At 50.2% G+C, this 57671-nt stretch carries 50 protein-coding genes and 3 pseudogenes (1 of these 53 cut by a window edge); 18 read left to right on the plus strand and 35 right to left on the minus strand.

Annotated elements, in window-relative coordinates; all coding sequences use genetic code 11:
• Positions 1 to 182 precede the first annotated feature (182 nt).
• The gene (locus FIU95_RS15420; protein ID WP_152454610.1) at positions 183 to 1097 is read right to left on the minus strand and encodes a zinc metalloprotease; all 915 of its coding nucleotides are present in this window, start codon (positions 1095 to 1097) and stop codon (positions 183 to 185) included.
• Between the two features lie 869 nt (positions 1098 to 1966).
• On the opposite strand from FIU95_RS15420, the gene FIU95_RS15425 reads away from it, so the two are divergent.
• Entirely contained in the window at positions 1967 to 2710 is a 744-nt protein-coding gene (locus FIU95_RS15425) for a lipopolysaccharide assembly protein LapB (protein ID WP_152454611.1), read from the plus strand.
• Positions 2711 to 3041: 331 nt separating this feature from the next.
• Here FIU95_RS15425 and FIU95_RS15430 read toward each other — a convergent pair whose 3' ends face one another.
• On the minus strand, positions 3042 to 3314 hold the full coding sequence (locus FIU95_RS15430) for a hypothetical protein (protein ID WP_152454612.1): 273 nt from the start codon (positions 3312 to 3314) through the stop codon (positions 3042 to 3044).
• 422 nt (positions 3315 to 3736) lie between these two features.
• Here FIU95_RS15430 and FIU95_RS15435 point away from each other — a divergent pair, with 422 nt between their 5' ends.
• On the plus strand, positions 3737 to 4522 hold the full coding sequence (locus FIU95_RS15435) for an FRG domain-containing protein (protein WP_152454613.1): 786 nt from the start codon (positions 3737 to 3739) through the stop codon (positions 4520 to 4522).
• A 10-nt stretch (positions 4523 to 4532) separates the two neighbouring features.
• On the opposite strand, the gene FIU95_RS21795 is transcribed toward FIU95_RS15435, so the two are convergent.
• From FIU95_RS21795 to edd, 16 genes and pseudogenes are all read right to left on the minus strand, one after another.
• On the minus strand, positions 4533 to 4691 hold the full coding sequence (locus FIU95_RS21795; protein WP_152456413.1) for a hypothetical protein: 159 nt from the start codon (positions 4689 to 4691) through the stop codon (positions 4533 to 4535).
• A gap of 211 nt (positions 4692 to 4902) precedes the next feature.
• Positions 4903 to 5103 (minus strand): hypothetical protein, encoded by a 201-nt coding sequence (locus FIU95_RS15445; protein WP_152454614.1) that lies wholly within the window; start codon positions 5101 to 5103, stop codon positions 4903 to 4905.
• A gap of 542 nt (positions 5104 to 5645) precedes the next feature.
• Positions 5646 to 5942, minus strand: coding sequence for a hypothetical protein (locus FIU95_RS15450; RefSeq protein WP_152454615.1), 297 nt, complete (start codon positions 5940 to 5942; stop codon positions 5646 to 5648).
• Positions 5943 to 5950: 8 nt separating this feature from the next.
• Positions 5951 to 6925, minus strand: a complete 975-nt coding sequence (locus tag FIU95_RS15455) for an RHS repeat domain-containing protein (RefSeq protein WP_152454616.1) — start codon at positions 6923 to 6925, stop codon at positions 5951 to 5953.
• Between the two features lie 75 nt (positions 6926 to 7000).
• A complete protein-coding gene (locus FIU95_RS21525; protein WP_253868676.1) occupies positions 7001 to 7189 on the minus strand; it encodes a hypothetical protein in 189 nt (62 codons plus the stop codon).
• A 60-nt stretch (positions 7190 to 7249) separates the two neighbouring features.
• Positions 7250 to 7534, minus strand: a pseudogene (locus tag FIU95_RS21800) (hypothetical protein); the annotation flags it as partial.
• Positions 7486 to 8148: a hypothetical protein gene (locus tag FIU95_RS15465; RefSeq protein ID WP_253869117.1), complete on the minus strand. Its 663-nt coding sequence runs from the start codon at positions 8146 to 8148 to the stop codon at positions 7486 to 7488. The pseudogene FIU95_RS21800 and the gene FIU95_RS15465, both read right to left, overlap by 49 nt.
• 1 nt (position 8149) lies before the next feature.
• Positions 8150 to 8218: pseudogene (locus FIU95_RS21805) on the minus strand (hypothetical protein); the annotation flags it as partial.
• Positions 8219 to 8310: 92 nt separating this feature from the next.
• A complete protein-coding gene (locus FIU95_RS15475; RefSeq protein ID WP_152454618.1) occupies positions 8311 to 8838 on the minus strand; it encodes a hypothetical protein in 528 nt (175 codons plus the stop codon).
• Positions 8839 to 8840: 2 nt separating this feature from the next.
• Positions 8841 to 13880, minus strand: coding sequence for an RHS repeat-associated core domain-containing protein (locus tag FIU95_RS15480; RefSeq protein ID WP_253868678.1), 5040 nt, complete (start codon positions 13878 to 13880; stop codon positions 8841 to 8843).
• Positions 13881 to 14735: 855 nt separating this feature from the next.
• Positions 14736 to 16172: a pyruvate kinase gene (gene pyk, locus FIU95_RS15485; protein ID WP_152454619.1), complete on the minus strand. Its 1437-nt coding sequence runs from the start codon at positions 16170 to 16172 to the stop codon at positions 14736 to 14738.
• A gap of 159 nt (positions 16173 to 16331) precedes the next feature.
• Entirely contained in the window at positions 16332 to 17366 is a 1035-nt protein-coding gene (gene gap / locus FIU95_RS15490; protein ID WP_152454620.1) for a type I glyceraldehyde-3-phosphate dehydrogenase, read from the minus strand.
• Positions 17367 to 17534: 168 nt separating this feature from the next.
• Positions 17535 to 18164 (minus strand): bifunctional 4-hydroxy-2-oxoglutarate aldolase/2-dehydro-3-deoxy-phosphogluconate aldolase, encoded by a 630-nt coding sequence (locus FIU95_RS15495; RefSeq protein WP_152454621.1) that lies wholly within the window; start codon positions 18162 to 18164, stop codon positions 17535 to 17537.
• 21 nt (positions 18165 to 18185) lie between these two features.
• Positions 18186 to 18896: a 6-phosphogluconolactonase gene (gene pgl, locus FIU95_RS15500; RefSeq protein WP_152454622.1), complete on the minus strand. Its 711-nt coding sequence runs from the start codon at positions 18894 to 18896 to the stop codon at positions 18186 to 18188.
• A 59-nt stretch (positions 18897 to 18955) separates the two neighbouring features.
• Positions 18956 to 20416 carry a glucose-6-phosphate dehydrogenase gene (gene zwf / locus FIU95_RS15505; RefSeq protein WP_152454623.1) on the minus strand — a complete coding sequence of 487 codons (1461 nt, stop codon included), beginning with the start codon at positions 20414 to 20416 and terminating at the stop codon, positions 18956 to 18958.
• A gap of 53 nt (positions 20417 to 20469) precedes the next feature.
• Complete coding sequence (edd, locus tag FIU95_RS15510; RefSeq protein WP_152454624.1) at positions 20470 to 22287, minus strand: phosphogluconate dehydratase; 1818 nt, start codon at positions 22285 to 22287, stop codon at positions 20470 to 20472.
• A gap of 890 nt (positions 22288 to 23177) precedes the next feature.
• Here edd and FIU95_RS15515 point away from each other — a divergent pair.
• Positions 23178 to 24251, plus strand: a complete 1074-nt coding sequence (locus tag FIU95_RS15515; RefSeq protein WP_152454625.1) for a LacI family DNA-binding transcriptional regulator — start codon at positions 23178 to 23180, stop codon at positions 24249 to 24251.
• Positions 24252 to 24285: 34 nt separating this feature from the next.
• On the opposite strand, the gene nagA is transcribed toward FIU95_RS15515, so the two are convergent.
• A complete protein-coding gene (gene nagA, locus FIU95_RS15520) occupies positions 24286 to 25413 on the minus strand; it encodes an N-acetylglucosamine-6-phosphate deacetylase (RefSeq protein ID WP_152454626.1) in 1128 nt (375 codons plus the stop codon).
• Between the two features lie 194 nt (positions 25414 to 25607).
• Positions 25608 to 26606 carry a glucosamine-6-phosphate deaminase NagB-II gene (gene nagB-II, locus FIU95_RS15525; protein ID WP_152454627.1) on the minus strand — a complete coding sequence of 333 codons (999 nt, stop codon included), beginning with the start codon at positions 26604 to 26606 and terminating at the stop codon, positions 25608 to 25610.
• A 318-nt stretch (positions 26607 to 26924) separates the two neighbouring features.
• Here nagB-II and FIU95_RS15530 point away from each other — a divergent pair, with 318 nt between their 5' ends.
• The gene (locus FIU95_RS15530; protein WP_152454628.1) at positions 26925 to 27791 is read left to right on the plus strand and encodes a DUF6279 family lipoprotein; all 867 of its coding nucleotides are present in this window, start codon (positions 26925 to 26927) and stop codon (positions 27789 to 27791) included.
• A 154-nt stretch (positions 27792 to 27945) separates the two neighbouring features.
• Positions 27946 to 29232 carry an aminotransferase class I/II-fold pyridoxal phosphate-dependent enzyme gene (locus FIU95_RS15535; RefSeq protein WP_152454629.1) on the plus strand — a complete coding sequence of 429 codons (1287 nt, stop codon included), beginning with the start codon at positions 27946 to 27948 and terminating at the stop codon, positions 29230 to 29232.
• 60 nt (positions 29233 to 29292) lie between these two features.
• Here FIU95_RS15535 and FIU95_RS15540 read toward each other — a convergent pair whose 3' ends face one another.
• The 3 genes from FIU95_RS15540 to FIU95_RS15550 all read right to left on the minus strand — a co-directional run bounded on the left by FIU95_RS15540 (position 29293) and on the right by FIU95_RS15550 (position 32415).
• The gene (locus tag FIU95_RS15540) at positions 29293 to 30978 is read right to left on the minus strand and encodes a lysophospholipid acyltransferase family protein (protein WP_152454630.1); all 1686 of its coding nucleotides are present in this window, start codon (positions 30976 to 30978) and stop codon (positions 29293 to 29295) included.
• Positions 30975 to 31766: a UDP-2,3-diacylglucosamine diphosphatase gene (locus FIU95_RS15545; RefSeq protein WP_152454631.1), complete on the minus strand. Its 792-nt coding sequence runs from the start codon at positions 31764 to 31766 to the stop codon at positions 30975 to 30977. Before FIU95_RS15545 ends, FIU95_RS15540 begins: the two co-directional genes overlap by 4 nt.
• Before the next feature lie 316 nt (positions 31767 to 32082).
• A complete protein-coding gene (locus tag FIU95_RS15550) occupies positions 32083 to 32415 on the minus strand; it encodes a DUF1820 family protein (RefSeq protein WP_172975496.1) in 333 nt (110 codons plus the stop codon).
• 181 nt (positions 32416 to 32596) lie between these two features.
• On the opposite strand from FIU95_RS15550, the gene miaB reads away from it, so the two are divergent.
• The 6 genes from miaB to FIU95_RS15580 all read left to right on the plus strand — a co-directional run bounded on the left by miaB (position 32597) and on the right by FIU95_RS15580 (position 39326).
• A complete protein-coding gene (gene miaB / locus FIU95_RS15555) occupies positions 32597 to 33964 on the plus strand; it encodes a tRNA (N6-isopentenyl adenosine(37)-C2)-methylthiotransferase MiaB (protein WP_152454632.1) in 1368 nt (455 codons plus the stop codon).
• Between the two features lie 208 nt (positions 33965 to 34172).
• A complete protein-coding gene (locus FIU95_RS15560) occupies positions 34173 to 35201 on the plus strand; it encodes a PhoH family protein (protein WP_253868680.1) in 1029 nt (342 codons plus the stop codon).
• A 17-nt stretch (positions 35202 to 35218) separates the two neighbouring features.
• Complete coding sequence (gene ybeY / locus FIU95_RS15565) at positions 35219 to 35689, plus strand: rRNA maturation RNase YbeY (protein ID WP_152454634.1); 471 nt, start codon at positions 35219 to 35221, stop codon at positions 35687 to 35689.
• 66 nt (positions 35690 to 35755) lie between these two features.
• A complete protein-coding gene (locus FIU95_RS15570) occupies positions 35756 to 36649 on the plus strand; it encodes an HlyC/CorC family transporter (protein WP_371416930.1) in 894 nt (297 codons plus the stop codon).
• Positions 36650 to 36728: 79 nt separating this feature from the next.
• On the plus strand, positions 36729 to 38294 hold the full coding sequence (gene lnt / locus FIU95_RS15575) for an apolipoprotein N-acyltransferase (protein WP_152454635.1): 1566 nt from the start codon (positions 36729 to 36731) through the stop codon (positions 38292 to 38294).
• 114 nt (positions 38295 to 38408) lie between these two features.
• Positions 38409 to 39326, plus strand: coding sequence for a TIGR01777 family oxidoreductase (locus FIU95_RS15580; RefSeq protein ID WP_152454636.1), 918 nt, complete (start codon positions 38409 to 38411; stop codon positions 39324 to 39326).
• Positions 39327 to 39365: 39 nt separating this feature from the next.
• Here the strand turns inward: FIU95_RS15580 and FIU95_RS15585 are convergent, their stop codons facing one another.
• From FIU95_RS15585 to FIU95_RS15595, 3 genes are all read right to left on the minus strand, one after another.
• Positions 39366 to 39779 carry a hypothetical protein gene (locus FIU95_RS15585; RefSeq protein ID WP_152454637.1) on the minus strand — a complete coding sequence of 138 codons (414 nt, stop codon included), beginning with the start codon at positions 39777 to 39779 and terminating at the stop codon, positions 39366 to 39368.
• A gap of 161 nt (positions 39780 to 39940) precedes the next feature.
• On the minus strand, positions 39941 to 40696 hold the full coding sequence (locus tag FIU95_RS15590; RefSeq protein ID WP_152454638.1) for a YdcF family protein: 756 nt from the start codon (positions 40694 to 40696) through the stop codon (positions 39941 to 39943).
• A 26-nt stretch (positions 40697 to 40722) separates the two neighbouring features.
• On the minus strand, positions 40723 to 41172 hold the full coding sequence (locus FIU95_RS15595; protein WP_152454639.1) for a hypothetical protein: 450 nt from the start codon (positions 41170 to 41172) through the stop codon (positions 40723 to 40725).
• Positions 41173 to 41334: 162 nt separating this feature from the next.
• Here FIU95_RS15595 and leuS point away from each other — a divergent pair, with 162 nt between their 5' ends.
• From leuS to holA, 3 genes are all read left to right on the plus strand, one after another.
• Positions 41335 to 43932, plus strand: a complete 2598-nt coding sequence (gene leuS / locus FIU95_RS15600; RefSeq protein ID WP_152454640.1) for a leucine--tRNA ligase — start codon at positions 41335 to 41337, stop codon at positions 43930 to 43932.
• A gap of 101 nt (positions 43933 to 44033) precedes the next feature.
• Positions 44034 to 44558, plus strand: coding sequence for an LPS assembly lipoprotein LptE (lptE, locus tag FIU95_RS15605; RefSeq protein ID WP_152454641.1), 525 nt, complete (start codon positions 44034 to 44036; stop codon positions 44556 to 44558).
• 11 nt (positions 44559 to 44569) lie between these two features.
• Positions 44570 to 45577: a DNA polymerase III subunit delta gene (holA, locus tag FIU95_RS15610; protein ID WP_152454642.1), complete on the plus strand. Its 1008-nt coding sequence runs from the start codon at positions 44570 to 44572 to the stop codon at positions 45575 to 45577.
• A gap of 104 nt (positions 45578 to 45681) precedes the next feature.
• On the opposite strand, the gene FIU95_RS15615 is transcribed toward holA, so the two are convergent.
• From FIU95_RS15615 to FIU95_RS15640, 6 genes are all read right to left on the minus strand, one after another.
• Positions 45682 to 46860, minus strand: coding sequence for a hypothetical protein (locus FIU95_RS15615; protein WP_152454643.1), 1179 nt, complete (start codon positions 46858 to 46860; stop codon positions 45682 to 45684).
• A gap of 55 nt (positions 46861 to 46915) precedes the next feature.
• Positions 46916 to 47395 (minus strand): hypothetical protein, encoded by a 480-nt coding sequence (locus FIU95_RS15620; protein ID WP_152454644.1) that lies wholly within the window; start codon positions 47393 to 47395, stop codon positions 46916 to 46918.
• Positions 47396 to 47709: 314 nt separating this feature from the next.
• On the minus strand, positions 47710 to 48558 hold the full coding sequence (locus tag FIU95_RS15625) for a CsgG/HfaB family protein (RefSeq protein ID WP_152454645.1): 849 nt from the start codon (positions 48556 to 48558) through the stop codon (positions 47710 to 47712).
• A 42-nt stretch (positions 48559 to 48600) separates the two neighbouring features.
• Entirely contained in the window at positions 48601 to 49002 is a 402-nt protein-coding gene (locus FIU95_RS15630; RefSeq protein WP_152454646.1) for a curli assembly protein CsgF, read from the minus strand.
• A complete protein-coding gene (locus FIU95_RS15635; protein WP_152454647.1) occupies positions 49002 to 49436 on the minus strand; it encodes a curli production assembly/transport protein CsgE in 435 nt (144 codons plus the stop codon). Before FIU95_RS15635 ends, FIU95_RS15630 begins: the two co-directional genes overlap by 1 nt.
• 1 nt (position 49437) lies before the next feature.
• Positions 49438 to 50121, minus strand: coding sequence for a response regulator transcription factor (locus FIU95_RS15640; RefSeq protein ID WP_172975425.1), 684 nt, complete (start codon positions 50119 to 50121; stop codon positions 49438 to 49440).
• Between the two features lie 700 nt (positions 50122 to 50821).
• On the opposite strand from FIU95_RS15640, the gene FIU95_RS15645 reads away from it, so the two are divergent.
• Entirely contained in the window at positions 50822 to 52486 is a 1665-nt protein-coding gene (locus FIU95_RS15645; protein WP_152454649.1) for an acyl-CoA dehydrogenase family protein, read from the plus strand.
• 199 nt (positions 52487 to 52685) lie between these two features.
• Positions 52686 to 53636 carry an IS5 family transposase gene (locus FIU95_RS15650; RefSeq protein WP_152454650.1) on the plus strand — a complete coding sequence of 317 codons (951 nt, stop codon included), beginning with the start codon at positions 52686 to 52688 and terminating at the stop codon, positions 53634 to 53636.
• 402 nt (positions 53637 to 54038) lie between these two features.
• Here FIU95_RS15650 and FIU95_RS15655 read toward each other — a convergent pair whose 3' ends face one another.
• Positions 54039 to 54521: a TonB-dependent receptor domain-containing protein gene (locus FIU95_RS15655; protein ID WP_172975426.1), complete on the minus strand. Its 483-nt coding sequence runs from the start codon at positions 54519 to 54521 to the stop codon at positions 54039 to 54041.
• Between the two features lie 216 nt (positions 54522 to 54737).
• Between FIU95_RS15655 and FIU95_RS21530 the strand changes: the two are divergent.
• Positions 54738 to 54809, plus strand: a pseudogene (locus tag FIU95_RS21530) (hypothetical protein); the annotation flags it as partial.
• A gap of 18 nt (positions 54810 to 54827) precedes the next feature.
• On the plus strand, positions 54828 to 55223 hold the full coding sequence (locus FIU95_RS15660) for a hemopexin repeat-containing protein (RefSeq protein WP_253868682.1): 396 nt from the start codon (positions 54828 to 54830) through the stop codon (positions 55221 to 55223).
• On the opposite strand, the gene FIU95_RS15665 is transcribed toward FIU95_RS15660, so the two are convergent.
• Together FIU95_RS15665 and FIU95_RS15670 are read right to left on the minus strand one after the other, a co-directional pair.
• Positions 55212 to 55952 carry an SDR family NAD(P)-dependent oxidoreductase gene (locus FIU95_RS15665; protein ID WP_152454653.1) on the minus strand — a complete coding sequence of 247 codons (741 nt, stop codon included), beginning with the start codon at positions 55950 to 55952 and terminating at the stop codon, positions 55212 to 55214. The genes FIU95_RS15660 and FIU95_RS15665 overlap by 12 nt on opposite strands.
• 32 nt (positions 55953 to 55984) lie before the next feature.
• A protein-coding gene (locus FIU95_RS15670) for an aminotransferase class I/II-fold pyridoxal phosphate-dependent enzyme (RefSeq protein WP_152454654.1) crosses the window boundary here: on the minus strand, positions 55985 to 57671 show its 3' portion. It continues 377 nt past the right edge of the window; only the last 1687 of its 2064 coding nucleotides appear in the window; its start codon lies off the right edge, out of view; its stop codon occupies positions 55985 to 55987.

Below are 57671 nucleotides of genomic sequence, written 5' to 3' on the forward strand. Positions count from 1 at the left end.
ATTTAGACACCCTCCCTTGCCAAGAGGTTAGCTTATTCCTATCACAAGTAACGTAATCCGGTACAGCAAGTCGCTGAGCTTCCGTACCGATACTCGGTAAACTCAGAGCACAAAGAATTAAGAAAAATCGAATGATTCGCATAAGATAAATTATATCGGGGGGAGATCCCCCCGATTAGCCCCTAAAGCCCGCGATAAGTCGCGCTTTGCTGGTCTGCTCGTGTGGCCTGCCCTTCAGTGAACTCATACATGCAGCTATCGTCGGTGTAATCCATAAAGTTTGTCACCGGGTCCAGCCCATCAGCATTTCTTCCCCGTGTACAGGAATCCCGCCCTATCGGACAGCCATAGGCGGCAGATCTTTCTGCGGGAGTATCTGAAACATAGTCCCCCCTGCCTCCACATCCCCCTTGGAAAGTATGGTAAAGACCCAACCAATGACCAACTTCATGAGTCAAAGTGTCACCTTCATTGTAAGGGGCCGCATCACCACCAGGCACCGATCCAGTTAAAATCACCACCCCATCATCGAAGGGATCTGAGGCATAGCTGCTTGGAAAAGTTGCCCACCCCAACAAACCGTCACTAATTTCAGCTACATAAATATTTAAATCTCCAGCATCACCAACGCGCAAAGCATTTTTCATATTATTCTCTGCGGAGGAACCATAACCCACGTTATACCAAGAATTATTAGCCGTTACCGATGTAGAAACTAGATTAAAAGTGAAGGGGGTATTTGCATATGCATTATTCAGAACATCCATTTGTGCATTGATAACATTGCTGGGGAGGGATCCATTATTGGAGGAATCAGTAATCACATGGAAGTACACATCAATACTAACGGAGCCATTAGGCCGTAATGTGTGGCCTCCATCAGCAACAGATGATTTCTGACGCAAAGCAGTAAAATGCTGCTCTTTCAGCGCGGCCTCCTGAATAGATGGATGCTGAGTACCACAGTGCTTATATTTTGCTTTGCCATTACTACGCTCAGCGTCTGAAATATTTTCAGCGAGACCAATAGCGGATGAAGTTAACAGACAAAGAGACAATACAGTTTTCATTGAAACTGAGAGAGCAGTCTTACTCATAACCTGGACCTTAAATTTATTATTGAAATTAGGTACCCCAAACAGCCCGTCAACTTTCTATGCTCAAACCAATTACTGTCAATAGTACCAAATCGCAAAACTATGATAATGACACTATTTCCTTTAAATCGGCACAAGGCTCAACAACTTGACGTAAACTATTCTCGACCCAAACTCTACAACAAAAAAAATAACGCATTAAAGAAAACATTAAAGACAGGAAAAATAGTTACACTTGGAAGTATATAAAGCCGTACAAATTAGTTACACATGAAAGCATATAGCGCGTAATGATCTGGCACCCTTACAGAAATAAAAAAGACGTTTGACAGAAATATCTGGAGCGACCCATCTAAAAACTTAACATAGAAAAACAAACAACCCTATTCTTGACCACTTAAATTCGAGCACAGATATTTTCTGGCCATTTATCTTACACAAAGAACAAATTTAGAACTTAAGATTAGACATTACAAATTCCAGCTCTAAACACCATTAAGCAGCAAAAGGCTAAACAATCCCTTCAAGCTCTAAAGGGATATAGGGTTTAAATAATTTTTGATTAAATATTTGTTAGACCTCTGCAACCGAAGTCAACATTTTTAGACATATCTCTCCTTATGATGCCTGTATATGAGCGACACTAACCATGTGTACTTAAGTGTATAAGCAGAAATTGATTTGCCCATAAAGATCTACAAGACTTTATGGTATAGCTTGATCATTAATGGTAACTTAATTGCCAACACCAACCAGTCCAACCGCTCAACTTTCTTGCGGCTTTGAAATAACGTGTAATCAAATCCTAGGATAAAGCAAATGAACTTCACCATATAATAAAGGTTCAACAGTAAAAAATAACAATACTCATGATAGTTTTTAATACCATAGCAAGAACAGCAGGATTATTCACCCTAGAAAATAAAGCGATAAGGAAGGGAAAAATTGAAAAGGCGGAAGAAAATTTAAACCGATTCCGTGGTGAAACTCGACTTTTAGAGGAGTCCAAAGCAATTTCAAACTACCTGCTAATGAAAAATCCAAGGCATGAGAAAGCTCTAATATGTCTAGCAGAAGCGTATTTCCAGGATGCCTATCAGGGAGGCCTCTCCTTCCGTAAAATGAAGCTACTTAAAGGATACAATTGGATTTTAAAGGCTATCGCTATAAATCCTAAAAATGAAGAAGTAAGGTCTTTACAGGCACTTTACATTGTTTATCTGTTAAGCCCTTCGAAAGCAGAATATTTAGTAAAGGGTATCGATAGCTGGAGAGCAAACCTTGCATACGGCATGATTGCTGCAAAAAATGAGGATGCAGACGGACTTGAACTACACATGACAAGATCGATCAAAAACTGCCCCAAAAGTAGAAAAGCTTTTCTCTTTAATCATACCGGTGTTGCGTTATCTATGTTAGGCCATAAAGAAAAGTCCATTCATTACTACAAGGAAGCAATCAATATTGATCCAGACTTTGCTTGGCCTTACTACAACTTAGGCCTTAGAGAGGAGGAAATTGGTAACGAAGATGCGGCCAATGAATATGCAAATGAAGCACTAGCTAGAATGAAGTTTGAGTTCGCTTCAAATTTAGAGAACAGAACAAAATGATCCATCTTGCACATACAAGCCCAACAAATTTTTCATTGCCATGTTCAAAGCATACAGTTAACTCTAACCAAGAGTAAATCATATAGCAAAGATTCTTAGCTGCATTCATTTGCCTGGGAGAGATCAACAATAGTAAGGTTGTGTACTCTAAATATACTACACGACCTACTCTTATTTTTAATTAATTTACACAACATCTTGAGTTAAGACCTCTTAATTTTTCACTCAGTTACCTTGTTGATATTTGCTTTCATTATTTATCGTGAAGAATATTTATCCGCATCCAATAAGCATTGAGGCTGCATAAGATTTCGTATTTTCTGGCAGAGTCTTACACAAAGTTAAGCACCTCACCACCAGTCAAAGTCTTCGCGATGCAGCTGCCGACGGCACCGTATTTGCAGCGTGGTTTACAGTGGGTATTTTCTGCTTCTATTAGCTGACCGTTACAGTTATACCGGGAATTGGCGATGCCATCAGGGGTGACTTCCTCCAGCAGGTGGCCCCGTTCGAAGATGATATCGATGCCTTTGCCGGTATCTATATCCGTCACAGCTCTGGAACTGATTAAGAGGCTGGCGCGCTTGCATGCTTTACGGGTCACACGGCCATCGAAGTCAACTTCTTCAATCAGGCGCTCGTTGAGAGCACATTTAAATTAATAACGACCACCATTCTCGTTAGTAAGACAGATTAAGCTTCGCTCGACATCTTAGTGATATTGCAGACGGCTGCCATCCGGTTTGATATGGATCTTAGCCTGACTGAAACCGTCGTAGGCATAGCAGGTACTGCGGCCAACAACTCCTGGGGCTTGTAGCTGTATTGGGTGGCTACCGAACGGATATGGTCTTGAGAGTCGTACTCGCAACCGGTAATTTGAACCCTGATTAAACGTCAAGATCTTACCCTGTCCCAAATGAATGCGAACTTGCGCATTTTTTAAGATTTGTTGTCGGTGCTTTATCATCTCAACTCACGTAGAATGCTTTTACTCAACATTCATCCTCAAGGAAGACAAATTAGGTGGAAGTAATTCAAGTCTCTTCAATTGCAGAATATGTATCATATATTGAAAAGATCTCTTCTGGGCCAACCACTTGGTTTAGGGGTGTTGCAACACCCAATCACAAACCAGTCCCAGGAATAGTGTGGAAAGAGATACCACTGGCTTATGAGGGTGTCCTTATCCACCAGTTCCTGTCCTCTTATCAAGCGTATACAAATTACACTTATACTGAGTGGGACTTATACACTTTAATGCAACACCATGGACTCCCAACAAGATTATTAGACTGGTCAGAATCTGCCTTGGTAGGATTATTTTTTGCTCTAACATCTGAATCAGATACAGAAATAGATATGGTTAGAAGCGTATGGGTCTTACATCCCCACTATCTAAATAGGAAGTTGATAGGAACAGAACATGTGTTCTGCCCTTCAGCACTAAGGCAGAGACAAGTGACAGAAAAGGTTAATTTAGATGATTACTTGCCAATCAACCTAAAATTAGCTAATTCCGACAGCAATAAGATACCTTGCAACCCCATAGCTATTAGCGCCGCACAAAATATTAGAAGAGTTTCTTCGCAGAAAGGTTGCTTTACATTGCATGGGACCGATAGCCGAAGTATTGATGAAATCCTTGAAGGCACAGATCACTGCCAGCGCATAGATATTAACATTAGGTCTAATAGGAAACGGAAAGAATTAATAAAATCTCTAGCTAACCTTGGAATCGATGAAGAATTTATTTATCAAGATTTAGACTCACTGAGTGACCGAATAAAAAGAGAAAATTCAATTCAGTAACCTTAAATAACTACGAGTTGTACTCGTTAGTTAGGCCAATTAAATTACGCTCGCCATCGTAGAGGTATTCCAGGCGGCTACCGTCCGAGCTGGTGCAGGTCTTAACCTGTCTGAAGCCATCATAGGCGTAGCAGGTACTGCGGCCTTGGGCGCCGGTAACTTCGACCAGTAACCCCTAGGGGTTGTAACTATATTGGGTGCGGGCGCCATCTGGGGTGATTACCACATGGATGCAATCCTGAGCATCATATTCGTAGCCAGTGATCAGAAGCCTGGCTAAAGGTTAAGCAAATGACAATAGTTTACTCTGCCCCAATTTATTCTATTTAGCAGAAAAAAATACTACACAGCGCATGGCAAAACCACCAGGAACTATTTCTTTAGCGATATATGTCAATAAAACCACCTAAATATGGGCAAGCATCTAATAGCTCAAATTGTTCAATATCATCCCATTGATTTCCAACCCCAGCTTCAACAGGAAAATAAAGCAACGAAACTCCTGTGCTGGATTTTTTGTTTTTATTCAACCCCCTAAACTGGTAGCCATTTTTTTTTGGAATATTAAAGTTATCCAGCAACTCACCACTCTTTGAATAAACATGGATTAGCGACCTGATATACTCACTTACGTATACCTTTTTAGATATCGCCGAATAAATAGCTCGAGCAACTGTTGGAAACTTAAGAACAACTTGTCGCCCACCCTCGTCCCAAGACAAAACTTTTGAGGCGCCTCGATCTTTTCCTAGAAATAAAGACAAGCTATTTATAAGATATCACCTTAGTAATTTTTCTCGAACGTCCCTCCAGAACATAGTCAACGATTATTGATTTGCAAAAGTAGAACTTATCCCAGAAATCTGGGTTTACACCCACCACTTCTCTCACCCTTGAGTCAGTAAAAAGGCTGTATTCATTCCCTTTATCGTCGAAAAATAATAATTCCGAGCTATCAGCGGGAGAAACTTTTTTAAACTTGACTTTAGCCACAACTGCCTACTCATTCGCGCTAAAACCTCACCTAATTTCCTTTTAATATAAAAAATGAAATTTTTCTAACCCTTTTCAACCATTCCATTTGGCGTCACTCAAGTTCACTACATAATCAACGCTCATAAATCTATAAACGTTTTTTTACAATCATCTCTGATACACCCATCTCATTAAGAAAGTCCTGATTATAACATGAGGAATATTCCAAATATCCTCGGGCGCAATTAAGTAACTTTGAAAGCTTCTCCCTCTGCTCAGCTACATTGACATTCCTATTAACTGCCTCCAAAGCCCTCTCATATTTACGAAGATACTCTCGGATAATATCTTCATCCGACTCAATTAATTTAGCATTTATAGCTTTGATAGTTTTTCTCAGCTGATCTACGAGCTCTTTATCATTTACCAAAGAAATATTTTTCATTATCAACTCTAAGGAGTTACTTTCCTAACACTCATCACCCACTCTTCAGGCCATCCTTCTGACATTAAGATTTGATCAGCGCCACCCTCCAACACTGTTCCCGTCGACTTGATTGTTTGTGGAGCCACTTTACCAACATTGAGTTTTGTACCTTTAGGAATAGTAATCTCAGCCTCATACACTCGTGTATTTTTCCATTCGGGAAGTAAGGCCACATCTATTTTAGCTTGGATTCTATTTAAGGCTGGAGACGTCGATACAAACCCTCCTCCTTGTCTTGCACTCCCCCCATACACTCGATACACAACCAAATCTTCGTTAGCTATAACTGTTTTGTATTGAGAATCAGTGAAGCTATCAGCAATCCAGGGTGGAAGCTCATCCTTTTCACTAAGTACTGTAACTTTATCATCTATGGATGTGCCATAATTTCCCCCCACTCCATGAATAGCTGAGTTCTCTATTGCGGTTAGGCCTAAGGGGTCAACCCATGCTAAGGGAGATTTTGCATACCGATAAAGGTTTTTCCCCCCTATGAATTTTATCGGGTCCTGCTGAGTAACCCCCCCAATCTGGGGATCATAGTACCTAAACCGGTTGTAGTGCAGGCCTGTCTCTTCATCGAAGTACTGCCCCTGGAAACGAATCGGCTGCCCTATCTGATTTTCATGGGCCAGGGCTATATTGCCGTAACTCTTGTAGGCAACACTCCATACCACTTCACCATCCTGATTGGTGAGGGTATCTGGGGTTCCCAGATGATCCAGGTGGTAGTGATAAACCTGCTCATCTTCTTTAAGTGCAACCGGCTTAAAGGTGCCCGGTTCGAAGTAATAAGTCCGGGTATTCAGGTCCTGCTGCGTATGGAAATCGGCTTTACTTTCACGCAGCAGAACATCGCCATCCCAGAGGAAATCGATTTGATCACTCTCACTCGCTTTACCAACACGGCGGCCCAAGGGGTCGTATTGGTAGTGGATCACCTGCTGGAACTGTTCTGTGCCGTTTTTTACCTTAAGCTTTTCTACGCGTACCAGTTGTTGGCAGCTATTGTAGTGCTAGCGGGTTTGCAGTTTTTGCCCTTTACCGCGCAGTTCGGCGATGCGGTTGCCATGGATATCGTAGCGGTAGTGGGTATCACCGCGGAAGGCTAAACGGTTACCTTTGACCTGTGTGGCGCTGGCCTGTTGTTTAGCTTCGTCTTTCGAGTTGGCGGCAGCAAGAATATTATGTGCGGGGTCGTGCACAAAGTATTCAGGGTTGGGACCATCTACCTGGGTCAGGCGATCAAGGGCGTCGTAGTGGTAGCTGCGGGTGCCCCGCAGGCTGTCCTCAATTTGCGCGATCTGGCCGGCTTTGTTGTATTGGTAGCCACGCTCCAGGATGGAATTTGACCGAGTCGGATCTGATACCGGACCATTGGCCTTGCCCAGGCGCAGCTTTTGCTGGCGGCCCTGAGGATCGTAATCTCTCTGGCTCTCCAGCCCATTGCCATGTTGGCACTGGCTTTCCCTGCCCTGTTCATCGTGGCTGATGCTGGTAATCAGCTGATCGGAATCGCTGCCCAGTGGCGGCGGTGCAAGCTTTGGAATTGGCCAGCGGGGTTGAAGGCGAAGTTCAGTACTTCACCATCGGGTAATGTTGTGGCGATACGATTACCGGCGGCATCGTATTGGTGGCTCAGTTTCTCTTTGCCCTGCCAGTCGGCTACAACACGACCGTTGGCGTCATACTCCCAGCGCAGTTTACGGTGGGCATTTTCCGCCTCGATTAGCTGACCGCTGCGGTTGTAGCGGAAATTGGTGATGCCGTCTGGAGTGACTTCTTCTAACAGGCGGCCAAAGGGGTCGCGCTCGAAGATGGTGTCGATACCCTTACCAGTATCAGTGTCTGTTACGGCTCTGGAGCTAATTAAGTGGCCAGCGCGATTATAGGCATAGCGGGTAACGCGGCCATCAAAGCCGACTTCTTCAATCAGGCGCTCATTGAGATCGTATTTAAGCTGGTAGCGCTCTCCATTTTCATTAGTGAGGCCGACTAAATTGCGCTCACCGTCGTAGTGGTATTCCGGGCGGCTGCCATCTGGGTTGGTGCGGGTCTTAACCTGGCTTAGGCCGTCATAGGCGTAGCTGGTACTGCGACCTTCGGAGTCGGTAACTTCGGCCAGTAACCCCCTGAGGGTTGTAGCTGTATTGGGTGCGGGCACCATCTGGAGTGATTACCGCAAGGATGTAATCCTGAGCATCGTATTCGTAGCCAGTGATCAGAAACCCGATTAAAGGTTAATTAACGTCAATAATTTACTCTGACCCCAATTATTTTTGATAAATTGTATGTGATTTTTAGATTTTTTATTAACTTCTACTCATCACAACTCAAAATCACTCCATCCAGAAAAGGAGCCAGGAGGAGCTTTACGGCGAGAGTTTTTACGATAAGGTGATTTCACAAAATAAACAGTTTCAACTTTATCTTTATTTAGGAACTTGGAGAACCAAGCTCCCCAGAAGGTACCATCTATCCTTTTCTCCACTCCTCCGCTCAACATTGAAGATTCTATAGATAAAATTAGACTTTCCGGACAACTGGGTCTTACTTCACTACCTAAGATGTGATTTAAAAATAGTTCAGGCATTTCGATATAATGATGCGTAAAGTAATGCAACAACCCTTTCTGCCAAATCCAAGTCCCATCAGTGTGATATGACTCATAAATAAGATCTTCACATCCAAAAGGGCAATGCCTAACCCCAAGGAAGGGAACAGCGCAAGGACTTTCTTCTAAGTAATCGTAAATTTTTCTCACATTCTCCTGGGTATATGGATAACCACATCCTCCGTGCCTAACCAACAATTCATATTTATCATTATTCCCTAAGCTCTTTACGTTTTTCATTGCTACCCACCCTCCCCAGGTCTATAAGTAGTGAATTTATCGCTTCCCTCTAGCAGAATTACCCCTTCACTATCCGGGTTTTCTTCTAGATATATCTTAGTCGCCTTTTCATCTACAACCCCAATCGAACCATCATCCCCGACACCCATTCGTCCGTTGCCTGCCTTTACTGGAACTCCTAATGTATCCGCCAAGGCCTGCCTTGCAGGCCCTGGTTCACGACAACAGGCTATCACCTCAACACTATTAGGTGTAAAACCATATTGCTTAAGCTTGCCCCCGAGTTGCTCACCAGATATGTACTCACCGAAAACTACAAAACCATTGCCATTAGCATGTGAAACTATTGTTAATACCTCTACATCACGTAAATCGTTGATATTTCCAGGGAGAATTTCAGGAACACTCCTACCTCCGATAAGCTTCTGAACACTACGTGAAACTTTTTCATCAGCGGGATCTAAATTCAACACTGCATTTTTGTAACGACCGGTTAATAAATTATAATTTTCAGGGATCTCTTCCCCTTGGATTGCCGGCTCACAATCCTTACTAGTTAAACCAAAAGGGTCTATCCAACTTACCGGATTAGGGGCATACCGATAATTATTTGATCCTCCCAGCAACCCAACTGGATCTTGCTGAGTAAACTCCCCAACCTGCGGATCGTAGTACCTAAACCGGTTGTAATGCAGCCCGGTCTCATCATCAAAGTACTGTCCCTGGAAACGAATCGGTTGCTCTACTTGCTTTTCATGGGCTAAAGCAATATTGCCATAGCTCTTATAGGCAACACTCCATACCACTTCACCATCCTGATTAGTGAGGGTATCTGGAGTTCCCAGGTGATCCAGGTGGTAGTGATAAACCTGATTATCTTCTTTTAATCCAACAGGTTTGAATGTACCCGGCTCAAAGTAGTAGGTACGGGTATTGAGATCCTGCTGGGTCTGGATATCGGTTTTGTTTTCCCGCAGGAGTACGTCGCCATCCCAGAGAAAATCAGTTTGCTCGCTTTCACTCGCTTTACCAATACGGCGCCCCAGGGGGTCGTATTGGTAGTGGATCACCTGCTGGAACTGTTCTGCGCCCTTCTCTACTTTGAGCTTTTCTACACGCACCAGCTGTTGGCGGTTGTTGTAGTGGTAGCGGGTTTGCAGTTTTTGCCCTTTGCCGCGTAGCTCGGCGATGCGGTTGCCGTGGATATCGTAGCGGTAGTGGGCATCACCACGGAAGGCTAAACGGTTGCCTTTGACCTGGGTGGTGCTGGCCTGCTGCTTGGCTTCGTCTTTCGAGTTGGCGGCGGCCAGAATATTGTGTGCGGGGTCGTGCACAAAGTATTCGGGGTTGGGGCCGTCTACCTGGGTGAGGCGGTCGAGGGCGTCGTAGTGGTAGCTGCGGGTGCCGCGCAAGCTGTCCTCAATTTGGGCGATCTGGCCAGCTTTGCTGTACTGGTAGCTCCGCTCCAGAATGGAGTTTGACTGAGTTGGATCGGATACCGGACCGTTTGCCTTGCCCAAGCGCAGTTTTTGCAAGCGGCCCTGAGGATCGTAATCTCTCTGGCTTTCCAGCCCATTGCCGTGCTGGCGCCGGCTTTCCCTGCCCTGCTCATCGTGGCTAATGCTGGTGATCAGTTGATCCGCGTCACCACCGACAGGGCGGCGATGCAGGCTTTGGAATTGGCCGGCGGGGTTGAAGGCGAAGTTCAGTACTTCACCATCGGGTAAAGTCGTGGCGATACGGTTACCGACGGCATCGTATTGGTGACTCAGTTTGTCTTTTCCCTGCCAGTCGGCCACAACACGCCCATTGGCGTCGTACTCCCAGCGCAATTTACGGTGGGCATTTTCCGCTTCGATTAGCTGACCGCTGCGGTTGTAGCGGAAGTTGGTAATGCCGTCTGGAGTGACTTCTTCTAAAAGGCGGCCGAAGGAGTCGCGCTCGAAGATGGTGTCGATACCCTTACCAGTATCAGTATCGGTTACGGCTCTGGAGCTGATTAAATGGCCAGCGCGATTATAGGCATAGCGGGTCACGCGGCCGTCGAAGCCGACTTCTTCAATCAGGCGCTCATTGAGATCGTATTTAAGCTGGTAGCGCTCACCGTTTTCATTGGTGAGGCCGACTAAGTTGCGCTCACCGTCATAGTGGTATTCCAGGCGGCTGCCGTCTGGATTAGTGCGCGTCTTAACCTGACTGAGGCCGTCGTAGGCGTAGCTGGTACTGCGACCTTCGGAGTCGGTAACTTCGGCCAGTAACCCCTGGGGGTTGTAACTGTATTGGGTGCGGGCACCATCTGGGGTGATTACCGCATGGATGCGATCCTGGGCATCGTATTCATAGCGAGTAACCTGGCCGGGGGCGTGCTGCACTTCTTCCAGGCGACGAGCGCTGTCGTAGCGGTAGTGCTGGGCGCGGCCCATGGGGTCTTTAACCGCGGCCAGTTTACCCTCGGGATTCCACAGGTAGCGGGTGGTATTTCCCAGCGGGTCGGTAACACTGCCGATCAGACCAACGGGGTTATAACCGTATTGGGTACTGTTGCCGAGAGGATCTTTGGTGGCAACGATCTGACCTTTTTTGTTGTACTCGCGTTGCCACTTATTGCCAGTAGGGTCCGTAACTTTTGCGGGCAGGCCTTCGCTATTGTATTCAATGCGGTGCTTATTGCCGGCGGCATCGGTTTTTTGTACCAGGCGGCCCTGATCATCGTATTGATAAATCTCTTCGCGCAAGCTGCCATCGTCGCTTGGCAGCTGTACTTTAGTGATCTGGCCAAGGTCGTTGTAACTGTAAAGGGTCTCGGCACCTTCCGGGTCGCGGTGATAAATGGGCAGGGCGCGATCATTAAAGCGATAACGCTCTTTACCGCCGCGGGTATCGGTTACGGTGACACCCTTGCCATCATCATCCCAATCAAACTGGTAGTTGTAAGTGGCCTGCCCATCGATAGGATCGCCCCACTGGCGTACACAGCGGGCCGAGGGGCCTTCGGCATCCCATTCGAAGTGAAAGCGGTAGCCGGTTTTTAGGGTACGCTGCTTAATAACATGCTGGTGATACTGATACACCTCGCTGTGGCCATCAGCATCGGTGGCTTTGATCAGGTCGCCCTCATCACTGTACTCATAGTTGGCGAGTACTTTAATGCGGCCATCGCGGGTTTCTTTTTTCAGTTCACCGATACGCAGACTGTTAGCCTGCCCTTCTGGTGGGCTGATATGCAGGGCTTCACCGAGACTGCTCTCGATGCAGATTAAACGCTCATCGATATAATGGAACAGGTAGAAATTCCCGTAGCCATCGCGAATTTCTGCGAGCTTAAGAGTCCCCTTATCCCCGATAGCTTTAAAGTGCCTCTGCACTCCATTGGGGGCGCCATAGGGGGTCACTATCCAATGCTCGTCATTAACGCGAGTAAGGGTTAACTGCTCCACCACATTGTGACTGCGACCGCTATCTCCCGGTGCCGGCAGGTTAATCACTCGGCCCTCGGCGTCGTGGAGCTGCACCGCTTTACCAGGCCGCCAAAGCAGTTTTTCACCCAGGGTATGGGTCCAGCCGTGTCCCAGGCCGAAGTCCTTGGGGTTACTGCTGCGGTAGGTGCGCGCTACATTAAGTGGCAGAGGGCCATCCAATACCGTATCTACAAGCGAGAGGAACTCCTCACCAGTTTTTAAATTAACTGGATCACCACCGTGGCAAGAGTTCTTAGCACACTGAGCCTTTTTACCGTCAGGAGTCTCGCCGGTTTCACTATTGGCGCTATCCGGCTCATTGGAAGTAGAACTGCCGTTGGCCTGGCTCCCACCATCGGCATTGGAGCCTGAGCCACTCCCCTGGCTGCTTTGATTGGCATTACTGGAATTACTGGAGGAGCTATTGCTAGAAGTAGAGCTACTCGAAGCGCTACTTGAGGAAGAGCTACTCGACGAGGGGCCGCCGGACGAAGTTGGTACCGCAGCTTCAGAGGAACTCAGGTCAGAGAAGCTGGCACCATTGCCCTTGGCATTGCCGCCGCGTTTTTTGGAGAGCAGGTTGTGCTGTTTTTTCAGCTTGGCAAAATCCATCATCAGATCGCCGATGCCGCCAAAGGCTTTGAGCAGGCGCGTATTTTTGGCCATAGCAGCTACCGCACCAATGCCACCGGTAGCCGCCGCTAACACGATAGTGAGAATAATCTCAAAGGCACCACCGCCGGCTATTTCGGTGATTTCCAGGCTGTGTTGGGCACTCGCGTAATCTTTGGCAAAGCGGATGAAGGTGTCGCGCAGGGCTGGATCTTCATAAATCAGCTCAGCCACCTCAACAGCCAGATCAAATTGCTGTTTGGTGATTTTGGTGGGGTCAAAGCCGAGCACATCCACGGCTTCCCGCTGGATCGCGGATAAGTACTCCCGCTGGGACTCTACCAAGCTTTTATCATTGAGCAGGTAATTGACAATGGCTTTATTTTGCTCAAAGTTCTGGCGTATAGGATTAACCAGAGCTGCTACCTCAAGTACATCCTTACTCCAAACTACCAAACCCCAGGCAGCGTTGCCCAGGCCGGTAGCGCCGCGATCAATATAGGCGCCCACCTTCTCAAGATCTGAACGCTGTTCATGGCGCTGCTGGATCAGCGCGGCCTCCGCTCTCTCCTGGGCGATAATCTGCTGAAGCCCTAAGCGGATTTTACTCAGCAACTCAGCCTGCTTATCGGCCAGTGCGGTGGCTGCAAATGGGGCTTCTTCAATAATCAGGCGGTTTTGCACCAGGGCCAGGTAGATTTCTTTTTCCCGGCTGCTTAGGTGCCCCGGCGCTTCACTCAAGGGCCCGAGATAAACCGTTCCGGCTTGGCTGGACTGAATACTGACACTCAGCGTATTGCAGGAAATACCATTCAGGCCGAAAAAGTGTTCATAGATTTCCTGAATGGCAACGTCATCAAACATGGAGAGCAGTTGGGTGGCATCTACCTGCATGGGGATACCCATCTGGTACGCCCAGCCAACTTTCACCATATAACGAATGCCTTGTCTGTTCTCGACACTTAGCTGCATGGATAATCCTTCAAACGCCGTAAGCCCGCTTTGCGCCAGCTTCTTGTTATCTTTGCCTGATCCAATAAATCATCCCGATTTATCTTCTCATCTATCAACAACCCAGCCCCCGGGGCCTGGTACCGTCCCAACCCAAAATTGTTCAATTTACACACAGCAAACTGATTACTGCCCGCTGTAGTGCGTCAAATTTTGTTGGATTAGGGTATTCACAATTTGTGAAATCTAAAATAGTGAATCTCATTACCCCGAAAGTTTATGGAAAAACTACTTGCCAATAGTTCCAATTCACCGGTACCTGGATGGGATGAGGCCAAAGCTACCGGTAAGGGATACCTGAAATTGCGACCTATCCGGGCAGATTACCGCAAATAAGTGAAGGGGGGTAGATAAACGGCATTACACGAGTACGACAGCAGGGATTAAAATGAAGATCAACAAAATAATAGAATTCTTTTGAATTGAGAATGTCAAGTTAATACTCAGACATCCAGACAGCAGATAATTTATTACAAAGCTCTAAAAGAAAAATCAAATTCGAATTAAACCCATCAATGTCAATTCAAATAATGCCAATTCAAATTAAAAGAGCATCGGATTCTGCAGTTTTCCTCATCACTTAAAGTAGCAAGCGATAATTGGAGCTACAGGGGCATTTAAAGACAAAAAAAGATTGTGACTAACATCACAATACTCTCTCAAGAAGGTGTGAAAAATAAAGATGTGGTTTTGCGGCCGGTGAGTCTAGTGGCAGCTAAAAATATGCAGAAAAACTAATTGGCTATCTTTTTATAGGCCAAAAGCCATTACTATTTTTGGATGTCCCAAAGTAAGTAATGGCTTACACCTAAGAATTTATTCGATCTCTTTAATACGCATCGAATTGGTATGTCCACCCACATTGAGGCGCTCACCTTGGGTGATCAGCACGCGCTGACCTTTTTGCAGGTCGATGCGCGAGCCCAGCACTTCAATAATGGATTCTGTGAGATGCCCAAGAGGTACTGTGGACGGGTCATAGCTGATGGGCTCTACTCCACGCAAAAGTACCAACTGGCGTGCAACATTGGGGTGCCTTGTCATGGCATAAATCGGTAGGCGGGTATTGGCGCGGGACATCATGCGCGGAGTACGGCCGGACTCGGTCAAGGCGGCCACCGCGCAGAGATTCTCTACACGGGAAGCCACATCGATCGCGGCCTGGGCAATCACCGTATCAATACGGTCCGAAGCGCCGTGCTCCTCCGGTGCGTAAGGCACACTGCCCAGATACTGCTCTGCCCCCACAATCACCTCGCTCATGGATTCCACCGCAGACACCGGGTAATCACCAGCCGCGGTCTCGGCGGAGAGCATCACCGCATCGGTGCCATCCAATACAGCATTGGCCACGTCCATCACTTCCGCACGGGTGGGGGTCGGGCTGGTGATCATGGACTCCATCATTTGCGTCGCAGTGATTACACCGCGATTAAGCACATTGGCACGATGGATCAGTTTTTTCTGTACTCCCACCAGAGCCGGATCGCCAATCTCCACCCCCAGATCACCGCGGGCCACCATAATCGCATCAGAGGCGAGGATCAGGGCATCCATCTGCGCATCGTTGGCAACGGCCTCGGCCCGTTCAATCTTGGCCACAATGGCGGCCTCACTACCAGCGGCCAGCATGGCTTTGCGCGCAGTCTCAAGATCCTCGGCGCAGCGGGGGAAACTCACTGCGAGGAAATCCACTTCCAATTCCGCAGCCAGTTCGATATCCCGATAATCCTTTTCCGTCAGAGCTGGCGCAGATAAACCACCGCCGAGTAAGTTAATACCCTTGTTGTTGGAAAGCTTGCCGCCCTGCAACACCCGACAAAACAACTTGCTCGCGGTGGTGCCGGTTACCTCCAGGCGAATCTTGCCATCATCGAGCAGGAGAATATTGCCGGAGTGGCAATCACTGATCAGGCTGGGGTAATCGACCCCTACACGATGCTCATCGCCACCTTCTGCAGGGCAGTCGAGGTCCAGGGTGAATTCGTCATTGTTTTCAAGCGTCACACTGCCTGCGGCAAAGCGGGCGATACGAATTTTGGGACCCTGCAAATCGCCCAATACTCCGACCGTTTTCCCCTGTGCTTCAGCGGCATCGCGCACTTCCCGCACCCGGCGACGATGATCATCGGCAGTACCGTGGGAAAAGTTTAAGCGCACAACATTGACGCCGGCACGAATCATTTCATCGATCACTCGCGGCTTATCGGTGCCGGGCCCCAGGGTGGCGACAATTTTTGTATGGCGAATCATATGGTCCCATCAGATATTTGAAGGAAAAAGAATTTCTGTGGCCGGCTAAGTTCTGCATAAAGTGAATTTAGCCTGCCCGCTAGTGTACAAGACGAACTCATAGGTTTTCCCACAGCAATTTTCCGATGCCGGGCCAACCAACCCATGACATGTGTATGTTCAAGCAGATTCCGCCACCGGCATATCAAGCTGCAGGGCCGTCGCCATGGCCAGGCTGGTATCCAGCATACGGTGAGAGAAACCCCACTCATTGTCATACCAGGCCATCACCTTCACCAGGTTGCCGTTCACTCGCGTGTGATTGGCATCGAAGTGGCTGGAAGCGGTGGTGTGATTAAAATCCACAGATACCAGAGGCTGATCACAGTAGCTGAGAACGCCACCGCTAAGCTCCGCGGCGCTTTGCATAATGCGATTTACCTCTTCAACCGTAGTATCGCGGCCCGCGATAAACTGACAGTCCACCAGGGAGACATTACTTACCGGCACCCGTACCGCCATTCCATCCAAGCGGCCTTTTAATTCCGGAAGCACCAGCCCCACGGCTGCCGCCGCACCGGTCTTGGTGGGAATCATATTATCGGCCGCGGCGCGTGCCCGATAAATATCCGCATGCACTGCATCCTGGGTATTCTGATCGTTGGTATAGGCATGTACCGTGGTCATAAAGCCACGCTCAATACCCAGCTCGCGATGCAGGGCCTGTGCCACAGGCGCAAGGCAATTGGTGGTGCAGGAAGCGTTGGAAACCACGCGGTGATCCGCCGTCAGGTTGCTATCATTTACGCCGTAAACCACAGTGAGATCTGCATCTTGTGAGGGGGCGGAAATCAGCACCGCCGCAGCACCGGCTTCGATATGTGCTGAAGCAGAAGACTTATCGGTAAAACGGCCGGTACATTCCAGTACCAGATCCACTCCCAACTTTTTCCAGGGCAGTTTAGTCGGATCGCGCTCCTGACAGACCTGCACCCGATCCCCGCCAATAATCAACGCATCGCCTTCCACTTTAACTTCGGTGGCAAAGCGGCCGTGAATAGTATCGAAACGAGTTAGATGCGCATTGGAGGCAACTGGAGCCAGATCATTAATCGCAACCAGCTGGATACGATCGCTATAGCCAGACTCGTAAATGGCACGGGTGACGTTGCGGCCGATACGGCCGTAACCATTGATGGCGACTTTAATTTTCATCTGGCTTTACCCTTTCTTATTAGCTTCTGGATTTCCCCTGTTGCATCCATTGACGAATGCACCCTAGCGAACTTTTATGACGATTTGGCGGCGATATAGCGCCCCTGTATCAGCCGCTGAAGTGCCGCCTGATTAATTCTGTGGCCGGCACTCAGCGCAGGTACCGAATTACGATTTCAAGGCCGCAGCCTGCTGCGACAGTCGGGTGATCTCGGCCCAGTTTTTCTCCCGAACTAGAGCGCTGGAGGCCATCCAGGAACCGCCCACACAAACTACGTTATTAAGGGCTAGGTAATCCGCTGCATTATTGGGGCTCACTCCGCCTGTCGGACAAAAGCGCACTTCCGCCAATGGGCCGGCAAGGGATTTCAACATGGGCACACCACCGGCAGCCTGGGCAGGGAAAAATTTCTGGTAGCGGTAACCGCGCTCGTAAAGGCGCATCACTTCTGAAGCGCTAGCGGCGCCGGGCAATAGAGGTACATCGCTTTCGTCCGCGGCAGCCAGTAATTTTTCTGTAGCGCCGGGACTTACCATAAAGCCCGCTCCGGCATCGACAGAGCGGCGCAGGTCATCACTATTTAATACTGTGCCGGTGCCCACATGTGCCTCGGGCAGGTGTTTGGCTATCTGCTCCACCGCGGCCAGTGCTGCTTCTGTACGCAGCGTAACCTCCAGAACCTTCAAGCCGCCTTTAAGCAAGGCCTCCGCCAGGGGCAGCGCATCCTCAGCCTGTTCGATAACCAATACTGGGACAACGCCAGCAGACTGCAAAATGTCGGCGATATTTTTCTGCATCAATCAATTCCAAATCGTTCGTTAAGGCGCCCAATACACAGTGACTGGTTTCAGCCCCTGCTTGAGAATACTGCGCACCGGCATCTCCAGCTCATCACTACCGAGCAGGGCTTCACGATAGACCTTGAGTTTTTCCTCACCGGTAATCAGCAGCTTGATGTTTTTTGCCTGCAAAATAGCGTTTAGGGTTAGCGTCATACGCTCGGTATTGGTACCCGTCACTGCACTCTGTTGCGCGGTGATTGCGCTACACAATTTATCGGAGTCCGGGTTTAGTGCTTCAGCAAGCCCCTGTGCATGGGGAAATAAAGAAGCGGTGTGACCGTCATTGCCCATTCCCAGAATGCACACATCGAAGGGGCGCTGCAGCTCGCCATAAGCACGTTCACAGTCAGCTTCACCCTCTGCGGCACTGCTATGCAGATTTTTCATACCCAGCAAGGTGGCCTCGGCAGCATCATTCTGTATCAGGCTGTTTTCAATAAACGCCTGATTGCTACCGCTATGGGTTTTATCTACCCAGCGCTCATCTACCAGCGCGGCGGTAATTTTTGACCAGGGCAATGGGCGCTTGGAAAGTTCACGATAAACCGGTTCCGGGGTGCTACCTCCCGAGACCAGAAAGGTAGCCTGGCCAGACTCTTTAATGCCTTTTTGCAGTTCGCAGGCACAATCGTGGACCAACGCCTGCACCAGGCGCTCGCGATCAGTAAAAAATTTTTCTTCTGCCATGAATACTTCCATTCATCATTGTGGATCACCGAAAAAAAGCCGGGCAATCCACAGATTCGTTACTTGGCGTTAAACCAGTGACGACCACTGCGGGCCAGTAATTCATTGGCCTCATCTGGTCCCCAGCTGCCCGCAGGATAGGGCTTGGGCTGATTGTTGGTTTCACGCCAGTGTTCAATAATCGGGTCTACCCAGGCCCAGGCCGCCGCCACTTCATCGCGGTGAATAAATAGGGCCGAATTATTGGCAGCGGCATCCAGCATTAACCGCTTATAGGCATCACTGCGAAAGCTGTCATAAGTATCGGACAGGGTTAAGTTCAACTCCGCCGGTTGCAGCTCCGTAGTGAGGCTATCCATTTTTTTAGCCATCAGAATCAGTTTGATACTCTCTTCTGGCTGCAGGCGGATAACCAGGCGATTGGGAGTTACATTTCCCGCGCTTTCGTTATAGACGTGGTGAGAAACTTTTTTATACTGCACCACAATTTCTGCACAGCGTTTTTCCATTCGCTTGCCGGTACGCAGGAAAAACGGCACTCCCGCCCAGCGCCAACTATCAATATGCGCACGCAGCGCTACAAAGGTTTCAGTGGCGCTGGCACCGTCCGCCAAGTCATCCAGGTAACCGGGCACCTTTTGCCCATCGATTTCTCCGGCCACATACTGGCCGCGCACCACGTTCTCATCCACCAAATCACCTTTCAGTGGACGCAGCGCCTCCAGCACCTTGATTTTTTCTGCGCGAATATTTTTCGCCGTCATGGAGTTGGGGGACTCCATAGCAACCAGGCACAGCAACTGCAAAAGATGGTTCTGCACCATGTCCCGCAGCGCACCGGTTTCATCGTAAAAACCGGCACGGCCTTCCAGGCCGACAGTTTCAGAAATACTGATCTGAATATGATCGATGGTTTTTGCATCCCAAAGATGCTCGAACAAAACATTACTAAAACGCAGGGCCAGTAGGTTTTGAACGGTTTCCTTACCCAGGTAGTGATCAATACGAAAAATACTACTCTCAGGGAAATAGCTCGCCATCTTGCTATTGATTTCTTCAGCAGTTTGCGCGTTATAACCAAGGGGTTTTTCCACTACTACCCGGGAATTTTTGCTAATTAAGCCTTTCGCTGAGAGGTTTTCACAGCAGGGGCCAAAGACACCCGGGGGAATGGCCAAATAAAAAATACGCACTCGGTCCGGGTCTGACTCGAGGATATCTGACAAATGCGTCCACTGCTGGTCCGGTATAGAAATATCCAGAGACACTGGGCGTAGTAACTGACTGAAGCCTGTCCAGATAGAATTACAATACTCACCATCGCGCAAATATTGCTGCAGGGACTGAAGGGCCACATTTAAATATTGATCAGCGTCTTCCTGGCGGCGACAAACGGGGAGAATGCGGCAGCCCTCTGCCAGGCTGCCCTCCCGGTAAGCACGATACAGTGCCGGAATCAACTTACGCAGGGCAAGATCACCACCTCCACCAAACAACACCATATCAAATGGGTTAGACATAAAATTTGCTCTGAAATCGTTTCTCTTGCACCGCTATATATAGGCGGCACACTTTAATAAAGAATACTGGCGCCGCTCTCGGCACCACTGGCAATAGCGCGCATATTGGCGAATAGCTCACGTCCCATGCCTCGGGCACTGCCCGACAAATCGCACTGCGCAAGTTCACGCGCATTAAATTCCGCTTCATCCACCAGGACACGCAACACCCCGGCCTCAGCATCCAGCTCCACCAAGTCACCATCGCGTACTTTGGCGATCGGACCACCTTCGACCGCTTCCGGAGACATATGGATTGCCGCCGGCACCTTGCCGGATGCACCGGACATACGCCCGTCAGTGACCAGGGCCACTTTGAAACCGCGGTCCTGTAACACCCCCAGGGTTGGGGTCAGCTTATGCAGCTCCGGCATGCCATTGGCTTGCGGCCCTTGAAAGCGCACTACGGCAACAAAATCCCGCTCCAACTCGCCGGCCTTGAAGCGCTTCAATAGTTCATCCTGGTTGTGCAGCACAATCGCCGGCGCCTTCACCTTGAGATGCTGCGGTTTAATCGCAGAAACCTTAATGACACTGCGGCCGAGGTTGCCCTCCAGTAGCTGCAAGCCGCCGTGATGAGAGAAGGGCTCACTCACCGGGCGAATCACCGTGGTGTCGGCACTCTCTTGCGCTGTTGGGCGCCAAACCACACCATCACCGGCCTCATTTAGGAAGGGGTCCTGGCAATAGGGCTCCAGGCCAGAATTGCCCATTACTGTGTGTACGTCGCCGTGTAACAGGCCGGCGGCGAGTAGCTCACTAATCAGGAACTGCATACCACCAGCGGCGGCAAAGTGATTGATATCGGCCGTGCCGTTCGGGTAGACATGGCACAACAGGGGCACCACTTCGGAGAGATCCGCCATGTCCTGCCAGGTGATCTGAATTCCGGCCGCGCGCGCCATCGCGATTAAATGCAATGTATGGTTAGTGGAGCCGCCCGTGGAGAGCAGCCCCACAATGCCGTTAACAAAGGCTTTTTCTGTGAGAATTTTTGCGATGGGCGTGTGCTGGCTGGGTTCGGTAATTTTGGCCAGCTGGGCCACAGCCGCTTCGTTCAATGCATCGCGCAGGCCGGTACCGGGATTCACAAAAGAACTGCCCGGCAGCTGCAGGCCCATAATTTCCACCAGCATCTGGTTGCTGTTGGCGGTACCGTAGAAAGTGCAGGTACCGGCACTGTGATAAGAAGCGCTCTCCGCCTCCAACAACTCAGCACGGCCAACCTTGCCCTCGGCATAGAGCTGGCGAACCCGCACTTTTTCCGCATTGGAAAGCCCAGTGGGCATTGGACCCGCCGGAATAAATATTGAGGGCAGGTGCCCAAAAGCGAGGGCACCGATGACCAGTCCCGGCACAATCTTGTCGCAGATACCGAGGAACATAGCGCCTTCAAAGACATCGTGGGAAAGGGCTATGGCGGTGGACATGGCGATTACATCGCGGGAAAAGAGGCTCAGCTCCATACCTGGGCGCCCCTGGGTCACCCCATCGCACATCGCCGGCACTCCGCCGGCCACCTGTGCGGTGGCGCCGTGGCGAGCCGCCGCCTCTTTCAGGCGTGGCGGGTAGGTACCGTAGGGTTGGTGCGCGGAAAGCATGTCGTTATAAGCGGTGACAATCCCCAGGTTGGGGCCGCGCCCGGATGCAATAAGCTGCTTGTCCTTTTCTGGAGAGGCTGCAATGGCATGGGCCAGGTTACCGCAGGACAAGTGCTCAGTGGCACGCCCTTCAATATGCGCTTTTTCCACCTGGGCCAAGTACTGTGCGCGAGTTTCCTCACTGCGCTGGATAATGCGCTCGGTAACCGCCTGAACCTTGCTGTGAACCATGACTCTTCCGTATTAATTCTGCTGCGGTGCAGCCTGAGACCGGCACCGATGCCATATTGCGATGACCAAATAGCCACCAGTGATCTTTCTTCCCTGAAAGGGCCTGCGGCAAAAAGTCCCGCCGCTTGACTGGGTTGTAGTGCGGCCCGCGCCCTATCACCCGACTGAAGATGGAGCAACCGGAGAACTCCATTACCCATCTTGTGAAGAAATTGCGTTCCTGCTTCAAGAAGAACTAAAAGAGCACAGTTAAAGCCTATTTGAAGCTCTAAGTACGCACTTTCTTGCCAGAACCAATTTTTGCCGCTGCCCTCCAAGCCCACCAAATACTAGAGGGTCGACAAGAGCTAAACCTCCCCCTTCCTGGTGGAGTAGAGACTCCAGGGTGTATGAGAAGTACAACAGTAATATCCGGCGAAGCTGATGGAGCGCATTATGTAGTAAAACTACAAAAAAGATCAAGGGGCCTCTAGTGAGCAATACGGCTATCCGGCTGGAAACTGCTGGATACCCCAAAATTAGCGCTTAATGTCTCAATATAGAAAATTAAGCGCCATAGTACCGAGGAATGCAGGAATAAGTTTTTGGTGCCAAAAGGCAAAAATGTAAGAAAATTACAAATAGATGAATGAGTGATAAGCCTTTTTCACTCACCACCAGTATCCACCCGGTCTGCCTTTCCACTAAAAAGAATGCAAAGCCCCTTTGCGCTGCCCCTGCGCCATATTCAATTGTTGTTAGAATCCGCCGCCAGCCGGGATTGTGAACAGCTGCCAAACTGTCTACACCGGGCACTCTCCATTATTTCGGGTGGCTGGAGTAACAGAGAGAGTGATGAATAGGAGGCCTGCGCCTCCCCACGACGGGTTTTGCAAGAGGGAACGGTGCAGATGAAAGTCACCATTAACGATGTGGCCGAACGCGCAGGCGTATCGATCAAGACTGTTTCTCGGGTCATTAATAATGAACCCTCTGTGCGCACCAGTACCCGCGAGCGGGTCATGCGGGCGGTAGAGGCACTCAATTACCGCCCCAATTTGGCAGCGCGCAACCTGGCTGGCACGCACACCTATTCTATCGCCTTTATTTATGACAACCCCAATGCCTACTATGTGATCGACATGCAAAATGGCATTCTCGAAGCCTGCCGCGAACAGGGTTACGAACTGCTTATCCATCCAGGCAGTGGCCAAAGAGACACTATTCACGAAGAGTTACGCAAACTGGTGGAACAAAGCCGGGTTGCCGGGCTGGTGCTCACCCCCCCTTTTTCCGAGACTCAGGAAGTCATCGATACATTGAAATCCCTGGATGTGGAATTCGTGCGGATAATTTCCTCGGAAGGTTGCAGCCAGGGAGAAGAAAATTGTATTGAGATTGATGACGAGGCCGCTGCCTTCACCATTACCCAACATTTGTTGCAGCTGGGCCACAAGCGAATTGCCTATCTTGGCGGCGGCTCCGAACATTTATCCACACACAGCCGCCTAACGGGTTACAAGCACGCTTTACAAAAAGCAGGCCTATCGTTTGTTGAAGAACTGGTGATTGAGGGCGAATATTCTTTTGATTCCGGCGTGGCCGGGGCTACCGCTTTGCTGCACTCCGCCAATCCCCCCACCGCTATTTTTGCTGGCAACGATGAAATGGCCGCGGGCGCACTGTTTGCCGCACGCATGCTAAATATTGAGGTACCACAACAGCTTTCCATCGCCGGCTTTGAAGACAGCCCCTTTTCGCGCCAAACCTGGCCCAAACTCACCACCGCCCATCAACCCAACGAAGATATTGCCCGCTGCGCAGCAGAACTGGTGCTGGAACGCATTCAGTGCCGGGGAAGCCAGGAAAAAGAACAGCAAGTAAGAGCAAAGACGGACAGCAATTGTCGCAGCTTTACTCCCACTCTAATTGTGCGGGACTCCAGCGGGCCTGCGGTAGAGGAAGCTATTAACCAACAGATGTAAGACAGCCTTAAAAAATTAAGGAAAAGTCAAAGGGTTAATCACCATAAACCTGGTGCCCCCCTATCCAGGTTTTCTGTACCTGTAAATTCCGGTCCAACAAAATGAAATCCGCTCTGGCACCGGGCGCAATCTTGCCGCTTTGCAAGCCCAGAAACTGGGACGGGTAGAGGCTCGCCATGCGCAGGGATTCATAAATATCCAAATCACACCAATCGCTGATATTGCGCACCGCTCCCATCATATCCAGATGTGAACCGGCCAGCTCACCGGTACTGGAAGTCAGCTTGTCCCCCTCTCGGGTCACCACCCGATCAAACAGGGGGAAACTTAGCGCATCGCTTCCCACCAGGGACATGGCATCCGTAACTAGCAGCAGTTTTCCGCGCGGCTTGGCCTTGAGAGCCAGGGTAATGGCCTCAGCACTGACATGATGACCATCAGCAATAATGCCGCACCAAGCCTTATCGCAAATTAAGGCAGAACCCACCATACCGGGCTCGCGGGAGTGCAACGGCGACATGGCATTGTACAAATGCGTAAAGCCCACAGCGCCAGCCTGTAATGCCGAATGCACGGTTTTACCATCGGCATTGGAGTGCCCCAGGCAAACCCGCACCCCCAGCGAGGCCAGCCTGTGAATATCCTCCACAGGTACAGTTTCCGGCGCCAGGGTAACCACCTTGATGCCCAGATCCCCGCGCTCATAAATTTCCCACTCCTCATTACTGAGAGGGCGGATAAATGACTGCTCATGGGTACCCTTCTTCGGCACACTCAGGTGCGGCCCTTCAAAGTGGATACCGACCACGCCAGGCACCTGCTGACTCAATGCGGAACTGACCGCATTTGCGGCATTCTGCATAACATCGAGGCGGTCGGTAATCAGGGTGGGCAGGAAGGCGGTGGTGCCATAGCGGGCATGGGCTTCAGCCATGGTACGCAGCCCCTCGACAGTGGGCTCCTGATTAAACAGTACGCCACCGCCACCATTCACCTGTATATCCACCAGCCCAGGTGCCAGCAGTCCATGGAGATAGGGTGTTGAGGACTGCGGGTCTTCACCAATGGAAGCAATGCGGCCGTCATCGCCCACAACTAGGGGCACATCCTCCAGGATTTTTTCGCCCTCAAAAAGTTTTTCTGCGACCAAGGCAAAAGCCACAGCCCCTCCTTAACTCTGACTCACTAAAAAGGGGGAAGGAAAGGATACACTGCGCTCGGGACCGTATGAGGCATGGATGCCGATTACGAGCTTACAGGGATGTATTCACAGCGCGTCTTGAGCGCAGTGTATTCTTTCCTTCTGACCCAGTAGTAACTCTGAGTATTTTTTGTCGTTGGATTTCCGGCAAATTATTACACGGTCTGCGTGACCTTTTTCAGCCCCGCCGGCTCATCGGGATTAATACCGCGGTTTACCGCCACATGGGCAACATCGATATAAAAGCGCTGCAGCAAAGCCAGGGGCGCGACGCGGGGATGCACCCCTTTGCTGGGCACGTGCAGATTGATCAGGCTTGCCCCCCTATGCACTATGTCATCAATCTGCTCGCTGTGCGCCTTGAATGACTCATCCTCAATAGGGACATTCACTACCGTCAGCTTGTCCTCAACGAGAGTAACCGGTCCGTGTAAGAACTCCGCACTGGAAAAAGACTCCGCGTGAATATTGCAAACTTCCTTCAACTTCAGCGCCAGCTCCCGGGTTATGGCATAACCGGGACCACGCCCGAGCACCACCAGGTTCTGCACCGAGGCCAGATCTTCGGGCCTCAGCTGAATCTCTGCGCGCACCGCCGCCTGTAGAGTTTCGGGTAATTTTTCCAGCGCCTCACACAGCGCTTTGTCACCACTCCAGCAGGCCACCAGCTGCAAAATTGCCGAGAGCGTGGCCAGATAACTCTTGGTGGCCGCCACCGCTTTCTCCGGGCCCGCCTTCAAGGGAATCAGCAAATCGACGATATCCTTGATTGGCGCCTGTTCATCATTCACCAAAGCCACGGTATAGGCGCCGCACTCCTTGGCCATCTTGGCCTGAGCGAGGATATCTGGGCTGCGCCCCGACTGGGAGATCACCAGTACCAACGCCCCTTCCAATTTAAGCTGGCGGCCATACACACTGGAAACCGAGGGTGCTGCGGCAAAAGTAGGGGTCCCAGTTTCTATTTCTATCAAATACTTGGCAAAGACACCGGCATGATCGGAAGAGCCACGCCCAACAAGCATGACAAAGCGCGGAGCATGAGCCCGCAAGCGCTCCCCAAGTTGCTCCATGACTTTGGCATTGCTTTGTAACTGCTCAGCAATTCTTGCCGGAGCCTCACGGGCTTCGGCCTCCATGATCGTCGTAGTCATTCCATCATTCACCCAGGCTGCCTATTCCTCCCGCTACAACCAAATTCACCCGCGCTAAACCAGAGAGGATTACAACTATCAGTCTATGTGCTGGCTAGACAGAGTGAGCGGCTGTGATGACTGCAAGAAATGTCATTGTCATCTTTTTTATCTATTGAACCCAGGAGCTGCTATTTATGGATCTGGTAAGACTCCAAGAGCCCAGTTACACAGGACTCAAAACAAGTAATTTTACGCCATAAGAAGCCGATTACCCGATCATCTATGCTTTCTAATAATTCCCCGGCATCAGTCGGGCAATGCCTATAGGAAAAATCGATGACACAACTGAATGGCACGCCAATACCCCATTTCTGGCGTGTTATTGCACTTTTACTCTTCTTGCTATTCATCAATAGTTGTTCCAGCATCCAATTTGCCTACAACAATGTGGATTATTGGATTCGCTGGAAAACCCAGAAATATGTGGAGTTGGACCGCACCCAAAAAAGTGAGCTGCAGGGCGCCCTCAACAGCTTTTTTCGATGGCATCGACAGACCCAACTGCCTCGCTATGCCGATTTCCTGAACAATCTGGCGGAAAGGGTCGATAAAGGGGCATTGGAAAACCCACAGTTACAACCTGTCGAAGAGCAGGTCCACCAGTTTTTAGCCGCCGCCAGTGAAAATGCTTACAACCTGATGTTGCCGCTGGCGGCGCAGCTCAATGAACAGCAAATCAACGAGCTGCAGGGCAATATGTGGAAAAAAGAGCAGAAGACCCTGGAAAAGTGGCAGCGATCACCGGAAAAAATACAACAAAAGCGAGACAAGATTATCCGCAGGGAAAGTGTTCGCTGGCTCGGTACCCTTACCGAAGAGCAAAAAAACCTGATTACCGCCTGGGTTTCCAAAATGGAATACAGCCCCCTGCAGCGCATCGAACAGCGAAGGCTCTGGCAATCAAAAACCTTCGAATTATTGCGCACTAAACCCGAGGGATACCTGGAAAAAATCCGCAGCCTGCTGCTCAACCCGGAACAACTCTGGTCACCTGAATATCGTCAAGCCCAGGAACAACGCCAACAGCAGGCGCAGGTACTGGCAAAAAAAATATTAACCAGCACCAGTCTTGAGCAGCGCCGTCACCTCAGCCGCACACTCAGGGAGTATGCCCAGGATTTCCACTCACTGGCTAATCAATAAGCGGCCGGAAAACAAAGATAAACAGAACCGTATACGTGGTTATTCCCCTCACATAACCGCGAAAGAACCCCCTGAAGACTCAGCCATGGGGCTGACGAAACCAGGCCCATACTGCTAAGCTCGCCACCTCTAATGACCAGTCAGGGGACATCACGTGCAAATCGAATCCGCCAGTATTGACCAGTTAGCGGAGTGGGAGAAAGAGCTGAGCACCCACTACGAGCGCATCCGCCAACACGAACTGAATCTGGATATCACCCGCGGCAAGCCTTCAACCGAACAGTTAAATTTATCGGATAAGCTCGACGGCATCCTCTGCAGCGATTACCGCGCCGCCGGCGGAACCGACAGCCGCAACTATGGCGGTTTGATCGGGCTTACCTGTGCCCGTGAACTGGGCGCGGATATGCTTCAAGTGCCCACGGAAGAAGTCATTGCCGGGGGCAATAGCTCGCTCACCCTGATGTATCACGCGGTGTTGACCGGTTACCTGTTCGGCTTTGCCGGCAATACTCCCTGGCGCGAACTGAAAGCGCCGAAATTCCTCTGCCCGGTACCCGGATACGATCGACACTTCACCATCTGTGAACAGTTGGGGATTGGCATGATCAATATTCCCATGAATGCGCAGGGGCCGGATATGGACCTTGTGGAAAAACATATTCGCGAGGACAACGAAATTATCGGCATCTGGTGTGTGCCTAAGTATTCCAATCCCAACGGCGTCACCTACAGCGATGAAACCGTTGAGCGTCTGGCGCAACTGGGGCAAATCGCCAATCCGGGCTTTCGTATTTTCTGGGATAACGCCTATGCCGTGCACGACCTGGGCCACTATGTCAGCCTGGCCAGTATCCGTGCAGCCGCTCTGGAAAATGACACTGTGGACTCAGTGCTTCAATTTGCCTCCACCTCCAAAGTGACCCATGCGGGAGCCGGTGTGGCATTTGTCAGCGCCAGCAGCGCCAACCTGCAATCTTTGCAACAGCAGATGCAAGCGATGACTATTGGCCCAGATAAAGTGAACCAGCTGCGCCACTCACGCTTCTTTACCGAGTTCACCACCCTTAAGGAACACATGCGCAAGCATGCGAATATCCTCAAGCCCAAGTTTGACTGTGTGCTGGAACACCTGCACAAGGGGCTGGGCGATACGGATTTAGGTCAATGGGAAAAACCTGAGGGAGGCTATTTTGTCTCCTTTAACACGCGTCCGGGCTGCGCCAAGGCGGTGGTCAAGCTGGCAGCGGAGGCCGGAGTAAAACTGACTCCAGCCGGAGCCACCTTCCCCTACGGCAAAGACCCTGAGGATAGCAATATTCGTATAGCACCGAGTTTCCCCCCACTGGAAGAACTCGATACCGCCATGTCTGTGTTCGTACTATGCGTGAAACTGGCCAGTGTGCGCCAGAAACTGGAGCAACTGCGAAAGGCGGGATAGCAGCCGGAAATAATTTTGGCAATCAATCATGAGGGCGGTTCTTATAACCGCCCTCTTGTATTAAGCGGCATTTTCGCTGGAGAGGTAGCGCCGTGCGAACTTCTCATCGGCAAGGTGCAAGTCAACCACCACAAGCCCATCGACGGAATCACAAAAATCCGGATCGACATTAAAGGCGTGAAAGCTGGTTCCACCCGGTTTCGTCAGTGCGGCATATTTTTTGAAAAGTGGTGGTAAAACCACCCCCTCTTCACGCAACACCAACTTTAACTGGCGCATATCTGCGATGGAGTCCCCGGAAAGATCTGGCAGGGGTGCGCCGGATTGCAGAAAGGGCAGGCGCGCATCGCCCAGTGAATTTTGCGGAGCGAAATAATGGGAGAAGTATCTTACGATCGCCGACTTGGCCCGCACCGAAAATGTTCCCGGCATAGAGACAGGGCCAAATAAGTAGCGCACATTATTACGTAAAACCCACTGACCGATAGCACTCCAAAGCAGGTCTAAACCCTTTCCTCTCCAGTATTCCGGCAGTAAGAAACTGCGGCCCAGTTCCGCCGAGCCCGGTAGGCACTGACACGGCGGCGAGGGGTAATTGAAGAGGGTACTGCTGTAAATTTCATCCTCCGCCAGGCTCTCTGTGCCAGCAATGCGGTAAGCACCAGCTATCTGCTTGTGCTTATGGTCCCACAGCAGCAAGTGGTCATAGTGTGCATCAAATGCATCCCAGTCCCGGCTCTGCCCGGTTCCCTCACCCACTGCACGGAAGGCCACTTCACGTGTACGCGCCAACTCACGCATTACCGGGCAATCCGGCCTCTGGCGATATAAGCGCACGGAAAAGTCCCCTTGGGCGGTCAGGGCTTCACAGCTCTCTATAATTCTCTCCACCTCGCCACGAGGCTCCGCAGCAGCGATAAGATCGGGACCCAGGGGCGCGGGAGACCGGTGCAGCGTGTATACATGTTTGCGCCATAGCGCGGCCTGGGCGCGAGGGGTTAACGGCCAACTGCGAAAGTGTTCCGCTTCCAGGGGGCGGCCAATTCGGATATCAATGCCACGACTGGCCTGCTTGAACATTTCTCGAATAAGCCAGAGGGTCGAAAGGGGTTTATTCAGCATTGACAGTCCATAAAACCACCAGGAATTTCTGCCGAGTACTTGTACCGGCAGAATCGGCGCATTCGCCTTCTCCGCGAAGCGCACAAATCCAGGGTTCCAGCGCCCATCACGCACACCCTGGGGACTGAGGCGTGAAACCTCACCGGCGGGGAAAATAATTACAGCCCCACCCTGTCCCAGATAATCGTAAATCCCCTGTACATCCGAACGGCGGGTGCGCCCATTAAAATTATCCACCGGCAAAAAATAGGGGCGCAGCGGATGAATATTCCATAAAAGCTGGCTGGCAATTGCACGTACATCCTTGCGCACCCGGGCAACCATATCGATCAAAGCCAGGCCATCCAGGCTGCCCAACGGGTGATTCGCCACAATAATCAAAGGGCCTGTCACTGGCACCCTTTCCAGTTCCGAGGGATTTAATTCATAGCGGAAATTAAGGTCACTAAATAGCTGGCGAATAAAATCCAACCCTCCCAGATGGGGGTAACGCCGCCCAAACTCTACAATCTGCTCCTCGCAACAAATTTTTTTAAGAGTGGCGGAAACCAGTTTCCGTGTTGGCTTTTGCGGCGCTGCGCTATACCAGGCATTTTTTTGCAACAGTGTTTCGAGCTGAATCATGCGGCCACCACCTCTGTCATTATGCTGGCTATTTTGGGGGCCCGGTACCAATGGAGCAGTTCCAGGCTGCCATCTTGTTGTTCTACCACGGCACTCATCGAATCGACCCAATCGCCGCAATTGGCGTAGGTCACCGTGCGCTCGCCCTTTTTTTTGCTGCGCAGTGCCGGGCGATGAATGTGTCCACAGATAACCCCATCCATGCCTTTGGCCACTGCTTCACCCACGGCGATATTTTCGAAATCGCTCATCATTTGCCTGGCAGCACCAACGCGGTTTTTTACCTGGCTGGCCAGAGACCACCAGGGCTTATTGAAACGACTGCGCCAGTAATTAATCCAGCGATTAAATCGCAGCATCAGATAGTAACTGCGGTCCCCAATGTGGTAACTGAGCGGATTAATTTTGATGTGGTGTTCAAATTGGTCTCCGTGGGTTACCCAGTAACATTTACCGCAAGCAGCTGTGTGAATCCAATCGCGCTCGATGCGGATATTACCCAGGCGTTTGCCCGCCCAGCTGCGCATAGGGGCATCGTGATTTCCGGGAATATAAATGACTTCCGGGGTGAGACTACTTAACTCCGAAAGCATACCCAGCAGCATGGAAGATGCCTGACACCAGGTGCCCTTCCCTTTAGACAGGGCGTACATATCGAAAATATCCCCCACCAGGTAAACCTTGTCAGCACGATTTTGTGCCAGGAAATCTGCTAATCGGTGGGGCTCACTGTCTCTACTACCCAAATGGACATCCGATATCCACAACGCGCGGTAGCGATTGCTCATAGCAAGGTTCCAGCCATTAACCCGTAATCAACTCGCGTAAAGACTGATAATCAGCCTGGCGCGCCAACCTGGCGCCATAGTGGAATTTATCAGTCAATAGCTTGCAAGCCGCGAACAGGCGAGCACTTATTAGATATCAATTAAATATCAATAAGTCCGGTGATCGCCTGCGCTGTCACTTTGCAGCGATTTGATGACAGTCCGGAGGACCTTTATTGAAGCTTATATTGCAGTGAAACCCGGCAGACTGCGAGGGTTTTAGGCGCCCGAATCAGCCTGCCCGAAGGCCCGCTGATCCGGTGAAAAGGATGGTTGATTACTCGGTATCCTGGGGATGGCGAATGGGCGGCGCGAAAGGAAATTTAGCTACTTTGTCGCCTTTAACCTCGACAATTTTGCCGGTCCCCTCTTTTTCCACTTCATCGATTCGCACAATGCTGTGCATAGGAATATAGGAACGGGTTACCGAGGCAAACTCGGTTTTCAGCTTTTCTTCGCTGGGGTCCACTACCAGCTGGGCCTTCTCCCCAAATACGAACTCCTCGACCTCGATAAAGCCGTACATATCGCTCTGATAAATCGCCCGGGCATAGAGTTCATATACCTGGTTTTGGTTGTGGAAAATCACTTTATATATCGGGTTGGCCATAGGTCTCTCAGGATGGGGAATACCCCGAAGCTCGAAGTTGTTCAGAAAGCGGGCAATGCCCGAAAAAGCGCGCAAGAATAGCACAGGTTCTCAAGCGCTAATATAGCCATCTATGCAGTGCCGGGTCCTGTCGCTATAATGCCCCACCCGTTTAATTGACCAGTTTTTAATCAGGCACGATATGTCCGATACACCGGCGAAAAAGCTATACATCAAAACCCACGGCTGCCAAATGAATGAGTACGATTCCGCCAGGATGCGCGATCTACTCGGCGAGTCACACGCGATGGTACCCACCGACGATCCCGAAGAGGCGGACGTACTACTGGTCAACACCTGTTCTATTCGTGAGAAGGCCCAGGAAAAATTATTCCACCAGCTGGGCCGCTGGAGACGTCTCAAAGAGAAAAATCCCGAGCTGGTTATCGGTGTTGGCGGCTGCGTGGCCAGCCAGGAGGGCGAGGCAATCGCCAAGCGCGCCCCCTATGTTGACCTGATCTTCGGCCCACAAACTCTGCACCGCCTGCCGGAAATGATGGAAACCAAAGAGCAGAAAAATGGCGTTGTGGTTGTGGATATCAGCTTCCCGGAGATCGAGAAGTTCGACCGACTGCCGCAGCCAGAGGCCGATGGCGCCACCGCCTTTGTCTCGATTATGGAAGGTTGTTCCAAGTACTGCACCTTCTGTGTAGTGCCCTACACTCGCGGCGAGGAAGTGAGCCGGCCAGTTGCCGATGTATTGGAGGAAGTCGCCCACCTGGCAGAACAGGGCGTGCGAGAAGTCAATCTGTTGGGCCAGAACGTCAACGCCTATCGCGCTGCCGGAGTCGATGGACAAGAGGTGGATTTCGCCGAACTGATCACCTATGTGGCCGCAATAGACGGCATCGACCGCATCCGTTACACCACTTCGCACCCGGTGGAGTTCTCTGACGCTTTGATCGACGTCTATGCTCAGGTACCAGAACTGGTCAGCCATCTGCACCTGCCGGTACAAAGTGGTTCCGATCGCATTTTGATGGCGATGAAACGCGGCCACACCGCATTGGAATACAAGTCTAAGATCCGCCGCCTGAAGAAAATACGCCCGGATATCTGCCTGTCTTCTGACTTTATCGTGGGCTTCCCCGGTGAAACTGACAGGGACTTCGAAGCCACTATGAATCTGATTCAGGAAGTGGGCTTTGACCTCTCTTTCAGCTTTATCTACTCACCGCGCCCGGGCACCCCGGCAGCTGACCTGCCCGACGACACCCCGGAAGAGGTCAAAAAAGAGCGCCTGCAGCTACTGCAAAACCGTATCAACCAGCAGGCCCAGGCCATCGCGCGACATATGGTCGGCAATACCGAGCGGGTTCTTGTGACCGGAGTTTCCAAGAAAGACCCCGGTCAACTGCAAGGGCGCACCGAGAACAACCGAGTGGTTAACTTCCGCGCTGATGACCTGGCCCTGATTGGCAAATTTGCCGATGTCCTGATTGAGGAGGCCCTGCCTAACTCCCTGCGCGGCACACTGATTACCTCGGAGCTGGAAGAGGACCTGTTCTAAGGGGTGGGGATTACTTTAAATCCAGGCAAGGTGTGCTTAAAAACCACACCTTGCCGCCCAAATATCCTAACAGCACCACTGAAATTACAAGCTGTAATTAAAATCGGGTAAAGTTAGAACCTATTGGTAACACCCAAAGCTTTCCCATACAGGGAAAATGGGTATACCCTAGCAATGAACCCTACAGATTAAGGTGCCGGAAACCAGTTTGGAAACGCAAACCCTCGCTCACAGTATCACCCTCGAGCCCAACGACGCTCGCCGCCTCGCCAACCTCTGCGGTCAGTTCGACCAACACCTACGCCAAATAGAGCAGCGACTGGACATTGAGATCCGCAATCGCGGCAATCAGTTTGCCGTCTACGGTGAGCCAGATAAAGCCAAGGCCGCCTGTGAATTGTTGAGCTTTCTCTACAAGGAAACCGGTTCGCGCGATCAACTGACCCCCGATGAGATCCACCTGGCCCTACAACAGGCCGGTGTGGAGGAACTGCTAAATAAGGGGGAGAAGGGCGAATCCAGCGAAGCCGACCAAGTGGTACTGATTCGTACCAAAAAGTGTTCTGTTCGCCCCCGAGGCCTGAACCAGCGCAAGTATGTGCAGGCGGTTCAGAGCAACGATATCAATTTCGGCATAGGCCCAGCCGGTACCGGCAAGACTTATCTGGCAGTGGCCTGTGCAGTCGAAGCCCTGCTCAAAGACCAGGTAGAGCGCATCCTGCTGGTGCGCCCAGCAGTAGAAGCCGGTGAGAAACTCGGCTTCCTTCCCGGTGACCTGAGCCAGAAAGTGGACCCTTACCTGCGACCACTGTACGACGCACTCTACGAAATGCTCGGTTTTGAAACCGTCGGCAAACTGATCGAGCGCAATGTGATTGAGGTAGCGCCCCTGGCTTATATGCGCGGACGTACCCTCAACAACGCCTTTGTGATCCTCGACGAGAGTCAGAACACCACCCGTGAGCAGATGAAAATGTTCCTGACCCGGATTGGTTTCGGCTCCACTGCGGTGATTACCGGTGACCCGAGCCAGGTCGACCTCCCGCGAGGACAGGCCTCAGGGCTGCGCCACGCGGTAGAAGTCCTCGGCAAGGTCAACGGTATCAGCTTTACCCATTTCGGCGCTAAAGATGTTGTCCGCCACCCCCTCGTGCAGCGCATCGTAGAAGCTTACGATATTCACGAAGCCGAGCGGGAAGTTAATATCGGTAGCAAAACCGACGAGAATGCCGCCTGAGGTACCCCCGCAGAGTTATGATTGATTTGACCCTTGATGTGCAGCGTGCCAGCCGCTGTACAAACCTGCCCTCCGATGAAAAGATCCGCACCTGGGTCACCAACGCCCTGTCCGGCCGGCGCAAAGAGGCTGAACTGGCTGTGCGCATCGTCGACGAAGCGGAGAGCCAACAGCTCAACTTTCAGTATCGCGGCAAAGACAAGCCAACCAATGTTCTGTCTTTTCAAACAGACTTTCCCGCCAAATTAAACCTACCAATACTGGGCGACTTAGTCATTTGTGCTCCAGTTGTGGAAAAGGAAGCGGAGCAACAGAACAAAACGACTGAGGCGCACTGGGCACATATGCTGGTCCATGGCACACTGCACCTTCTGGGTTATGACCATATCGAAGATAGCGATGCGGAAATCATGGAAAAGCTGGAAACGGGCCTGTTGACCCACCTCGGCTTTGCCGACCCCTACACCCCTCTCGATGAGGCGGGATGACAAGGGGTCAAAATGAAATTACCCACTTACGATTATTGATTGAAATAGACGAGAGATATCCGGAGCATGGCCACTTCCATGACCACTGACGAGCCCCCAAGTAGTCACTCTTCCAGCAAGCCCCGGTCGAGTGAGAAGAACTGGCTGGAAAGATTGTTTGGTGCATTTTCTGCCGAGCCCAAGTCCCGCGATGAACTGCTGGATATCATCAAGGACGCCGCTGAAAATCAGCTGGTCGATGCCGAGGCTTTATCCATCATCGAGGGTGCCCTGGATGTGTCCAACCAGCAGGTGCGGGAGATAATGATTCCCCGCTCGCAGATGGTCGTTGTGGGACTACAGGATAAGCCCGAGGTATTTCTGCCCAAGATTATCGAGTCGGGCCACTCCCGCTTCCCCGTTGTCGGTGAGAGTATCGACGATATCCGCGGGATACTGCTGGCCAAAGACCTGCTCCCTCTACTTCTCAAAGGCGTTGAAGCATTCCAGCTAGAAGACATCATTCGCCCGGCCAATATCATCCCCGAGAGCAAGCGCCTGAATATCCTCCTGCGGGAGTTCCGTGAAAATCGCTACCATATGGCCGTTGTAATCGACGAATATGGCGGCGTTTCCGGCGTTGTGACCATTGAAGATATCCTTGAGGAAATCGTCGGTGAGATCGAAGACGAAACCGATGAGGAAGAAGCGGATAGCTTTATCCGCCGGGTGGGTGAAAATGACTACATCGTCAAGGCACTCACGCCCATCGAGGAATTCAATGAATTTTTCGATTCCGAATTCAGCGATGAAGAATTCGACACGGTTGGCGGTCTGATTATGCAGTCTTTCGGCCATCTGCCCGGCCGCGATGAAGTCACCCGCCTCGGAGACTTCCTGTTCCGGGTACTCTACGCGGACAGCCGGCAAATTCACCTGCTGCGCGTAGCCCATATGCGTAAGCCGCCCGATGAAGATTGAACTGGGCACCTATAGGTCTAGTCAAAACATTCTCTGCTAGGGATACAGTCGCAGCTGCGGCTACCGATTAAGCGAGTCTATGCGAAGAATACTATTATCTCTCGCCGGTGCGGGTGCCGGCGGGCTAATGACACTTTCCCTGGCACCCTTCAACTATTGGGTGTGTGGACTCCTGTCTCTCGCCCTATTTGCCTGGCTGCTCCTGTTCGCCTCCCACGGTCAGCCAATGCGCGGACGCAGCACCTTCTGGTTGGCCTTCTGTTATGGGCTTGGCCTGTATGCGACTGGTGGCTCCTGGGTCTATGTCTCAATCACTAACTTCGGCAACTCTTCGCCTCCCCTGGGGTTTGCGCTCACCGGCGGGTTTGTCGCACTCATGGCGGTACTCCTAGCGGCGCCTTTCTCTTTTCTCGGTCGCTTTACCGCCAACAAATTTAGCTTTGCTCTCGCCTTTGCCGCGCTCTGGTTTATCAGTGAATGGTTCCGCAGCTGGATGTTTACCGGCTTCCCCTGGCTATTCGCCGGTTATGCCCATCTTGGCACCTGGATGTCTGGCTGGGCGCCAGTATTGAGTGTCTATGGTATCGGGCTGTTGCTGGCCCTCTCTGGTGCCGTGCTTGCACTAGCCGCCAGCGGCCGTCTGGCTCCCCTCAAGCGGCCGGCTCATATAGCACTGATTGGTGCAGCAGTGCTGCCCTGGCCTCTCGGAGCTGCCCTCGCCAATATTCAGTGGACCCAGGCCGAGGGGGGCATAATCACCGTTGGGATGGTCCAGGCCAATATTCCCCAGGAAAAAAAGTGGCTGCCAGAGTTTCGCGGAGAAACTATCAGCCGCTACCAGGAGGGCACTCACTCACTGAGCGAGGGGGATGTGGACGTCATTATCTGGCCGGAAGCGGCACTGCCTATGCTTTACGGCCAGGCCCCAAACCTGATGCAAGCCCTGCAGCGCAATGCCGAAAAAACTGGCATCGATCTGATCAGCGGTATTCTCTACGACACCCATAACTCCGAGGATGGTACCCGCAAGGTACATAACTCCGCCGCAGTCTTTGGACGCAGCCCCAGTGTTTACCACAAGCGTCACCTGGTGCCTTTTGGCGAGTATGTCCCACTGGAAAACCTGATCAGGGGTACTATTGAATTCTTCAATTTGCCCACTTCTTTTATTCGCTCCGGGCCCGACCAGCAAGGGCCTCTCAAAGCCGGGGGAGCCAGCTGGGCACCTCTTATTTGCTATGAGATCGTCTATCCCCGCCTGGTGGCGGATAGCGCTCTCGCTTCCCAGGTACTCCTAACCATCAGTAACGATGCTTGGTTTGGCGAGTCCATAGGGCCGCTGCAACATATGCAAATGGCGCAAATGCGCGCGTTAGAAACCGGCCGCTATCTTGTGCGTGGCACCAATACCGGGGTCACCGCGATCGTCGACCCCCGCGGGCGTATCATCGAGCAGCTACCCCAATTTGAGCGGGCAAATATGACCGGTGATATACGCGCAATGCGCGGCTCAACGCCTTTCATGCTCGCCGGCATTTTCTCGGTGTTTGCCCTGGCCTTGCCTATGTTGGCCCTAGCACTCCTTCTCAGCCGCAAGCGGTCCGATACTGCTGATAAGCCCATCCCCGGAGGAGTCACCGAGTAATCATCTTCTGCCACCAATCACTTCACCGCATGCTGCCAAAACACCCCGCAATTGGGGATGACTGCTATGCTGCATGCAATTTACCTGTGAAATTTTGGCGGGGATGGGCTGTTTATGCATTGCTTGATCAGTGGTGGCACCGGCCTAATTGGTAGACTCTTTTGCCAGCGCTGGCTAGCCCGTGGCGATACTCTCACAGTATTAAGTCGCAACCCCGATAAAGTGCACCAACTCTGCGGCGAATCCGTCAATGCCTGCAGCTCGCCGGAAGAGGTACAAGAACCGGTAGATGTCGTGGTCAATCTGGCCGGGGAACCCATTTCCACCCGCTGGACCGAGAAGCGCCGCGCCGAGATTCGCAATTCCCGCCTAAATATTACCGAACAGCTAGTACGATGGGCCCTCGCCCAGAGAGAGCGCCCCAGTTACTTCCTTTCGGGATCGGCTATCGGTTATTACGGAGATCGCGGCGGCGAACTGCTCAAGGAGGACAGTCCACCGGGAGGAGGATTTTCCGCTCAACTATGCCGTGACTGGGAAGCGGCCACGCTGCCACTACAAAGGGCTGGGATGTGTGTTGGAACCATACGCACCGCGATTGTGCTCTCCAGGCGCGGCGGTGCACTACCAAAGATGCTCCCAGCCTTTCGCCTGGGACTCGGTGGGCCAATGGGTTCTGGTGAGCACTGGATGAGCTGGATTCACGAAGAAGATGAAGTGGGCTTATTACTCCACGCTATCGACCAGCGTCTGTGTATACCTTTCAACGCGAGTGCCCCAGAGGCGGTTACCAATAACAGCTTTAGCCGCTTACTAGCAAAACAACTACACCGCCCATGTCTATTCCGTTCACCCGCCTGGTTGCTGAAAACACTATTTGGGGAAATGGCAGAAGAGCTACTCCTCGCCAGCGAAAGGGTGGAGCCTCACGCCGCCCTCAATAGCGGCTACAGCTTCCAGTTTCCCACACTGGAACAAGCATTGGCCGACCTACTGGATAAAGACAATGCCAGTAACAAGGTGCGCGCCTAGAAGCAGACTATTGTTGCCAAAGTGCTCAAGCCTTTTGGTTTAAGCCGCAACTACACCGCTCTCCAGGGCCTGGGTCAGATAGCGCCGGCTAGATTCACTAGTGACTAAATCTCCGTGGCTAGCCATCGGCGCAGAGCCAACCCACTGCGCATGCCAGCGATACCACTGGGACTCCTCTGCATTGACACGCAGTTCGATAAACTCCACTTCCGCTGGCTCGAGACCAAACTCGCGGACAATTTGCCCAGCAAAAGTCTCAAAATTTTTGTTTAACTGAGCCCCACTTTCGGCCCCACCGCACAGGAAAAAAAGCGTTCTACCATCCTGATCGACACGCTTGAAGCCGATCCATACCGCCCGATTGAGCCTGTTGTGTAACTGGATGGGAGCAAAGGAAACCGGGATGCCCTTCATCATAAGGTTATCTCGTTTATTGTTATGGTTGTTATCCACAGTCGCTACTCCATATTAAGTAGTAATCAGCGGGTGAGATCTGTGGCGCCAGTCGTCTATTTGCCCGATACAACTAGCCAATAAAACAGATGCATTCCCTAGCCGACGCCTACTCCCTCATGCTTAATAAATCTCAGAGACCCCTTCGCCACAAAAGTTCCTCAGCACTTTTTTGCCTGTGGAAGCGGTCGGAATTGATACCATACCTGCGCCATGAGCTCTCTCCAATAGGTCTGAGTTTGTAACAGCGCCTCCGCATTGGGTACCCAGTGTAAAACCCTACCCCGTGCCCTCAGTGACAACTCAGAAATACTGCCCACCGGCAGGGGCTGTACCTTTAGACCCGCTCGTTTAAAGACCGCAGCGGCCCTGGGCATGTGCCACCAATGAGTGGCGAGCACAATAGTATCCACACCTGCGCCCTGCAATATCGCTGCGCTGTTTACCGCGTTCTCTGCGGTAGTGTGACTGCAAGCATCGCGCCAACTCACCGGACGGGACAACTCTTTCAGTAAGTCTGCCATCAGTTGTGATTCAGAGGCATGCTCATCCGGTGAGACGCGACCGCCAGACACCAGGATTGGCATGTCTTCTGGTCCCTGCTGAGCCGCCCAAAGCACCCGCTCCATACTGGATGTGGACAGAGATTCATAGCCAGATTCACCATCCCGATAAACCCCTCCACCCAGCACCACCAAAGCTTGGGGTGCTGGCGCCGCATCTGGCAAGTCTGCCGTTGAGCCCAAACACTTGCCGAGCCAGCTGGAAAAGGCCGGGGTGGCACTGAGCCAAAGCAGGCAAAATGAAAAAACCGCCAGTGACAGGGACGACTTCTCCAGCAGAGAGCCCTCTGGAAAAAAGCGAATAAAGAATGCCGCAAGCAACCCCAGCATTGGCGCCAGGGGTGGCATCAGCATATTGGTCGCTATTTTATACAGCTCAATCAATACTCAAGGCCGCCTTCTATCTGCCTGAAACAACCATATCCACAGCGGTGACAGGGAGTAATTTGGCTATTCTCCGGCGGCTGGGCGAGATAACCGCAGCCCAGGCACTGCAACTCCTCATCGGCCCCCACTGTCTCACCGGCGAGGGCCCAGGGTTTGCCTTCACGGATACAGCGCATAAGATTGGGCCAGGCCGTTTCTGTGGGGTCCGCGGCGTTCAGTAACCAGTCGCCCCCGCGCTCCTCCAGAGTCAGTAGTTCTCCTCCCAAGCCACGCATATAGTCCCCCGCCCGATGTAGATCATCTTTTAACCAGGCGCGAAGAAAAGCGACTTTATTTGCAGTAAGGTTCTCTACCGCCAGTTCACCCTCGACCAAATCCTCCAGGTCTTCACGAAACTCATCGGCCAGATCGTCCTTCGGCGGCAACTTCGGTTCCTTCGTCACGGTATCCCTCCTATAATCTCGCGTTTACGCATCCTAATAGATGCTCAGGGGGAAGTCCTTGATCGCAGTCAATCCTTTTGCTTGCCGATCCAGAACTTCTCCCACTAAAACACTGAATATTTTCCCCGCAAAATTTGATCACAGAGTATAGGTCCCCAATCAATGGAAGAGCAGTACAACCCCTCCGCAGTCGAAGCTTCCGCCCAGGAATTCTGGGAGACAGAGAAAAGCTTTGAGGTTCAGGAAGATACCGGCAGGGAAAAGTTCTACTGCCTATCCATGTTCCCCTACCCCAGCGGCAAGCTGCATATGGGCCATGTGCGTAACTACACCATTACCGATGTTATCTCCCGTTTCCAGCGTATGCAGGGGAAAAATGTCCTGCATCCTATGGGCTGGGATGCCTTCGGCCTACCGGCGGAAAATGCCGCCATCCAGAATAAAACTGCGCCGGCCAAGTGGACTTACGCCAATATCGATTATATGAAGGGACAGTTGAAAGCCCTCGGCTTTGGCTTCGACTGGTCCCGCGAGCTGGCTACCTGCCAGCCGTCCTATTATCGCTGGGAGCAATGGTTCTTCACTCGCCTCTATGAAAAGGGCTTGGTTTACAAGAAAAACTCCGCAGTAAACTGGTGCCCCAATGACCAGACAGTGCTCGCCAATGAACAGGTTGAAGACGGAGCCTGCTGGCGCTGCGGCACCACCGTGGAAAGACGCGAGCTGGCTCAGTGGTTTATCAAGATCACCGACTATGCCGAAGAACTTCTCGAGGATCTGGATAAGCTGCCGGAGTGGCCAGAACAGGTGCGCACCATGCAGCGCAACTGGATCGGCAAGAGTCGCGGCGTGGAGCTGAGCTTTAGCCTGCCCACCACTGTGGCTGGGATGGACCATTTCGATGTATACACCACCCGCCCAGACACCCTGATGGGCGTCACATATGTATCCCTCGCCGCCGAACACCCTATTGCGCTGGAATTGGCAGAGTCTAACCCCGAGCTGAAAACCTTTATCGCGGAGTGCAAAAAGCAGTCCCTGTCCGAGGCCGACATGGCCACCATGGACAAGAAAGGCATGGATACCGGTCTCAAGGCCATCCACCCCATCAGTGGTGAGGAAGTCTCCGTCTGGGTAGCCAACTATGTTCTGATGGATTACGGCTCCGGTGCCGTTATGGCCGTACCCGCTCACGATCAACGCGACTGGGAGTTTGCACACAAGTACCAATTGCCAATAACCCAGGTCATCGCTCCCACCAATGGCCAGGAGATTGATCTGGACAAGGAAGCCTTCACTGAAAAAGGCAAGCTGGTGAATTCCGGCAATTTCGATGGCCTGGATTTTGATGGTGCCTTTACCGCAATATCCGAAGTGCTGATCGCCGCTGATAAGGGACGGGTAACCACTAATTACCGTCTGCGCGACTGGGGCGTGTCCCGCCAGCGCTACTGGGGCGCACCTATTCCCATGTTCAACCTGGCGGACGGTGGCGAAATCCCAGTGCCAGCCGATAAGCTGCCCATTTTGCTGCCGGAAGATGTGGAGCTGGACGGCGTTCAATCCCCCATTAAAGCCGACCCTGAGTGGCGTAAGGATGAACTCAACGGCACGCCGGTCGAGCGCGAGACAGATACCTTCGATACCTTTATGGAATCCAGCTGGTACTACGCCCGTTATACCTGCCCGGATTTTGAAGAGGGTATGCTCGACCCTGATCGCGCCAACTATTGGTTGCCTGTCGACCAGTATGTAGGTGGTATCGAACACGCCATCCTGCACCTCCTCTATGCACGCTTCTTCCATAAGCTGATGCGGGATGAAGGACTGGTCAACAGCGATGAACCCTTCAAGCAGCTGCTGTGCCAGGGCATGGTTTTAGCCGAATCTTTCTATAAAGAAGAAAATGGCCATAAAACCTGGATCAACCCCGCCGATGTAGACGTGGAGCGCGATGACAAGGGCAAACCCATTAAAGCGGTCGAGCGCGCAACCGGTGAGGAAGTGGTCGCCGGCGGTGTTGTTAAGATGTCCAAGTCAAAAAACAACGGCATCGATCCCCATGCCGCTGTTAAAGAATACGGTGCAGATACAGTTCGCCTATTCACCATGTTTGCCGCTCCTCCCGAGCAGACCCTCGAGTGGCACGATGCCGGCGTTGAGGGCGCCAGCCGTTTCCTGCGCAAACTGTGGAAGACCGTGCATTCGCATGTTGCCACAGGCACCTGCAGCACTCAGATTGACCAGCAATCCTTAAACGACCAGCAGCAACAACTGCGTCGTAAAACCCACGAGACGATTCAGAAAGTGGGCGACGACTATGGCCGCCGCCAAACCTTTAACACCGCTGTCGCCGCAGTGATGGAGCTTCTCAATGAGGTGGGCAAGCTCGCGGATCGCAGTAGTGAGCAAGGGCTGGCGGTAGAGAGAGAGGCCCTGCAGGCAGCAGTCTTGCTACTGGCTCCGGTAACTCCACATATTTGCCATCAACTGTGGCAAATCCTTGGCAATACCAACGCCTTGATCGACGCTCCCTGGCCCGTAGTAGATGAAAAAGCACTTGTGCGTACGTCCATTACCTTGGTTGTACAGGTCAATGGTAAAGTGCGTGCAAAACTGGATGCGCCTGCTGATGCGGACAAAGAGAGTCTGGAAAAGCTCGCCCTTGCCGATGAGAACGTCCAGAAATTTATCGGCGATGCCACTGTACGCAAAGTTATTGTCGTGCCGGGCAAACTGGTTAACATTGTAGCGAAGTAAAAATCCCGCGCAGTAAAAACCAACCGACAGCCGGGAGCACCATGCTCCCGGCTCATATCTGCAAAACCCCTGTTTACTGGTACAAAAAAGCCAGGTAGTTTATGAAAATAATCGCTCATCGTATCGTCCTTCTACTTGCCATTGTGGCCACCGCCAGTTGCGGTTGGCACCTACGCGGAGCTCCAAAGAACTTTCCTCCTGGCAGCACCATTTATATTTCCAGTGAAAATCCACGCAGTGATATTGCGGATGAAATCAGCCGCCTTCTGGAAAATGGTGGGGTCCCTGTTGCCGCATCTCCTATTGAGGCAGATTATCTACTCACTATTCACAAGGAAATGGAACGTAAGCTTACTGTTGCGGTGGATTCTGAAGGTCGGGCTTCTGAGTACGAATTGATTACTAGCGCTATTTATAGTGTACGAACACATAGTGGCGAAGTGCTTTTAAATAAAGCCCAGGCCGATGTCTACAGATCACTGGAGTGGGACGTTTCAGAAATTGTCAGTAAAGGGGAAGAGGAGCGTCTCTTACGTGCAGAGATGCGCCGGGAACTTATTAGCCGGATGATCAACCGTCTGCGCCGTATTGATGTCAATGCACCACTGCAAGACAAGAGCTACTAGGTAGCTACGTCATGCGTATCAATCCCCAACAACTTTCCCAGCAGCTTAGAAGAGGGCTGGCGCCGGTTTATATCATCTCAGGCGATGAACCACTCCTGGTACAGGAGTGTTGCGACCAAATACGTGCTGCAGCAAAAAAAAACGGTTTTGGCGAGCGCGAACTCCTTCATGCTGAACACAATTTCGATTGGGGATTATTACTTGCCTCAGCCGGAAATATGTCCCTGTTTGCGGAAAAAAAACTCATTGAGCTGCGCGCACCCGGTGGCAAGCCAGGGGATAAGGGTAGCAAAGCCTTGCAGGAATTTTCCTCGCTTGCCAGCCAGGATTTAATATTATTGCTGATTCTGCCCAAGCTTGATAAGTCTCAGCTCAATAGTAAATGGATTAAAGTTCTTGAGCAGGATGGTGTGCTGGTACAAATTTGGCCGGTCAGCGCCCAGGAGATGCCACACTGGATTAGCCAAAGAATGAATGCCACGGGGTTAACCGCCGAGAAGGAAGCTATAAAAATTCTAGCTGAACGGGTAGAGGGCAATCTACTTGCTGCCAGCCAGGAGATCGAAAAGCTTAAGCTTTTAAATAATGACGGCGCAACAATAACTGTTGAGCAACTGGAGCAGAGTGTTACCAGCTCTGCTCGCTATAGTGTTTTTGACCTAATTGACCGGGCACTGGCGGGAGAGCCTGAAAAAGCGATTAAGACTTTGCAGGGTTTACGTGCAGAAGGTATTGAGCCACCGGTGGTACTCTGGGCCCTGACAAGAGAGATACGCTCACTATTAGAGCTAGGTGAAAAACTCAACCAAGGGCAGCCCATAGCAAGACTGGTTCGTATACAAAAGCGCCAACCGCTCATACAAACTGCGTTATCCCGCTTAACGCCCCACAAACTGGAGGCTCTTCTGCTAAAAGCCAGAGCTGTGGATTCCTCAATTAAGGGTGGAAGTAAATACCAGTCCCCATGGAATGGTCTCCTGGAACTCACTCTTAATCTGAGTGGGCAAAGAAGCATCTAGGCAAAGAGCTGCTCAAACAAGCGAAAGTTGGATTTTATATTCAACCAATAAAAAACCCCTCCCCTTAACGGGGAGAGGTACTGACAACAGTCGCTATAGCCGTATTAGTTTTGGGAAACTGCAGCCATATTGCTGTTACCCATCTGGTGGACACTCGCCATGTTGAAGTTGCCTGTCTGGGTAACAAAAGTAGCGTTTTCGCTACCAGATTGTCCCAGGTGAGCACCGTGCTCAAAGCCAGTTTGAGATACAACCATTAAGTTGAATTCCCCCATGTCTTGGTGAATTTCAGCCAGGTTCAGCTCACCGGCCTGATCAATATCTAGCGTATTGGCCATGCCATCGGTATAGCCGAAGGCTGAGTTAGCGCTACCAGACTGGTCAATGGTTGCTACGTTCAGGTCCCCTGACTGGGAGAACTCAGTCCAGTTTAGGTCACCATTTTGTACCAGAGTAGCAGCATTGTTGTTGCCATACTGGTACATATCACCGATGTTATTAGTGTCATTCTGAGTAATAGTCATCACGTTGGCATCGCCATATTGACCGGCTGCGCTGGAGTTGCCGGTACCAGTCTGGGCAATAGTGGTAACATTATTGGCACCATCCTGGGATAAATCCAAGTAATTGTAATCGCCAGTCTGTACCAGGTTAGCCGTATTTTCCACGCCGCCCTGGTAGACGAAGCCAACGTTACCTTCACCTACCTGACCACCTAAGAAGCCATCTGCCGAGCTGTACCAAGTGCTGCTCCAAACACTGTTGCCATCACCTGTTTGGGTGCTGACAAACAAGTTGCCGTTACCATCTTGTTGCAGGGCGGCCATATTGTCATTACCGTCTTGAACTGCATCAAGGGTATTGTCATTAGCCTCGGTGTACTGATCCAGGTGCATGGTGTTTTCACTACCAATTTGAGTAGCGTAAGCTGTGTTTCTCGCACCATCCCACTGGTGAATAACACCTTGGTTCCCCTCACCTTGCTGGAAAGTATAGGCCTGTGAGCCATTTTGATTATATTGATCGGTTTCAGAATAGTTGCGGTTACCTACCTGGGTCTGGTCGATATAGTTAGCATCGGCTGAAGACTGGCTTGCATTAGCACGGTTATCGTCACCTTCTTGCCATTGGTAAGCAGCGTTATTGGTGGACTCAAACATTTGGTAGATGTCTGCAGCATTATTATTGCCTGTCTGTAACTGGTCGCCATAGTTACTATCGGCCATGGCCTGTCCAGCACCAACCAGCATTGCAATCGCAGCAGCAAGTGAAAGCTTTTTCATTTATGCATCTCCATCAGACTAAATAAACAAATACGAACAAAAAGAAAACAGTGCTTTAGTCATATTGAACTACTTGCACTGCATGGTTGTCACCGAACTGCGCGACAAATCCAAATAGCCCATCTCCGTTTTGGATGATATTGGCTGAATTGGCATTACCCACCTGATTGATGAGGGCAATATTATCTATTCCATTTTGGATAGTTGTTGCTTGGTTATAAGCACCAGACTGGGAAATGGCAGCGTAGTTATATTCACCAGCCTGCTGAATTACAGCCTCATTCGAATAGCCTTCTTGAACCAGAAAAACTTGGTTGTACTGTCCAAACTGGGATACTTCGGCAACGTTATAGTCCCCACTCTGAACAACTTCAGCCAGCTGGCCCGTAATAGATTCATCACGCTGCAACATAAGATCCAGCGTCCCCTGACCGGAGGACAGCTCATCGTAGCCATCCAAATCGCCTGCCCAAACAGCGGGAATACAGGTAACCAGCAGGAGTAAAAAATAAAAAATCGCCTTGATAGCGCCCACCCAAATCTCCCTTAGTGAAATTGAAGCAAGAGCGACTTCGCCCACCGGAGACAACTATAGAAATATAAGAAGGGACAATAAATCAGAAGAAAGAATATTTTTCTTAAAAAAAACGCAAATATTTTAAGACTTTTGTATGAGACTCTTGATGGTTAAGAAGATTTTCTAAGAGACCAACAAGAGGCCAGATGGGAAGCCGCACAAATTACACAAACTTACGCTCAAACACAAGGAAATATTTCCTAAAAGTAAAAGAGCGTAAGCTTTCTTAAAGTATAGCCGACAGATATAAAAGAAAAATAATCGAAAATTATTTAAAGTATTTTCACAGTAGCATCTGCATATTCACTCAGCACAGAGCTAGGGAATTCATTAACATCTTGCATTGCCCATAAATTGTTGGTTACTCCGTTGGCGATTAAATGTATGACTGCTGACTCAATCGCAGAAAGAACACAAAGCTGAGCGGGGTCATTGGTCGTCATCCCTGCTTCAATTTCTAGCAATCGCTTATACTCCACGAATGTATAAACATCACCCTGTATTTGCCTTGATAGGATTTTTTTGCTTGTCAGGATACTATTTAAAACTCTACCAGTTCTAACATCAACTGCGCGCAAGTTAACAGTAACTTCATCTACTCGATATTGTTCATTGAGCCCAATCCCGAAATAACGGGCGCCGGCACCACCCGTTTTAATATTGGTATCATAGGCGACTATCCCGCCCTCCAACATTATATTGGCGGACATTAAGGATGGCAGTTCGAATGGTGCTGAAGATTCTTGCTCTTTGATTGCTGCTCGAATTATTTTCCGTTCAGTAAGCAAGTTTTGTAACCCTTCCCGCTCTAGAGTGACAAACCAACCTGACTCATTGAGCACTTGAACAAGCATTGAGGCAGCGCCTTGTGTTACGGCAGTAGAGAAAGAGCTGGATGGAGCTGGCCTATATTGACCAGTTTGATCGCTAAAGCCATAAACAGCTACCACAATCTTTCCCCTAGGGGGTGGAAGACTCAATAGATCCGCATAAGTACTCATTCTGTCCGTTAGAGTGGCTTTCTGTTCTCCAGGACCAAATAAGGCCTCACCAGCATCTTGAAAAAAAGTACAACCACTCAAAAGTAAAACAGAAACTATAAATATTATTCTCACCGCCATCACCACCACCCATAAAAACAAACCATCCGCTGGCCAATTAAATCAGTTACCGGGATTTAGGCCAACGACTACAATCTCAGAAAGCTCTCCGGTGACAGCATCTGTAATAGTTATAGTCAAAGTACCATCTACATCGAGTATGTTTACAATAAAGTCGTCAGTTACCAAAGTACCATCATTCCCATTGCCAACATCAGTAAGTAACTGAGATAACAGTCTTGACTCAAGGGTATCTGTAAATCTATCGAGTGATGATGAATCAGAGTAAGGCGATTTCCCTGCTTTAGGATCCTTCTTACTATTCTGTGCACTGGCATTGTTTAATAAATAATTACCATTGAGAGGGTTACCTCCAAAAGATGGGTTTACTGGGGTATATATAAGTTCTGTCGCAGAAACAGAAGTAGACAACAGAATAGCAACCAAAAGTAATGAGAACCTCACTACAGCTCCTCCCCGGCCAAATCTAAATTTTGTGAAAATAATGCCTGCAGTCTCTGCTGCCTAACATTGTTGTTTATTTGAGCAACAGCTTGTTCAACTACTTGACCAAAACGCCTTCGACCTGGATAGATAACAGTCCTAAATACTTCTTTATTTTCATAATCTACCCATACAACACTACCCCATCTCGCAGAGGGCCTCTCATGAACAGTAAGGTTATAATCAAAGTCTGATAGATTGGACGAAATATAAAGAGAAAGGGAGCGTGCAAACTCATGCCCTATACCGCTCACTGTATTATCTATAACTAGTCCAGTAAGAATGGACTCTTCGCTCTCAGAAAGTACTGACTCCTGAGAAATTGATGAGACTGGCAAGACCCCTAAAGAAAAAACCAATAGAAGCTTAAAGCAAAGTAAATAAATTTTTTCCATATCACAAATTCTGACTTGCCCAACTACTTGCTTCCAGCCTGTTCTTACAACCAATCTTCTTATAAACTTTATACAAATGGCTTTTTACAGTGTGTTCACTGACACATAAGACTTCAGCAATATCAGCATTTGTTCGACACTCGCAGATAAGCTCTAATATCTGCCTCTCCCTTTGAGTGAGATTTGAGGAGGAACTCATCCACCTTTTGGGACGCCTGTGCTGCCGAAGGAAATTATGTAATACCTCTCTAGGAAACCAATACTCTCCAGAGAATATCCTGCCTAACCGTTCCATTATGACACTAGGTTCAGACCTAGCTGGCATGAGCCCGAGCACTCTCTCCCAATGTAGGACAAAGTCAACTTCATTAGGGTCATCAACATTTAAAAGAATAATGCTGGGTGGATTAATAGAGGCGTGAATGTCTCGCAATAGATGATCGAGATCTGACTTCAAAAGACCCACGCAGTCTAGCAACACATAATCAGCCTTTAGTCCATCAATAGAAAAAGATGGGGTACGCTGTACGATGGAACATCTCGTATTAAACTCTTCCTCAATATGTCCCGCAAAAATTGAACTCTGTAAGTTGACCGAAGAAGTCAAGAAAGCAACTGCAGGCCCCTTACAAACTTTTTCCGGTGAAACAACTTTGAGACGCGCATAATCCTTATGCAAATTCATCTGGGTTCCCCCAACACGCATTCCTTTAAGATTTAATCTGACGTTCTCTTACTTTTTTATTATTTTCTTTCCGTAGCATATTTGGTATGAGCTAAATCTATTCGATCAACCCCAACACTGCAACAGGTAGTGAAGCAGATAACAAAAATTCAATCTTAAGTGTGCCAACAACTAGGACGAAAGTCATCTTTTAATACAAAGTTACTACAATTTCACAGAATTACATCGCTGGAGGACATGCTTTTGTATAAAGCTAAAAGAATTTTTAGAGCATAGAAATAGCAAAAAAATTGTACTAATCTGCATATTTAATAGATTTATTTTAACTAAAAGGTAGCCGAAAATTTCCAGCTGGAGCATCAGAATGCCCCCGCTTACCGACACAAGCCAAACTATAAAAAAATTGAAAAGATGTATATCCAACTACTTTCAAATAAAGAATATGTCTCTCATAAAGAAAACGATATTGTTTTGAATAAACTACATACGAGTTTTATATGAACCATAAATTATTCATGCTCCTTATATATCTCATCGAAATCGATCAGTGTTTAAATAACGTACAAAGGTAGGCTATTTTATAGCTTTACATTGGTAGTATCTGATTATTAATTTCATCGGGAAACTGGCAAATTTGTACCAAATAGACCGAGCCTAGAAACCTTACCCCTCATATTTGTAAACCCTAGAGGCCCTGATCATGAGCGATCAACTTCACCCCTCAGCCCATGCAACTACTCATCGCGTAAACAATCAAACCCCACCCCTATGTGGACACAACTTGTATGCTGGCGATCAAGCTCTAATTGATTCAATGCACCTCAATGGTGGTCATTGGGCTGAGGATGATTTGCAGCGTTATGGTGAGGTTTGCGGAAGACCTGAAATGATAGAGCGGGGTTATGCTGCCAATGAGTTCAAGCCAATATTTGAAAGCCATGATCGAACCGGTAACCGCATCGATCTGGTTCGCTACCACCCGTCCTACCACCAACTTATGCAACTTGCTTTATCAGAGGGCCTACACAGCTCTCCATGGAGTGCCCCCCGCAATGGGGCCAATGTAGCTCGAGCTGCAAAGAATTATTTACATTGTCAACTTGAAGCGGGTCACGGCTGTCCTATAACAATGACTTTTGCCTCTATTCCCTCGATAAAATTAAATCCAGAGATAGCGGAGGAGTGGGTTCCCAAGATCCTCAGTCGCGGCTACGATGGCAGTAACCGCCCATACTTTGAAAAACACTCCCTCACTATTGGCATGGGTATGACTGAGAAGCAGGGAGGCTCGGATGTACGGGCAAACACATCCACTGCCGTCCCTATGGGGGATGGTTCCTACGAGCTTCTCGGCCATAAATGGTTCATGTCTGCGCCTATGTGTGATGGTTTTCTGATTTTGGCTCAGGCGCCTGGAGGCCTTTCCTGTTTTCTGGTTCCCAGATGGCGTCCAGATGGAAGCAAAAACCCACTGGAAATCCAAAGGCTCAAAGTAAAGTCTGGTAATGTATCCAATGCTTCATCAGAAGTTGAGATGCGAGGTGCTTTGGGGTGGCTACTGGGTGAGGAGGGCCGAGGGGTCAACGCAATCATCAAGATGGTAGCGATCACCCGTTTTGATTGTATGGTCGGATCTTCTGGGGGTCAGCGACAGGCCGTGGTGCAAGCAATTTATCACGCAGCACAAAGAGAAGCCTTTGGGAAAAAGCTAATAGACCACCCCCTAATGCAAAATGTCCTTGCGGATCTTCAATTAGAGGTTGAGGGATCTGTCGCCCTTACAATGCGTATGGCTAGGGCGATGGACCATGAGGATCAAGAACATGAACAAATGCTACTCCGACTGGGAGCGGCTGTCGGCAAATATTGGATCTGTAAGCGCAGCCCCCATCACGCCTATGAGGCTATGGAGTGTTTGGGCGGGAATGGAGTTATTGAGAGCTTTATCACCGCCCGTCTCTACCGAGATGCGCCAATTAATGCTATTTGGGAGGGGTCCGGTAATATCCAGGCCCTTGATGTACTGCGGGCTATCATGAAAACACCCAGTGTGGTTAACCACTGGTTGGATGAAATGACAACAAGCATTGGTGTTGATGTCCGGTTCGACAAAGCGGTAGATTCTCTAAAAAAAGAACTTTCCGACTTGGATCAATTTGAATACCGAGCACGCGGTATCGTAGATAAAATGGCAATCACAATGCAGACACATCTACTACTGCAAGCTGGCAATCAGTCTGTCAGTGATGCTTTTATTCGTTCAAGGCTGGAATCAAGAGGAGCACATAGTAGTGGAAGCCTACCAAAAGGTATAGATATCGAAACACTACTCAGACGATGTGATCCACTTACAATAAACAATTAATCAAGCTCAAAAAAAAACAAAATGTTCGGCTAAAAAAACTGTAGCGAAAAACCAATTGTCCACGAATTCCGCAATACTCTACCTGCTCGGACCTATCTTTATCGCCTACTTTATCGCCTATATAGTAAGTTAAGGAGCCTCTGAATAATTCTGAGCCAATTTGGTAATATTCACCTACCCATCAAGATTACGATGAATCATGCACCAAGTCACCTTTGCCGAAGCAGAATATAAGATAAAGCGCCGTATAACTCGCCGAGAGAAGTTTCTTTCTCAAATGGAAGCCCTCATCCCATGGCAGCGACTAGAGGCTCAGATCACTCCTTGTTATCCACAAGGCAAACGTGGCCGACAGCCATATCCATTGAGTGTCATGCTCCGTATTCATTGCATACAGCTATTTTACAATCTCAGTGATCCCGCTATGGAAGATGCACTGTATGAAATTGAATCCATGCGTAGTTTTGCTGGATTGACTTTGAGCGGCCCAATTACCGATGAAACAACGATTCTTAACTTTCGCCACTTACTGGAGCTAAATCAGCTAGGTGCAGCTCTTTTTGATGAAATCAACAAGCATCTTGCTGAGAATGGCATGGCACTGCGTGAAGGCACGATTGTAGATGCCACTATTATCTCTGCACCAACTTCAATCAAGAATAAAAAGAAAGAACGTGATCCAGAAATGCATCAAACAAAGAAAGGTAATCAATGGCATTTTGGAATGAAAATGCATATCGGGGTTGATGATGTGCTCGGTGTAATACATAGCATAGATACAACAGCAGCGAATTCACATGATGTCACAACCACAGAGCGAGTCCTCCACGGGGAGGAGAAAAGAATCTGGGGAGACTCTGGGTACATTGGTGCGGAGAAACGTGAAGAGTTGAAAGAGCGGGAGGCGGATTGGTACATAGCAATGAAGCCGAGCAAGCTAAAAACTCTTCCAGGGCGTGACGCACTCCGTAAGGCGGAAAAGATCAAGGCGCAGATAAGAGCGAAGGTCGAGCACCCCTTTCGCTATATCAAACGGGTATTTGGTTATGACAAGGTTCGCTATCGGGGGCTGACAAAAAATACTGAGAGGCTGTGCTTGCTAGCAGGCTTTACCAACTTATTAATAGGGAGAAAATACTTGGCTACCTAGGGATGGTTCGCCTGAAACCCGCCTATTGAGGGTTTCAGGTGAAAAATTAGAAGACTATTACGCGAAAATTAAGCGTTTGTGCGTAATAAAATGAATTTTTCAAGCGGGTCGGCTTAATTCTAGAAAAATGCTTCGTTGATCAGAGGGTCCTTAATAGTTCATTAATAATGATTTAAGGCTTCAGCAAAGACAAGCAGCTTGTCACTCAGCGTATAACTATCGCTCACATCCAGGCTAGTATAAGCCCCATAGTATTGATCTTCATTTTTACTGGCACCATGCTCCTCAATATACTCGTCCTTATAATTTTGAGCCAGGCAAATGAAAAAAAAGCACCGTCGTCATAATAGATAGAGAGAGAGATTATGCAATAAATCGGCTTGACGAGAAATTGCTACAGATTTATCTCGACCCGAAATATGCATTTCTGAATCCATCAAGGTAACATTTGCTGATACCCCAATATTCGACAGGAGTCCTGGCATGAAGCATGAAATCTAACTTGTGAACCAGGTTAAATTCCAAGCCTCTCAGCGAGGCATTATCACCGTTATACGGACTATAAACCTCAACTCCAGAAACCCCATTACACTCCCCCTCTTTCATATCTGTAAAAATTGGATCAGTAATATCTTTATAGAAAAGACCCGAAGATAATATCCCCGAATTGTTGAAATAATATTCGTACAACACATCAAAATTCCAGGAGTATGTGGGTTCAAGACCTGGATTACCGCCTATAAACTCATTATCGTGCTCGGCATAGTAACCACCTGGATTGAGATCACAAAAATCTGGTCTCGCAAAGGTTCTAGTTAGTGCAAACCTGAGATAACTTTCGTCTGAGAGCGCATACTTTAGATGCGCCGAAGGCAGAATGGACAAATAATCTTTACCCCCATTAATAGCAACTTCTTATCCGCAGATCAGGAACAGGCAGGCTTAGTTTTAAGTGGTCTTTCCGGTGCAGATGTTACCGCACGCGCTATAAAGAAATTGGACTGACCACACAGGCTTTCAGGGCACTCTAGATTATGTACTCGTCTATAACGATACCCTAGTCGCTCTGCGTAAAAGCGCCCTGGGGATTATGCCAACCAGATTGTCGCTGCCTTTAAAGCCAATAGTGATAAAGGTTATTTCTTCTTAAAAGATGGACGTTACCTGCGTTACGACCTCTATGATGATCAGGTGAACTCCGGCTACCCCAAACTCGTGGATAACAATAGCTGGTCAGGCATGGCTTCCTACGCATCAAAAATTCGTGCAGCTCTGAAGTGGCCGAATAGAAAAATTTATTTTTTTCTAGATGACGGGAATTATTTGCGCTATGACTTGGAAGATGATCGGCTTGACAGTGGTTACCCAAAACCAATCAATGATAATACCTGGCCGGGGCTCGGCGCCTATGCCACTGAGATTACTGCGGCCCACCAGTGGAACACATTTCACGCTTATTTCTTTCTAAAAAATCAACGCTATATACACTATTCCATCACTACCGATCAGGCCAACAGCGGGTATCCGCGAATAACAGACGATAACACCTGGCCAGGCTTGAGAGCCCCTGATTACCTACCAGGGTAAGCGACTACCATCCCAAAAAAACAGGTTACCGCTATCGGCAGGGGCGAGTTGTTGCAGTACATCTACAATACGCCCGGCACTCAGTGCCGGGCTGTATAATTTGCCCGGAGCAAGGTTACTTTGGAATGGTTTCGAAAGTGCCGTATCCGTCGTTCCCGGATGGATTGCCACCACACAACTCTGTTCCAGGCGGCGCCCCCATTCAATAGATAGGTTTTTTACCAGCATATTGAGCGCTGCTTTGCTGATACGGTAGCTATACCAACCCCCTAGAGCATTGTCACCAATACTCCCCACCTTAGCTGAAAGGGATACCCACAGCAGCGGCTGCTTTCGCAGTAACTTCCTGTCCAGGGCCTGGGCCAGGTGCAAGTGAGTCAGCAGGTTGATTCGCATGGACTGTATCAACCAATCATCCTCACATTGAGCCAGGGATTTTTCCGGGCCATGGAATGCATCGTGTAACAGCCCACAGCAATGAATCACCCAGTCGGGCGGAGAGGAAAACTCAGAGAGAAAAGTCTCAACGGATTTAACAGAGTGCTCATCAGCGAGGGAAACCGTCAAGTGCCGGCGCTCACCGGCATGCCCCGGCACCCGATCCACAGCGGCGCGACTCAAAGTTACCAGTGTAATATCGGGATAGCGCCGAACTATTTCGGCGCCTATTGCACGAGCCAAACCGCCCGAAGCACCAGCAAGCAATACCATCCTTGGTTGATCAAACATACCGGCCTCCATGCCGGATAGCTCATATCGTTTTATTTAGCCTTTTTAGCGCTGGGCTTCTTGCCCTTGGCTTCCTCAATGCCTGGCACATCCTTAACCACGCGCAGCATAGGTTCATCGGAGCGGAAAATCAGACCGTGAATCTCCGTGGTATTTTGCCCCTGTAATAACTGCTGTAGGAACTGCACGATCTGTGCAGAAATTTCCTGCCCGGGAACCAGTACTGGAATACCCGGCGGGTAAGGCACTATCTCATCCGCGCTGGTGCGGCCAACCAGATTCTGCGTAGCGTTAACGCCGTTATCCATCAACGGCAGCTCTTCCGTCTCAGCAAAGTAGGCATCCGCTGGCAGACAGGTAAAGCGGGTGAATTCAGGCAAACGACGCGGTGTACCCACATGGATACGCTTATGGGTATTGCCCGCCAGTTGTTTGAGCGCGTGAATCAGACGCAGCAATTTACTCTCGGTGCTACCCAGAGTTACCAATACCGTGATGGTATTGTAGGTGGTCTTTTCCACCTGAATACCATACTGGTCAAACAGCTTGATCTGCATTTCATTGCCCGAGTAGCCACTGCGGGAAATATCGATCGTTACCTTGGTGGGGTCCAGGCGGATGTTGTCGCCAGCCAAGGGCTCGGCAATCAGGTCGTCGCGCGTCAGGGCGCGGAATACGCCTGTTTCGTTCACTGCGCGACGCAGGGTTTCCACCATCTGCAGACACTGCTTGAGGCGCCCGTAGCCCTCCATCGCCATCTGCTTGCGGGCCACATCAAGGCTGGCAATCATGGCATATTGCGGACTGGTGGAAGCGTGCATGTTCAGGTTTTCGCGGAAGCGGAACTCGTCAAAGTCCGGGTCCTGCACATGAATCATGCTGGCCTGGGAGAAGGCCGACAACATCTTATGGGTACTCTGGGTCACGTAGTCAGCGCCACACTCCAGCGCTGTCGGACGCAGTTCCGGGTGGAAGAAACCGTGGGCAAACCAAGCCTCATCGACCAGCACCTTAACCCCGCGCTCATGGGCGTAATCGATGATGGGCTTCAGGTCGTAACGCAGCCCGTCGTAGGTGCAGGAGGTGATAACCAACAGACGCGCATCACTATGTTCATCCAGGGCCGCCTCAATATCTGAGCGTTTCACCGGGCCATAAATGCCGAATTCTGGGTGCAACACCGACTTTAGGTAGACCGGCTCACAGCGGTTCATCACTATCGCATGGTGAACCGATTTGTGGCAGGCCTGGTCGACAATAATCTTACCGCCCCCACCGAGGATCTGTTGAATCACTACCTTGTTGGCGGTGGAGGTGCCATTGGTCAGGAAAAAGGTATGGCGCGAGCCAAATGCCTGGGCCGCGAGATCCTGTGCTTCCTGGATTACCGAGTGCGGTTCCAGCAGGCTATCCAATATCTGCACCGAAACAGACAAGTCTGTATTGAAGACGTGCTCGCCCATAAAACGGTAGAAATCCCCTACCCAGGGGCTATTGCGCAGACTATCGCCACCAGAGTGACCGGGGGTATGCCAGGCGTCACGTGCGGAGAAAACGTACTCTTTCAGGGTATCGGCAAAAGGTGTGGAGGCTCGACGGGCAATAAACGCCTGCACCAGGCGGAACATATGGTTAAAGTTGCCTTCCCGGCGGTCAAACAACTCATCAAAACGCCTGCGCAGACTGGCCAGTGACTTAACGCCACTCTTACCCGCCAAA

The organism is Microbulbifer sp. THAF38, from assembly GCF_009363535.1.
In the GTDB taxonomy this organism is placed as follows: Bacteria; Pseudomonadota; Gammaproteobacteria; order Pseudomonadales; family Cellvibrionaceae; genus Microbulbifer.

Bases quoted from the DNA above. Each gene is read 5' to 3' on its own strand.
- lptE (WP_152454641.1), top strand. From the start codon at position 44,034: ATGAAAATAATCGCTCATCGTATCGTCCTTCTACTTGCCATTGTGGCC.
- FIU95_RS15550 (WP_172975496.1), bottom strand. From the start codon at position 32,415: ATGGCCAACCCGATATATAAAGTGATTTTCCACAACCAAAACCAGGTA.
- nagB-II (WP_152454627.1), bottom strand. From the start codon at position 26,606: ATGACTACGACGATCATGGAGGCCGAAGCCCGTGAGGCTCCGGCAAGA.
- FIU95_RS15615 (WP_152454643.1), bottom strand. From the start codon at position 46,860: ATGAAAAAGCTTTCACTTGCTGCTGCGATTGCAATGCTGGTTGGTGCT.
- FIU95_RS15545 (WP_152454631.1), bottom strand. From the start codon at position 31,766: ATGAGCAATCGCTACCGCGCGTTGTGGATATCGGATGTCCATTTGGGT.
- FIU95_RS15540 (WP_152454630.1), bottom strand. From the start codon at position 30,978: ATGATTCAGCTCGAAACACTGTTGCAAAAAAATGCCTGGTATAGCGCA.
- FIU95_RS15420 (WP_152454610.1), bottom strand. From the start codon at position 1,097: ATGAGTAAGACTGCTCTCTCAGTTTCAATGAAAACTGTATTGTCTCTT.
- FIU95_RS15580 (WP_152454636.1), top strand. From the start codon at position 38,409: ATGCATTGCTTGATCAGTGGTGGCACCGGCCTAATTGGTAGACTCTTT.
- zwf (WP_152454623.1), bottom strand. From the start codon at position 20,416: ATGTCTAACCCATTTGATATGGTGTTGTTTGGTGGAGGTGGTGATCTT.
- holA (WP_152454642.1), top strand. From the start codon at position 44,570: ATGCGTATCAATCCCCAACAACTTTCCCAGCAGCTTAGAAGAGGGCTG.
- edd (WP_152454624.1), bottom strand. From the start codon at position 22,287: ATGGTTCACAGCAAGGTTCAGGCGGTTACCGAGCGCATTATCCAGCGC.
- FIU95_RS15480 (WP_253868678.1), bottom strand. From the start codon at position 13,880: ATGCAGCTAAGTGTCGAGAACAGACAAGGCATTCGTTATATGGTGAAA.
- FIU95_RS15665 (WP_152454653.1), bottom strand. From the start codon at position 55,952: ATGTTTGATCAACCAAGGATGGTATTGCTTGCTGGTGCTTCGGGCGGT.
- leuS (WP_152454640.1), top strand. From the start codon at position 41,335: ATGGAAGAGCAGTACAACCCCTCCGCAGTCGAAGCTTCCGCCCAGGAA.
- lnt (WP_152454635.1), top strand. From the start codon at position 36,729: ATGCGAAGAATACTATTATCTCTCGCCGGTGCGGGTGCCGGCGGGCTA.
- ybeY (WP_152454634.1), top strand. From the start codon at position 35,219: ATGATTGATTTGACCCTTGATGTGCAGCGTGCCAGCCGCTGTACAAAC.
- miaB (WP_152454632.1), top strand. From the start codon at position 32,597: ATGTCCGATACACCGGCGAAAAAGCTATACATCAAAACCCACGGCTGC.
- gap (WP_152454620.1), bottom strand. From the start codon at position 17,366: ATGAAAATTAAAGTCGCCATCAATGGTTACGGCCGTATCGGCCGCAAC.
- pgl (WP_152454622.1), bottom strand. From the start codon at position 18,896: ATGGCAGAAGAAAAATTTTTTACTGATCGCGAGCGCCTGGTGCAGGCG.
- FIU95_RS15495 (WP_152454621.1), bottom strand. From the start codon at position 18,164: ATGCAGAAAAATATCGCCGACATTTTGCAGTCTGCTGGCGTTGTCCCA.
- FIU95_RS15515 (WP_152454625.1), top strand. From the start codon at position 23,178: ATGAAAGTCACCATTAACGATGTGGCCGAACGCGCAGGCGTATCGATC.
- pyk (WP_152454619.1), bottom strand. From the start codon at position 16,172: ATGATTCGCCATACAAAAATTGTCGCCACCCTGGGGCCCGGCACCGAT.
- FIU95_RS15570 (WP_371416930.1), top strand. From the start codon at position 35,756: ATGGCCACTTCCATGACCACTGACGAGCCCCCAAGTAGTCACTCTTCC.
- FIU95_RS15475 (WP_152454618.1), bottom strand. From the start codon at position 8,838: ATGAAAAACGTAAAGAGCTTAGGGAATAATGATAAATATGAATTGTTG.
- FIU95_RS15590 (WP_152454638.1), bottom strand. From the start codon at position 40,696: ATGCTGATGCCACCCCTGGCGCCAATGCTGGGGTTGCTTGCGGCATTC.
- FIU95_RS15650 (WP_152454650.1), top strand. From the start codon at position 52,686: ATGCACCAAGTCACCTTTGCCGAAGCAGAATATAAGATAAAGCGCCGT.
- FIU95_RS15645 (WP_152454649.1), top strand. From the start codon at position 50,822: ATGAGCGATCAACTTCACCCCTCAGCCCATGCAACTACTCATCGCGTA.
- FIU95_RS15530 (WP_152454628.1), top strand. From the start codon at position 26,925: ATGACACAACTGAATGGCACGCCAATACCCCATTTCTGGCGTGTTATT.
- FIU95_RS15450 (WP_152454615.1), bottom strand. From the start codon at position 5,942: ATGAAAAATATTTCTTTGGTAAATGATAAAGAGCTCGTAGATCAGCTG.
- FIU95_RS15640 (WP_172975425.1), bottom strand. From the start codon at position 50,121: ATGAATTTGCATAAGGATTATGCGCGTCTCAAAGTTGTTTCACCGGAA.
- FIU95_RS15635 (WP_152454647.1), bottom strand. From the start codon at position 49,436: ATGGAAAAAATTTATTTACTTTGCTTTAAGCTTCTATTGGTTTTTTCT.
- FIU95_RS15425 (WP_152454611.1), top strand. From the start codon at position 1,967: ATGATAGTTTTTAATACCATAGCAAGAACAGCAGGATTATTCACCCTA.
- FIU95_RS15625 (WP_152454645.1), bottom strand. From the start codon at position 48,558: ATGGCGGTGAGAATAATATTTATAGTTTCTGTTTTACTTTTGAGTGGT.